This is a genomic window from Dyadobacter frigoris, assembly GCF_005280585.1.
Lineage (GTDB): Bacteria > Bacteroidota > Bacteroidia > Cytophagales > Spirosomataceae > Dyadobacter > Dyadobacter frigoris.
Window position 1 is genome coordinate 230,687 of sequence record NZ_SZVO01000010.1, and the last position, 57,671, is coordinate 288,357.

The 57,671-nt window shown below is 41.4% G+C and carries 53 protein-coding genes (2 of these 53 running past the window's edge); 32 read left to right on the plus strand and 21 right to left on the minus strand.

All coding sequences use genetic code 11. The features are described 5' to 3' along the window. A protein-coding gene (locus tag FDK13_RS21495; RefSeq protein WP_137342077.1) for a glycosyltransferase family 117 protein crosses the window boundary here: on the minus strand, positions 1–2,253 show its 5' portion. It extends 726 nt beyond the left edge of the window; the window shows 2,253 of its 2,979 coding nt (coding positions 1–2,253); its start codon is at positions 2,251–2,253; its stop codon lies off the left edge, out of view. A gap of 342 nt (positions 2,254–2,595) precedes the next feature. Between FDK13_RS21495 and FDK13_RS21500 the strand changes: the two genes are divergently transcribed. The 4 genes from FDK13_RS21500 to FDK13_RS21515 all read left to right on the plus strand — a co-directional run bounded on the left by FDK13_RS21500 (position 2,596) and on the right by FDK13_RS21515 (position 10,377). Further along, entirely contained in the window at positions 2,596–3,468 is an 873-nt protein-coding gene (locus FDK13_RS21500; protein ID WP_137342078.1) for a tetratricopeptide repeat protein, read from the plus strand. 15 nt (positions 3,469–3,483) lie between these two features. After that, the gene (locus FDK13_RS21505; protein WP_137342079.1) at positions 3,484–4,353 is read left to right on the plus strand and encodes a helix-turn-helix domain-containing protein; all 870 of its coding nucleotides are present in this window, start codon (positions 3,484–3,486) and stop codon (positions 4,351–4,353) included. A gap of 91 nt (positions 4,354–4,444) precedes the next feature. Continuing rightward, positions 4,445–5,095 carry an HD domain-containing protein gene (locus FDK13_RS21510; protein ID WP_137342080.1) on the plus strand — a complete coding sequence of 217 codons (651 nt, stop codon included), beginning with the start codon at positions 4,445–4,447 and terminating at the stop codon, positions 5,093–5,095. 230 nt (positions 5,096–5,325) lie between these two features. Continuing rightward, on the plus strand, positions 5,326–10,377 hold the full coding sequence (locus FDK13_RS21515) for an ExeM/NucH family extracellular endonuclease (protein WP_170982871.1): 5,052 nt from the start codon (positions 5,326–5,328) through the stop codon (positions 10,375–10,377). Between the two features lie 80 nt (positions 10,378–10,457). On the opposite strand, the gene FDK13_RS21520 is transcribed toward FDK13_RS21515, so the two are convergent. Further along, positions 10,458–11,342: an RpnC/YadD family protein gene (locus FDK13_RS21520; protein WP_137342081.1), complete on the minus strand. Its 885-nt coding sequence runs from the start codon at positions 11,340–11,342 to the stop codon at positions 10,458–10,460. A gap of 142 nt (positions 11,343–11,484) precedes the next feature. On the opposite strand from FDK13_RS21520, the gene FDK13_RS21525 reads away from it, so the two are divergent. After that, a complete protein-coding gene (locus FDK13_RS21525) occupies positions 11,485–12,501 on the plus strand; it encodes a zinc-binding alcohol dehydrogenase family protein (protein WP_137342082.1) in 1,017 nt (338 codons plus the stop codon). Between the two features lie 86 nt (positions 12,502–12,587). Here the strand turns inward: FDK13_RS21525 and FDK13_RS21530 are convergent, their stop codons facing one another. From FDK13_RS21530 to FDK13_RS21545, 4 genes are all read right to left on the minus strand, one after another. Next, a complete protein-coding gene (locus FDK13_RS21530; protein ID WP_229216149.1) occupies positions 12,588–13,226 on the minus strand; it encodes a helix-turn-helix domain-containing protein in 639 nt (212 codons plus the stop codon). Between the two features lie 275 nt (positions 13,227–13,501). After that, positions 13,502–14,803, minus strand: a complete 1,302-nt coding sequence (locus FDK13_RS21535) for a PepSY-associated TM helix domain-containing protein (RefSeq protein ID WP_137342083.1) — start codon at positions 14,801–14,803, stop codon at positions 13,502–13,504. 151 nt (positions 14,804–14,954) lie between these two features. Continuing rightward, entirely contained in the window at positions 14,955–16,187 is a 1,233-nt protein-coding gene (locus tag FDK13_RS21540) for a DUF4374 domain-containing protein (protein WP_137342084.1), read from the minus strand. A gap of 43 nt (positions 16,188–16,230) precedes the next feature. After that, a complete protein-coding gene (locus FDK13_RS21545; protein ID WP_137342085.1) occupies positions 16,231–18,606 on the minus strand; it encodes a TonB-dependent receptor in 2,376 nt (791 codons plus the stop codon). Between the two features lie 434 nt (positions 18,607–19,040). On the opposite strand from FDK13_RS21545, the gene FDK13_RS21550 reads away from it, so the two are divergent. Together FDK13_RS21550 and FDK13_RS21555 are read left to right on the plus strand one after the other, a co-directional pair. Beyond that, the gene (locus tag FDK13_RS21550) at positions 19,041–19,406 is read left to right on the plus strand and encodes a hypothetical protein (RefSeq protein WP_137342086.1); all 366 of its coding nucleotides are present in this window, start codon (positions 19,041–19,043) and stop codon (positions 19,404–19,406) included. A 139-nt stretch (positions 19,407–19,545) separates the two neighbouring features. Further along, complete coding sequence (locus FDK13_RS21555; RefSeq protein ID WP_137342087.1) at positions 19,546–20,139, plus strand: TetR/AcrR family transcriptional regulator; 594 nt, start codon at positions 19,546–19,548, stop codon at positions 20,137–20,139. A gap of 214 nt (positions 20,140–20,353) precedes the next feature. Here the strand turns inward: FDK13_RS21555 and FDK13_RS21560 are convergent, their stop codons facing one another. The 4 genes from FDK13_RS21560 to FDK13_RS21570 form a co-directional block, all read right to left on the minus strand. Further along, positions 20,354–21,775 (minus strand): DUF1501 domain-containing protein, encoded by a 1,422-nt coding sequence (locus FDK13_RS21560; protein ID WP_137342088.1) that lies wholly within the window; start codon positions 21,773–21,775, stop codon positions 20,354–20,356. 108 nt (positions 21,776–21,883) lie between these two features. Continuing rightward, positions 21,884–24,187 (minus strand): DUF1549 domain-containing protein, encoded by a 2,304-nt coding sequence (locus FDK13_RS21565; protein WP_137342172.1) that lies wholly within the window; start codon positions 24,185–24,187, stop codon positions 21,884–21,886. A 664-nt stretch (positions 24,188–24,851) separates the two neighbouring features. Then, positions 24,852–25,028, minus strand: coding sequence for a hypothetical protein (locus FDK13_RS35510; RefSeq protein ID WP_170982872.1), 177 nt, complete (start codon positions 25,026–25,028; stop codon positions 24,852–24,854). Between the two features lie 187 nt (positions 25,029–25,215). Continuing rightward, entirely contained in the window at positions 25,216–25,428 is a 213-nt protein-coding gene (locus FDK13_RS21570; RefSeq protein WP_137342089.1) for a HEPN domain-containing protein, read from the minus strand. Positions 25,429–26,485: 1,057 nt separating this feature from the next. Between FDK13_RS21570 and FDK13_RS21575 the strand changes: the two genes are divergently transcribed. From FDK13_RS21575 to FDK13_RS21600, 6 genes are all read left to right on the plus strand, one after another. After that, positions 26,486–27,961 carry a sigma-54-dependent transcriptional regulator gene (locus FDK13_RS21575; protein WP_137342090.1) on the plus strand — a complete coding sequence of 492 codons (1,476 nt, stop codon included), beginning with the start codon at positions 26,486–26,488 and terminating at the stop codon, positions 27,959–27,961. Positions 27,962–28,104: 143 nt separating this feature from the next. Further along, complete coding sequence (locus tag FDK13_RS21580) at positions 28,105–28,824, plus strand: NRDE family protein (protein WP_170982873.1); 720 nt, start codon at positions 28,105–28,107, stop codon at positions 28,822–28,824. Continuing rightward, positions 28,811–29,914 carry an ATP-grasp domain-containing protein gene (locus FDK13_RS21585; protein WP_181956150.1) on the plus strand — a complete coding sequence of 368 codons (1,104 nt, stop codon included), beginning with the start codon at positions 28,811–28,813 and terminating at the stop codon, positions 29,912–29,914. Before FDK13_RS21580 ends, FDK13_RS21585 begins: the two co-directional genes overlap by 14 nt. Before the next feature lie 2 nt (positions 29,915–29,916). After that, a complete protein-coding gene (locus FDK13_RS21590) occupies positions 29,917–30,534 on the plus strand; it encodes a LysE family transporter (protein WP_229216150.1) in 618 nt (205 codons plus the stop codon). A gap of 58 nt (positions 30,535–30,592) precedes the next feature. After that, positions 30,593–31,297 carry a bifunctional phosphopantothenoylcysteine decarboxylase/phosphopantothenate--cysteine ligase CoaBC gene (gene coaBC, locus FDK13_RS21595; RefSeq protein WP_137342092.1) on the plus strand — a complete coding sequence of 235 codons (705 nt, stop codon included), beginning with the start codon at positions 30,593–30,595 and terminating at the stop codon, positions 31,295–31,297. 3 nt (positions 31,298–31,300) lie between these two features. Beyond that, on the plus strand, positions 31,301–32,188 hold the full coding sequence (locus tag FDK13_RS21600; protein WP_137342093.1) for an alpha/beta fold hydrolase: 888 nt from the start codon (positions 31,301–31,303) through the stop codon (positions 32,186–32,188). An 80-nt stretch (positions 32,189–32,268) separates the two neighbouring features. Here FDK13_RS21600 and FDK13_RS21605 read toward each other — a convergent pair whose 3' ends face one another. The 3 genes from FDK13_RS21605 to FDK13_RS21615 form a co-directional block, all read right to left on the minus strand. After that, positions 32,269–32,871 carry a hypothetical protein gene (locus tag FDK13_RS21605; protein ID WP_137342094.1) on the minus strand — a complete coding sequence of 201 codons (603 nt, stop codon included), beginning with the start codon at positions 32,869–32,871 and terminating at the stop codon, positions 32,269–32,271. Positions 32,872–32,874: 3 nt separating this feature from the next. Further along, positions 32,875–34,038 carry an AAA family ATPase gene (locus tag FDK13_RS21610; protein WP_137342095.1) on the minus strand — a complete coding sequence of 388 codons (1,164 nt, stop codon included), beginning with the start codon at positions 34,036–34,038 and terminating at the stop codon, positions 32,875–32,877. A 76-nt stretch (positions 34,039–34,114) separates the two neighbouring features. Then, complete coding sequence (locus FDK13_RS21615) at positions 34,115–37,990, minus strand: hybrid sensor histidine kinase/response regulator (protein WP_170982874.1); 3,876 nt, start codon at positions 37,988–37,990, stop codon at positions 34,115–34,117. Between the two features lie 344 nt (positions 37,991–38,334). Between FDK13_RS21615 and FDK13_RS21620 the strand changes: the two genes are divergently transcribed. From FDK13_RS21620 to FDK13_RS21675, 12 genes are all read left to right on the plus strand, one after another. After that, complete coding sequence (locus FDK13_RS21620; RefSeq protein WP_137342097.1) at positions 38,335–38,838, plus strand: DinB family protein; 504 nt, start codon at positions 38,335–38,337, stop codon at positions 38,836–38,838. A gap of 38 nt (positions 38,839–38,876) precedes the next feature. After that, the gene (locus FDK13_RS21625; RefSeq protein WP_137342098.1) at positions 38,877–39,416 is read left to right on the plus strand and encodes a YceI family protein; all 540 of its coding nucleotides are present in this window, start codon (positions 38,877–38,879) and stop codon (positions 39,414–39,416) included. 23 nt (positions 39,417–39,439) lie between these two features. Continuing rightward, complete coding sequence (locus FDK13_RS21630) at positions 39,440–39,898, plus strand: YHS domain-containing (seleno)protein (RefSeq protein ID WP_137342099.1); 459 nt, start codon at positions 39,440–39,442, stop codon at positions 39,896–39,898. A gap of 30 nt (positions 39,899–39,928) precedes the next feature. Then, a complete protein-coding gene (locus FDK13_RS21635; protein WP_137342100.1) occupies positions 39,929–40,372 on the plus strand; it encodes a YHS domain-containing (seleno)protein in 444 nt (147 codons plus the stop codon). Positions 40,373–40,421: 49 nt separating this feature from the next. Beyond that, positions 40,422–40,847 carry a DoxX family protein gene (locus FDK13_RS21640; protein WP_137342101.1) on the plus strand — a complete coding sequence of 142 codons (426 nt, stop codon included), beginning with the start codon at positions 40,422–40,424 and terminating at the stop codon, positions 40,845–40,847. Between the two features lie 39 nt (positions 40,848–40,886). Continuing rightward, on the plus strand, positions 40,887–41,624 hold the full coding sequence (locus FDK13_RS21645; protein WP_137342102.1) for a hypothetical protein: 738 nt from the start codon (positions 40,887–40,889) through the stop codon (positions 41,622–41,624). A gap of 25 nt (positions 41,625–41,649) precedes the next feature. Further along, a complete protein-coding gene (locus FDK13_RS21650; protein ID WP_137342103.1) occupies positions 41,650–42,072 on the plus strand; it encodes a DM13 domain-containing protein in 423 nt (140 codons plus the stop codon). A gap of 77 nt (positions 42,073–42,149) precedes the next feature. Next, complete coding sequence (locus FDK13_RS21655) at positions 42,150–42,929, plus strand: DUF1223 domain-containing protein (RefSeq protein ID WP_137342104.1); 780 nt, start codon at positions 42,150–42,152, stop codon at positions 42,927–42,929. A gap of 29 nt (positions 42,930–42,958) precedes the next feature. Next, positions 42,959–43,396 (plus strand): peptide-methionine (R)-S-oxide reductase MsrB, encoded by a 438-nt coding sequence (gene msrB / locus FDK13_RS21660; RefSeq protein ID WP_220417404.1) that lies wholly within the window; start codon positions 42,959–42,961, stop codon positions 43,394–43,396. Between the two features lie 11 nt (positions 43,397–43,407). Next, positions 43,408–43,683, plus strand: coding sequence for a ribosomal protein S21/MRP21 (locus FDK13_RS21665; protein WP_137342106.1), 276 nt, complete (start codon positions 43,408–43,410; stop codon positions 43,681–43,683). 4 nt (positions 43,684–43,687) lie between these two features. Continuing rightward, the gene (locus FDK13_RS21670) at positions 43,688–44,485 is read left to right on the plus strand and encodes an SOS response-associated peptidase (protein ID WP_137342107.1); all 798 of its coding nucleotides are present in this window, start codon (positions 43,688–43,690) and stop codon (positions 44,483–44,485) included. A 222-nt stretch (positions 44,486–44,707) separates the two neighbouring features. Further along, on the plus strand, positions 44,708–44,968 hold the full coding sequence (locus FDK13_RS21675; protein WP_137342108.1) for a hypothetical protein: 261 nt from the start codon (positions 44,708–44,710) through the stop codon (positions 44,966–44,968). 190 nt (positions 44,969–45,158) lie between these two features. Here the strand turns inward: FDK13_RS21675 and FDK13_RS21680 are convergent, their stop codons facing one another. From FDK13_RS21680 to FDK13_RS21690, 3 genes are read right to left on the minus strand one after another with little or no spacing between them, the layout of a single operon-like run. Next, positions 45,159–46,208 (minus strand): serine hydrolase domain-containing protein, encoded by a 1,050-nt coding sequence (locus tag FDK13_RS21680; protein ID WP_137342109.1) that lies wholly within the window; start codon positions 46,206–46,208, stop codon positions 45,159–45,161. Between the two features lie 18 nt (positions 46,209–46,226). Further along, positions 46,227–46,796 carry a hypothetical protein gene (locus FDK13_RS21685; protein WP_137342110.1) on the minus strand — a complete coding sequence of 190 codons (570 nt, stop codon included), beginning with the start codon at positions 46,794–46,796 and terminating at the stop codon, positions 46,227–46,229. Between the two features lie 11 nt (positions 46,797–46,807). Beyond that, entirely contained in the window at positions 46,808–47,182 is a 375-nt protein-coding gene (locus tag FDK13_RS21690) for a DUF4890 domain-containing protein (protein ID WP_137342111.1), read from the minus strand. A 338-nt stretch (positions 47,183–47,520) separates the two neighbouring features. Between FDK13_RS21690 and FDK13_RS21695 the strand changes: the two genes are divergently transcribed. Next, positions 47,521–48,480, plus strand: a complete 960-nt coding sequence (locus FDK13_RS21695; protein ID WP_170982875.1) for a sensor histidine kinase — start codon at positions 47,521–47,523, stop codon at positions 48,478–48,480. Beyond that, positions 48,470–49,213, plus strand: a complete 744-nt coding sequence (locus tag FDK13_RS21700; RefSeq protein WP_137342113.1) for a LytR/AlgR family response regulator transcription factor — start codon at positions 48,470–48,472, stop codon at positions 49,211–49,213. The genes FDK13_RS21695 and FDK13_RS21700 overlap by 11 nt, the downstream gene beginning before the upstream one ends. Here the strand turns inward: FDK13_RS21700 and FDK13_RS21705 are convergent. The 5 genes from FDK13_RS21705 to FDK13_RS35515 form a co-directional block, all read right to left on the minus strand. Next, positions 49,210–49,800, minus strand: a complete 591-nt coding sequence (locus FDK13_RS21705; protein WP_137342114.1) for a TlpA family protein disulfide reductase — start codon at positions 49,798–49,800, stop codon at positions 49,210–49,212. The genes FDK13_RS21700 and FDK13_RS21705 overlap by 4 nt on opposite strands. 88 nt (positions 49,801–49,888) lie before the next feature. Next, a complete protein-coding gene (locus FDK13_RS21710; protein ID WP_137342115.1) occupies positions 49,889–50,095 on the minus strand; it encodes a YgaP family membrane protein in 207 nt (68 codons plus the stop codon). A gap of 121 nt (positions 50,096–50,216) precedes the next feature. Continuing rightward, positions 50,217–50,525 carry a rhodanese-like domain-containing protein gene (locus tag FDK13_RS21715; RefSeq protein WP_137342116.1) on the minus strand — a complete coding sequence of 103 codons (309 nt, stop codon included), beginning with the start codon at positions 50,523–50,525 and terminating at the stop codon, positions 50,217–50,219. 8 nt (positions 50,526–50,533) lie between these two features. Further along, positions 50,534–51,955 carry an MBL fold metallo-hydrolase gene (locus FDK13_RS21720; RefSeq protein WP_137342117.1) on the minus strand — a complete coding sequence of 474 codons (1,422 nt, stop codon included), beginning with the start codon at positions 51,953–51,955 and terminating at the stop codon, positions 50,534–50,536. Positions 51,956–52,210: 255 nt separating this feature from the next. Beyond that, complete coding sequence (locus FDK13_RS35515; protein ID WP_170982876.1) at positions 52,211–52,381, minus strand: hypothetical protein; 171 nt, start codon at positions 52,379–52,381, stop codon at positions 52,211–52,213. Positions 52,382–52,580: 199 nt separating this feature from the next. Here FDK13_RS35515 and FDK13_RS21725 point away from each other — a divergent pair, with 199 nt between their 5' ends. From FDK13_RS21725 to FDK13_RS21745, 5 genes are all read left to right on the plus strand, one after another. Continuing rightward, positions 52,581–53,225 (plus strand): Crp/Fnr family transcriptional regulator, encoded by a 645-nt coding sequence (locus tag FDK13_RS21725; protein WP_137342118.1) that lies wholly within the window; start codon positions 52,581–52,583, stop codon positions 53,223–53,225. 231 nt (positions 53,226–53,456) lie between these two features. After that, a complete protein-coding gene (locus FDK13_RS21730) occupies positions 53,457–54,134 on the plus strand; it encodes a response regulator transcription factor (RefSeq protein ID WP_137342119.1) in 678 nt (225 codons plus the stop codon). Next, positions 54,131–55,525: a sensor histidine kinase gene (locus tag FDK13_RS21735; protein ID WP_137342120.1), complete on the plus strand. Its 1,395-nt coding sequence runs from the start codon at positions 54,131–54,133 to the stop codon at positions 55,523–55,525. Before FDK13_RS21730 ends, FDK13_RS21735 begins: the two co-directional genes overlap by 4 nt. Positions 55,526–55,578: 53 nt before the next feature. Continuing rightward, positions 55,579–57,000: a TolC family protein gene (locus FDK13_RS21740; protein WP_137342121.1), complete on the plus strand. Its 1,422-nt coding sequence runs from the start codon at positions 55,579–55,581 to the stop codon at positions 56,998–57,000. 10 nt (positions 57,001–57,010) lie between these two features. Further along, positions 57,011–57,671, plus strand: the start of a protein-coding gene (locus tag FDK13_RS21745) for an efflux RND transporter permease subunit (protein ID WP_137342122.1). Its footprint extends 2,594 nt past the window's final position; 661 of the gene's 3,255 nt are visible here — the first part of the coding sequence; it begins with the start codon at positions 57,011–57,013; its stop codon lies off the right edge, out of view.

Below are 57,671 nucleotides of genomic sequence, written 5' to 3' on the forward strand. Positions count from 1 at the left end.
ACTCAGCATCGGCAAAAGATCTTTTTTGATAATGTTCATTTTCGCAACTTCTTTCGTATTTACCGGTAGAAAAAGTATCGAAGAAGGTAAGATCGAGGCCATATCACCACTGGTCAGCGGCACCTGAATGGCCCGGTTTTGCTGTTGGATGAGTTGCAAATATTCTTTCAGATTAATACCGGATTTCACACCCGGAATTTCATAAAAAGGCAGGTAATCATTTTTTCCGAATGCATAACTGTTGGTGTCCAGAGAAAGCGGTAAAGCTTCCGACTTATTCATTTTCCTTTTCAGCTGCCTGATATACCAGTCAATGCCAAGAAATGTCTGCACACAAACCCGCACATCTGTTCTAAAACCTTCCACTTCCTGAACATACCAGAGCGGAAAAGTATCATTATCACCACCTGTAAATAAAATTGCATTTGGCGCACAGGAATTCAGCAGATTTTTGGCAAAATCAACCGAATGATAGCGGTTACTGCGGTTGTGATTATCCCACCCCTGCACAACCATAATCGCGGGAATTACAAAACCGAAAGCACTTGCCAGAACAGCTGTTTTTGAAGTATCCCCAACCCATTTCCGCAAACCATCCGCAAGCGCAATAACGCCAAGCCCTATCCACATACAGAAAATATAAAACGAACCCACATAAATATAGTCACGTTCGCGAGGCTCAACTGGCGGTGAATTAAGATAAATAACAAGTGCAACACCGGTCAGGATAAACAACAGACCTAGTACCAATAAGTCCTTTTTCCTTTTGAAATAAAGAGCAACCACGCCAGCAAATCCTAAAAGAAGCGGAAGCATTAAAAAATTGTTATGCCCCTTATTCTGCGCTATGGAGGAAGGATAGGTTTTGGAAATATCCCAGGGCAGCAGGGTCCCCGCGCCTTCTTCATCACTTTCGCGGCCAGCAAAATTCCAGAGAAAATACCGCCAGTACATATGCCCCAGCTGATGTGAGAACAGGAATGAAATATTTTGTACCATCGTTGGTTTTTGCCCTTCTGCCAGTCCGGTCATTTGCTGATAAAGCTGTGGATGACCGGGCTGCGTGCTGTACATGCGGGGAAAAAGCATGCTGCTTCCCGGCTCATAATCATAGTCATAGCGATGACCCTGGATTACATATTTTCCATCTTTTTTGGAATAAACCGTTGATTCAGGTTTCTGGTTAATCGGTTTTGAAGTAAAAGAAGGCCCATACAAAAGCGGACGACTTCCATATTGTTCTCTTTTTAAGTACGATACAAAACTCAAAACATCGCTTGGATCATTTTCATTTATCGGCGGATTATATTCCGAACGCACAAGGACAGTGAGATAAGATGCATAACCCATTAAAACAAAAGCAAATGAAAGCAAGCAAGTATTCAATAGAATTTTTTCTTGTCGATGAGAATAGCGGATTGCCCAAACCAGAGAACCCAGAAATAATATAACGAAGGCTATAACACCGGATTTATAAGGCAGCCCGAAGGTATTGACAAAAAATATTTCAAATTTCCCTGCCAATCCGGGAAGTCCGGGAATGATGCCGGAGTTGATAATTGCCAACACGACAAGTCCTCCCGCAAAAGCAATAAGTCCGCCAAAAACTGTGGGCTTGGGGTATTTTTTGAAATAATAGACCAGCGCCAGTGCCGGAATTGTAACAAGATTTAATAAATGTACACCAATTGAAATTCCGGTTAAGTAAGCAATAAATATCAGCCAACGGTTTTCCTCGGCAGGATCTTCTATCCTTTCCCATTTAAAAACCGCCCAGATTACAATCGCTGTAAAAAAAGATGACATGGCATAAACTTCCGCTTCAACCGCCGAAAACCAGAATGAATCTGACCAGGCATAAGCAAGGGCACCAACAATTCCAGAACCTGCCAAGAGAATGATCTCTCCGGTTGTTAGATCTTCGTTCTTTTTTCCAAGTAATTTCCCTGCCAACAGCGTGATTGTCCAGAACAGAAAAAGAATGGTAAAAGCGCTGCATAACACCGAAAGCATGTTCACCCAGAACGCAACTTTGGTAACATCACCCAGCGCTAACATAGAAAAAATTCTACCAATTAGTAGAAAAAACGGAGCTCCTGGCGGATGCGGAACCTGCAATTTAAAAGCACAGGCAATAAACTCGCCGCAGTCCCAAAAGCTGGCGGTCTGCTCCATCGTCAGCGCGTAAGTCAGAAAGGCAATGGCGAAGACAATCCAGCCCGTCAGGTTATTAATCCGGTTAAAAGTTTTCATTTTGATCAGTGATGTTTAGACACAGCTTTATCGACGTAAAGTGCTTATAGCAAATCACTTATTATCAACACCCTGGTGTTATATAGAATATTTGAATGGGTCAAAACTAGGAAAATCAATACTTTTCCCAGTACCGATTCTTCTTAAAAAAAGTTAACGAATGCATGCCTCGATGGCTCTTTAACTTTCTTTAACAACATCCGTGAGATATCAGAACAATGCGAGGCAATTGAGTCAGCGGTTAAACTGATTTTTACATTTAATCGTTGTTTTCTTAGCCTTGATTTACGGCTCAAAGATTTTTATAAGTAATTTTAAGCCGATTATTAATCATTTAGTTTTATGCTGGAATTATTGGTTGTGCTTTCCCTGATTGGCTACATATATTATTTGCGGAATTACGCTGATTTGAGAAGCAAATCGGAGAGAGAAGCTGCTGGTTTGCAGGAAGGAATAAATCTTTATAACGAATCACAAACTGAAAAAGCTTTTGAATACTTTGACCAGAAAATAAAAGCAAAACCCAAATCCAGTGTAGCCTATCTTTACCGGGCCCTATGTTATAAAAAATCGGGGAATGTTGCTGCTGCAAAAAACGATTTGATTACAGGCCTGAGTTACGACGGAACGTTGTCGTCCCTTCATTTGGAAAAAGGTAAAATTGAATTTGAAAGTCAATTACTCAGAGATGCGCTTGAATCATTTGACAAAGCGGTTTTATATGATGGGGATGAACACGAAGCCACTTATCACTGGCGTGGTTTGGCCAATCAGGCACTGGGACGGGATGTGGAAGCACAAAAAGATTTTTGGAAAGAAAGTGATATTTTGAAGCAAAAATTGACGACCAAACCCGTCGTAACAAAACCGAAAGATCCATTTATTGATAAGCGGCTGGCTATAAATTCAGTCCTGATTATTGCTACCAGTATTCTGGTAATAGTCATTATTAAAAAATCGGAAGGTATTCATTTACCTTTTTTACTTGCTGTTTTTTCAGCCATATCAATTGGTATTGTTGAACCGGTAAAAGGCTGGATCCTGGCTATTTTCCAATGTATTTTATTGGTTGCAGGTTACTTTCTCTTCACTGATCTACCCCAAAATGCCGGTCGTCAGGAAGTTGAAAGTTTCAGTTTATATGGAAGTTGTGTGTTAACTTTTGCTGGAAGTTTTATCGGAGCATTTTTGAAAAGAGCATTTATTGCTGGTTAATAATTGAAAATTACAATGGAACAGTCCAACACGATTTCTTTACCTGTAACGGTTGAAAAAGATATAAAAGATTCATTTTCAGTCAATTTACTGAACAATCAAACGCTGGACTCACCTATTTCAATTCGTTTAAAATACAACCGCATTTTTCTAATTAAAGACGGCAGCGGTATACTTTATATTGACGGAGCTGCCTATCCCGTTTCGGGCAGTGAAATATTTTTGCTGGCAAAAGAGCAGATTTTTTCCTTTTCCAAACATAGTACTCTTTCGGGCTATGAACTTTGTTTTGGCGACTGCTTTTGGGAAAAAACACCGGCGAGTGTCAATAATTGCAAAGCAGTTCTGTTCAATAATACAGCTGACAATCAGCACATTCCTGTCCCATTCTCCGGATATCAAAATATGGATATGTTGTTTAATACTTTATTTTTGGAACATGAAAGTGAAGATTATATCAATAAGACCGATGCTATGGCGGCTTATCTGAAAGTAATCATGATTAAAACGGCCAATCTTAACGCTTCATTAACAAAGGCGTATGACAATTTTGAAAAACAGATTTACCGGCAGTTTCTGGGATTGGTGCAAAAGCAGTTTCACACCACACATGACGTTTCTGATTTCGCTTCTCAACTGAATATTTCAACACGAAAACTTTCAGGAATATGTAAGCGGAATAGCAATAAAGGCCCCAAAGATATTATAAGTCTGCAAGTTATAACCGAAGCCAAACGGGCCTTACAGTTCAGTACCAAGCCGGTTAAGGAAATTGCTTTCGAACTAAACTTTAATTCTCCGGAACAATTCAGCCATTTTTTCAAAAAATATACTAATTTTTCTCCCCACTTATATCGCCTCGATTTTGTAAAAATTGGCATGTGATCGACCGGATTTGACATTCCCTGCTGCTGACGGCTTAACTAATTTTGCATATGAAATTCATTTCATATAAAATAGTTAAATCATTAATAATATGTCAGTTAACAAATTAAAATCCGTAGCCGGAATTCAAATTCCCGATAGTGCGATATCAAGCCAGGCAACAGAACTTTTACTAGAACACGGTACCGAATTCATTTACAATCATTCCCTTCGTGTTTTTCTTTTTGCATCTTTGAATGGAAAAAGAAATGGATTGTGGTACGACGCTGAATTGTTGTACGTAAGTTCCATTTTCCATGATCTCGGTCTGACTTCTCATTACAGCAGTCCGGACAAACGTTTCGAAGTCGACGGAGCTAACGCGGCAAGAGATTTTTTGAAAAGTCATGGTTTGCCAAAAGAATCGATACAACTTGTTTGGGACACGATTGCTTTGCATACAACGATTGGCATTGCTGAACATAAAGAACCGGAAGTTGCCCTGATGTATTCCGGCGTTGGGCTGGATGTAATGGGAGAAGGTTATGAGAACCTGAGTAATTCCAATCGTGAGGAAATCATATCGGCATTTCCACGTAACGATTTCAAAAAGAATATTATTCCAACTTTCTTTTCAGGTTTTGAACATAAAACGGAGACAACGTTTGGCAACATAAAAGCCGATGTTTGCGCGTATATGATTCCAAATTTTCACCGGAAAAACTTCTGCGACTGCATTCTTCACTCGCCATGGAGTGAGTAAAAAACAATTAAATTTTGTCCTGCCGGAAAAATCCAGTGGGACTTTTTTTTTGCATTCGCCCTGAATGTGTTATCCAATCATTTCCTTGACGAACAAATCGTAACATAATCTTCATGGCAAAATTTGGCCGATATCAGAGGAATAGACAGAATTTTGATCCGTCTTCTTTTAATTGACATACCCTGCTCCTCTGAAATCCTGCATTATTAATCCAACTAATTAAAACAAAAATGAAGAGAATTTTTACTGAAGAAAAAGCGGTTTGCGCACGCCGGTTGAAAAAGGCAACCCAACTTGCTTTTTTAATCTGCCTTTTTTCAATCGCCTTTTTTAAGGAGCTGAAGGCACAAGCCGTTACACAAACCGGGTTTACGTCGGTTATTACTCCACAGTATATGTCAAGCGGCACTGCGACCCGCCTGCCGGTTATGTTCAGGGCCACAGTAACCGGTTTGACTGCTAGCACAGTTTACAGATATTTTACCGGAGGCGCAATAACCACTGATTTTGGCGGAACAAATCCGGGAGCAGGGAACCCGCTTATGATCAGCACAAACGGCACCACTTATACTTACACATCAGGTGCAAGCACGACCACAGCAGGGAATTATGAAACTTTTACAACAGACGGCAGCGGAAATTACACGGGTTGGTTTGGATTTGTAAATACCGGAAATGCTCGTTTTACTGCTGGAAATGATGTTTATCCTGTTATTGTAATCGCGAGTTCAACGGGAACCATATTATTCCGCAATGTCCTGGATACTTCCATTAAAGTTTTGGGATATAGTGCCGCCCCGGCTGCCAATAACGGATCATTTCTAAAAGAAACTTCCTCTGCAACGGCTAAAAATCTGGTTGCCATTTATGACAACATTGCCGGAACAGGCAGACCTTTATTTCTTTCACCTGTTGAAGCAACCGGCGCAACAATTGCAAGTGTGATAACCGGCTATTCAGCTGCGGCCGGAAGCTGGAATGCAATTATTCCAAACATCCTTCCTAACGGAGTAAGGAGAATTGAGCAAAGAAGTGTCAACACGGGAAATATTGTTGGTTGTGCAACAGATGATGACGGAGTTTGGGCAACTGGCTCTGTTAATACCGTAAATCCTGCTTCCGGAACTACGGCGATTACAATTTCAAATACAGATGCGCCTTTAACCTCCTGTGGGCCAACGTTACCAACAGTTACTTTATCGGTAAATCCGACATCTGCCTCTGAGGCTGGCCAAACGGTGGTTACAGTTACTGCTACTTCTTCTGTTCCGTTAAGTGCGGATCAAACGGTTTCACTTTCGGTAACAGGAACGGGTATTACATCTTCAGATTACACTTTAAGCTCATCAACGATAACTATTTTAAGCGGACAAACTTCTGGTACTGCAACCTTTACAATCATTGATGATTCAGAGGACGAAGGTGCGGAAACTGCTATTTTAACAATCAGCAATCCTTCGTCCGGCCTAACACTGGGTTCTCCTGTTTCCCAAAATATAATAATTACTGACAACGACGGAGCACCGAATGTCAATGCACCTATACTATTGGCTGATAATGAAACTATCATTGATGCCGAAAAAACTACGTCCTATTTAAACATTCCTGATAACAGCCCTCCGGCTTTGCCAACAGCTTTTGTCAGTGGCGTTATCAATGATCCGACTGATCCGGCAGCAACACTTGGTCTTGAATTTAATATCAGTGATGTTGAAACGGCGGCGAATTCACTTGTTGTAACGGTTTCAAGCAGTAATACAATTGTGGTAACCAATGCTAATCTGGTTGTTACGGGAACTGGTAATAGCCGAAATATTAAAATTATTCCTGTTGGTGTTGGTTACAGTGATATTACAATTACGGTTTCGGATGGTTCTTTAACTGATTCATACACCATTAAATATGCAGCATCAGCCGCATCCGGAACGCCTTCAACCACCAGATTCCTTACACAGGTAAGCGACGCTTCCACTGCACAAGCTGTTGACGATAATTACGTTTTGGTCGCAGATGACGAAAATCAGGTTTTAAGACTTTACAACAGAACAAATTCCGGCTTACCGGGTAATGGTTTTGATTATACTTCTTCATTGGGCCTTACCGATTTATCAGGAGGACTACCTCGTGAAGTTGATATTGAAGCTTCTGTAAAAATTGATAATCGCATATTCTGGCTGGGATCGCATGGAAATTCCTCAGAAGGAAAAAACAGACCTAATCGCAGCAGACTTTTTGCGACGGATCTTACCGGAGCAGGCGCATCGGCAACGCTAAGTTATGTAGGAAGATATGATGGATTGAAAACAGATTTATTAGCCTGGGACACTTCAAACGGAAATGTACTGGGTTTAACTGCAAGCGCAGCAACAGGAAAAATACCGGAAGATCCCGCCCTTGATGGTTTTAATATTGAAGGATTAACTGTCGCTCCTGACGGAACAACCGGATACATTGCTTTCCGCGGGCCAATAGAGCCGGTATCGAGCCGCAATAGTGCTTTAATTATTCCATGGACTAACATGACGACACTGGTTAGTGGCAATCCAACGGCCGGTCCGGCTACTTTCGGCACTCCTATTCAGTTAGATCTTGGAGGACGCGGGATTCGTGAAATTAAGAAAAACACTTCCGGAGAATATCTTATCATAGCAGGACCAACTGATGGGGCAACAGGTGTGGCACCAAAGGATTTCAGGTTATATACCTGGACGGGAATTGCTATCGATGCGCCAGTGTTGCGCTCTGCAAATCTTACTGCATTAAACACAAATGGCAGTTTTGAATCTATTGTTGATCTGCCTGCCAATTTAACAAGTACCAGCCAGATTCAGCTTTTGGTGGATAATGGTGATGCTGTTTTTTATGGCGATGCAACAGCTGCAAAAGATTTGTCACAAAATAACTTCAAGAAATTCCGTAGTGAAATTGTCACCCTCGGCACTACGCCTCTGGTTGCTACTTTAATTCACAACATTCAGGGAAGTGGAAGCTCGGCAGCCTTAACAGGAGTGCAAACTATTGAAGGAATTGTCACCCGCACATTTTTGGGTACAAATGGTCTTAGCGGATTTTATGTTCAGGAAGAAGATTCCGACGCTGACGCAGATCCTGTAACATCCGAAGGGATTTTCGTGTATAATTTAGCTGCCGATCCAACTGGACTTGTTACACCTGCCGAAGGCGACAAAGTCAATATCACAGGAACGGTTACCGACTTTGTAAGTACAACCAGTGGTATTACAACGAGTTTGACTGAATTGAAAACGTTAACCAGTTTTACAAAAATCGGAACAGCTGCTTTGCCAAATGTTACTTCGGTAAAACTACCAGTAGCAAATGTTGCGGATCTGGAACGTTATGAAGGTATGTTGGTCAATTTAAGCGCGACAACAGGGAACCTGGCGGTAACAGAATATTTTCAATTGGGCCGTTACGGACAAGTTGTGCTTTCTGCCGATGGTGCCAGTAACCTTGCCGGAACAGATGCCAGACTAGATCAGTTTACACAGTTCAGCGCTCCTGATGTTTCCGGATATTCTGCTTATTTAGCTGAAATTGCAAAACGCAAGATTATTCTTGATGACGGAAGCGGAAGACAAAATCCTGATCCCATTATTTTTGGCCGTGGAGGAAATCCGTTAAGTGCCACAAATACATTGAGAGGCGGAGATGAAGTAAATAATGTTACAGGTATTTTGGATGAACGTCTGGAAGGATACAGAATCCAGACTGCGTCGGGTGTTAATTTTACAGCTGTGAATGTTCGTCCGGTTACTCCTCCATCGGTTGGAAGTTCAGCTACTTTGAAAGTGGGAAGCGCCAATGTGCTTAATTATTTTACATCACTTGATCTTAATGCAAGCGGAACTGATTTCCGTGGTGCCAATACCGCAGAGGAATTCACCAGACAAAGAACCAAAGTAATTAAAGCAATCACGGGTTCAGGTGCAGATGTAATGGGTTTAATGGAATTGCAAAATAACGGATCCACACCAACAACGGCTTTGGCGGACCTGGTAGACGGATTGAATGCGGAAGTTGGCAGCAATGTTTATACTTATGTTAATCCAGGATCAATTGCTACGGATGCCATTACGGTTGGAATCATATATAAAACTGCCAAAGTTGTCCCCGTCGGTGCTCCGGCTACACTTTCTACAAGTGCAGCATTTAATCTTGTTGGTCGTAACCCGTTGGCACAAACTTTCAAACAAATTTCAAATGACGAGTCATTCACTGTTGTTGTGAATCACTTCAAATCCAAAGGATCCAGTGCTGGTGCAGCCGGAGATACTGATACCGGTGACGGACAAGGAAGCTCAAACGGAACACGTACGCGACAGGCTGAAGATTTAATTTCGTGGCTTGCAACAAAACCTACCGGAACTACGGACACAGATTACCTGATTTTGGGAGATTTGAACGCGTATGCGAAAGAAGATCCGATTACAAGATTGGCAACGGCGGGTTATAATAATTTGCTTCCGGTAACTTCTTATTCCTATGTTTTCGACGGACAGGTTGGCTCACTGGACCATGCGCTCGCAACAGGTTCCTTAGCTTCACAAGTTACCGGTGCTGAAAAATGGCATATCAATGCAGACGAGCCAAGTGTGCTCGATTACAATACAGAATTCAAAACTACCGGCCAGATTTCCAGTCTTTACGGCGCAGATCAATTCCGTGCTTCCGATCATGACCCGATTTTGATCGGGTTAAATCTGGCAAAACCATTGCCTGTTAACTATATATCTTTCATTGGACAATCGATTGATAAAGTGGTTGTACTGAAATGGGAAACGGCGAATGAAAAGGATAATGATGGATTTGATGTATTGAAAAGTACAACCGGAAATACTTTTGAAAAAATTGGTTATGTGTCTGGAAATGCCACAACGTCGGCAAAATCTTCTTACCAATTTGCCGACTCAGATGTAAAAACAGGTCAGATTTATTATTATCGTTTGGAACAACGTGACCTGGACGGAACTACTGACTTGTCAAGGATTATTGGTGTATCTGTAAAAGGATTAACACAAGCAGCTTTTGTTTACCCGAATCCGAATAATGGAGTTTTCTCAGTAACGGCTTCAAATACTGAAAATACTTCGGTTAGACTGTTCAACAATTTCGGTGCCGAAATTAAGGTGAATACACAAAAAACCGAAAGCCAGGAAACATTGATTATTCAACCTTTTTCAACATTAACATCGGGTGTGTATTTCCTTCAATTGGAAACCGGTGATAATGAAAAGAAATCACTTAAAGTGGTTGTAAAATAAGGATGCGCAGTTACCAGAAAAGCCGGCTGAATCATAGTAAAATGATTCAACCGGCTTTTCTGTATTAAAAATCTTACTATTTATATATTCAGACTCTTCATTACCTTTAAAACAAAACTTTCCGAAACCTCAGCAAAACCAGATACTTCCCGAATTGTAAAACGTTTTGTAAGAAGTAGGTTTCTAACAACGCTAACTTGATATTTCTCTTCACCTTCTTTCTTAGCTCTTTCAAGCACCATTTCTCTTATGCCCATATTTCGTTTATTTTCAGTTAATTCCTCAATAACCTTATCAAATTTAAGACTATAATCCGAATCTGCAAATCTTACGTATTGATGTAAAAAAATTAATAAATCATCTATTTTCTTCTTTTCAATTTTCCTTTTCAACAAATTCCTTGCCAATAAGTATTTTAAATTGAAAAGACTTTCATCATCCGGTTTATTCCTTTTTAAAGCCAGGAGAATTGTTAAAATTACGATTGCAAAGGGATTATCATTTTCAATGAGTACCTCTTCATTTTGGTCAATTATTTTATAAGTATTAAAAGAAAAGGTATTTCTGGTTCCAAGAAATTCATACTCAAAAACCGAAGGATGATACTTTTTATTTCTGTCTGTGAAAATGGCAATAGCTGTAACCGGTTTGCCATACTTATCCAGAATACGATAAAAATAAGTAAACATCCTTTTTGCAAATTCCTTATCATTATATCCCTGAACTTCAATATGAACCAGAATCCATTCTTCCTTCCCACCTTTCGTGAATACTTTTACCAGTTTATCTACAAATTTCGGTGCATCAATTTCTTCTGACGGAAATAGCTGTTCCAGTTCTTTATCCAAAAATTCAAACCCCTTTTCAATATTCAGTAATTTATCAGCATCCTGAAAAAAGAATCGCAAAAAATCGGGAAACAAATTTTCAAGAATTCCTTTCCAAAGTGTATCGTCTCTGTTCATTTCTCTTTTGAAATCGAATAAGTGTGTGCGCAGACTCTTAAACGTGAAAATCTTTGAAAAGTAATTGTTTGAATGTAACTATCTTTAATTTTGACCTTCAAAACTTTTTTATTTTTCTTAACTGAATTTCGAATCCAAATAAATGAAAACTCTTGTTTGTACAACACCAGGCGAATTTTCTTACCAGGAATCAGAAAAACCGACGCAATCTCCGGGACATACAATTATCAAAATTAAAAGAATAGGCATTTGCGGGACAGACCTTCACGCTTTTGAAGGAACGCAGCCTTTTTTCAGTTATCCCAGAATCCTGGGCCATGAACTGGCTGGCGAAGTAGTGGATAATGACAATTCTTCCGAATTCGGAGTTGGTGAAGCCGTTACCTTCGTTCCCTATTTCAACTGCGGAAAATGTATAGCCTGCCGCGCCGGGAAACCCAATTGCTGCACCAGTATTCAGGTTTCAGGTGTTCATATTGATGGCGGTATGTCTGAATATATATCGGTTCCCACCTACTCGCTCGTTCATGGCGATGGGTTAAGTTTTGACGAACTTGCTCTGGTTGAGCCGCTTGCCATAGGGGCACATGGCGTGAGACGAGCCGGTGTTAAATCCGGAGACTTTGTATTGGTTGTTGGTGCCGGGCCTATTGGTTTAGGAACAATGGAGTTTGCCAGAATTGCCGGAGCAAGGGTCATAGCTCTGGATGTAAATGATGCTCGTTTAGCATTTTGCACCGATAAAATTGGTGTAACTTTTACAATCAATGCGCTTACGGAAAACGTAACCGAAAGATTGAGTGAGATTACGAAGGGTGATATGCCCACGATAATTATTGATGCAACCGGCAATTTACGTGCAATCAACACTGCTTTTACTTATCTGGCGCACGGTGGAACTTACGTATTAATAGGTCTGCAAAAAGGAGAAATCAGTTTCAGCCATCCTGAATTTCATAAACGTGAAGCTACGTTAATGAGCAGCAGAAATGCCACACGCCAGGATTTTGAGCATGTGATTGATAGTATGAAAAACAGGCTTGTTGAACCTACAACTTATATCACACATCGTGTAAAATTTGGAGAAGTCGCAGATCAGTTTGAAAGCTGGCTCGATCCTAAAAATGGTGTAATTAAAGCCATGGTTTCTATTGACTAATTTTCGCTTTCAACAAATTTATGATCGATAAAATGGAGTAGTTTAACCGCTTAAATAGTTAAACGACTCCATTTTATCAATTTTTTTCACCGAATGATATCTCCTGTTTTCTTTCTAAAATCTTCTGGTGTATGTCCGGTTTGTTTTCCAAAAAAACGGGTAAAATAAGACGGCTCGGAAAATCCCAGTTCGTAGCTGATTTCTTTGATGGATTTGTCTAAACAGCTGATTTCCCTTTTTGCTTCCAGGATGAGGCGATCGTTAATGATCTGATTGATTGTCTTGCCAAAAGAATCTTTTGATAGTTCATTCAGTCTTTTCGCGCTAAGCGATAGCTCATCTGCATAAAAAGCCGCACTCCTTTGTTCTTTAAAATGATTTTCAACAGATTCCATTAACAAGCGCATACGGCCGTCCATATTAACATCTGTTTTGGCCTCCTTTTGAAATTCAATACAATGCAAAAACCAGCTTCGAAGATAGGATTCCAAAATAGCCGGACGTTTTTCTCCGTCTTGTTCAAGCTGAATCAAATCAATTAACTTATGAAAAAGGCCGACCTTCGAATCCGGAACAATGATTGAAAAATTAACTGTATAGTAAAATAACTTAAAAATATCACCTGCAATTAAACGCTCGAAAAAATCCTTCGATAAAGCAAAAAGATAGCCCACTTTGTCCTGCTTTTCAATATTATGGACCTGGTCGGGAAGAAGCAGAAACAACTGATTCCGGCTTATTGAATATTTTATAAAATCAATAAAATGTACCTGCCTGGGTTTGACGTCGGTAAACCAAAGAAATTCGTAAAAATCATGACGGTGAATGCCGTTAAAATAATATTCGTTACTTTCTTCAATTTCGTCATAGCAAAGAAGTCCCCTCCCATTTCATGCAGAGGAAAATCAGTATTTTTTACCTTTTTAGTCTCATTTACAAATTCGGACGACTTGTTAAAAGTATTTTTCATGGCATTAAATTCACTCAGCACTTTTCAAATTTAAATCGAAGAGGAATCAATTGTGTGTTTTTCGCTTACATCAGACTTTCTTACTACTCCCGGTTTGAATTTTGGTCTGGCAGCTGAAACAGTATTTTCTTGTTTTTCTGCAAGATTTTTGCTTTGGGATTTCTGTTCCTTTTTAGCATCTTTTCTGCCTTTTTTACCAAAACCTTTACGTCCCCACCAAACCAGAAAGCCCGTTACCGGCAAACTGGCACCAATCAGACTGGAAAGAAAGGCAAGCACTTTACCAGGAAATCCAAGAATACTTCCCACGTGAATATCATAATTCATTTTACGAAGTTTTGTTCCAAAAGGCGCGCCATCATAAGTAGCTCCATAAACTTCATCCTTAGGCAATTCTTTCAAAGTATGCTGATCAAAAGAATAGCTGCGGTTGTTATAAAACTGACCGCTGTTTGGATAAATGGTTACATATATCGAGGATTTCGCTTTTGAAGTATCCGGAAAGTTATAATAAAAACCCTCAGCTTCCGGATTTTCACTTATCACCTTTAGCCACGCTTTATCAATGGCCTGCTGCGGTGTGTATAATTTCCCTGCCATTAAGGAATCCGATAAAATCTCTCTTTCCCGGCCGGGAAGAGACTTTCCGCCGGAAGTTGCCCAGTATAAACTCTGGCTATACCACTTGATACCATAAACCATACCCGTCATCGCAATGGCCAGTAGAAATAAAAGCGAGTAAAATCCAAGCACATTGTGAAGGTCAAGATTGACTCTTTTGAAAGAAGCACCCCATTTTATTTTGAAACTTTTGTCAGTCGTGCTTTTAGTCCATTTTTTAGGGTACCACCAAACCAGTCCTGTTATTAAAAGTATTACAAAAACCAAAGTTCCGTAATTCACGATCGGACGGCCGATTTCAAAGGGCAGCCATAAGAAACGGTGACCATTTAGGACCCAGCGAAAAAAGTTTGTCTCACCCTTTTTATGAACTTCTTTTGTGATTATTTCTCCAGTATACGGATTCACTTTTAGCGTAATATTAGGTCCGCGACGTTCACCTAAACCTAAATTAATCGCCCTGCCTTGCTGGTAATTTGCATAGGAAACTTTGATATCGGGATAAGAAGCCTTCGCAATTTTCATTAGCTGGGAAGGCATTATAACCGCTTTATCCTTTCTTTCAATTTTAGTTTCCGGTTCCAGTAAACCTTCAATTTCTTCGTTAAAAACCCAGATACAACCTGTAATACAAACGATAAAAACGATAATTCCGGAAATAAGGCCGAGCCATAAGTGGAGCCAGTTATTGACTTTTTTAAATGTTGTCATAGTATAAATGATTGAATGACAGAATGATTTAATTACAGAGTGATAGAATGAGTGAATGATAGAATGTGTGCGGTAAACTGGCTCTTTGTAATGACAAAGCTTATCCCCCCAAAGAAGCGGACAAGCCTTGTCTAAACTTTATTATCTACTTTTATTTCACTTTTACGATGGCCGTAATCGCACCTCCTTCAACTTTCAAACCTTGTTTGGCTGTTGCCGCAGCTATATCAACGCCATAAACCCAGCTTCCCGCGTCTGTGTTAATTCCAACATATACTGTTTTTCCATCTGCGCTAACTGTATTATTGTTGTAAGAAGCTGATGAAGATGCGATGGCCTCAGGCGCTCCGGTAACCCAGATAAAAGTCTGGTTGTAAAGATCTGCAATGGCAAGTCTTTTATTTCCAGTTGCGGTATTAACCGTTCCATACATGTATAGAAGCACTTTTCCATTGCTCAGATAAGTCTGATTAGCAATGTGATAGCCACCTGATTTCTCTTGTACATTGAAGAAATAGCTTTGATCAAACTCAGTAGTTCCTTTTTTGATCTTGACAAAAGCAGAAGGTTTTTTGGAAGACGCCACTCCGCTATTGGTTGCTGATGCCGGAGAAAATCCGTAAGCATCTCCATTTTCATCCACAGCTAATCCGTTGTTGAAATACGAACCGATAAAGCTTGTTCTATTGTCTTTTATTACTTTTTCAAGTTTCATACCCGGGTAAGAGAATACCGCAATCCAGCTGCTGTCAGGATAAGCTGTCCCAAAAACATCCGGTGCCGCACCTTTGATGCTCATGTATGGAGCAAAAACTTTATCTCCAACCTGCGTTGCCCCGGTGAAATGTGCACGTTCTCCGTTTCCTGCGAGTTTCACAATATTTTCCTGTCCTTCGGCAACAATTTTCGATTGGTCTGCATTGATACGGAACCATGAAGAACTTTCGTTTCCGCTTCTTGGCACTTTAATGATCAAAACATCATCACCCGCAGTAGCAAATACCTGAACCGTTTCACTCTGGAAATCAGAGGTTTTCACCAGCTCCCCTTTTTCGTCCAACGCATAAGTTGTAACAGCACCAGGATTTCCCTGACCATATAACAAACTAAAAAATTTGCCCTTGTGCGTAATATAATAACGATATGAACCATCCTGCTCAATTCCTTTTCCTACTGTACTGATCGTTCCCTGAGCAAGATCGCTCGTCGTAAGCAGATAATCAGCCACACCTGCCGAACCAACCGGCGTAGATGCTACTACGTATCTTGATTCGGTAACCACCACAGGATCTGTACCCGGATCAACGGTTTTATCATCACTGCATGCACTTAAAAACACACCTGTTCCCAACACAAAAAACCACTGTAAATATGACTTTTTCATTTCTTATTTATTTTAATTTAAAACTTATTGAATTGACTATTAATTATTTACTTATAAAATATCGAAGCTTGACGTAGAAACCACGGCTTGGTTTTTGAAGACTAAAATTGTCATATAACTTGCTGTCGAACATATTTTTACATTCTAAGGCGACGTTGTATCTTCCGTTTGCCATGGCATATACAATATTGACATCGTGACTAAGCTGGCGTGGAATATCAAGTTTGTCGCTTCCCAGACTTGGCCAGTACAGGTAATAAGCGTGGACAAAAAGCAGGTTATAACCGAAAGTCAGGGTGTTTCCCTTTTTGCCAAAATCTTTCAGGAAAAGTGCTGCATCAGCGTTCCCGAACATGAAAGGCATATTGGGGATCCGGTCTCGGTAGAGCGGACTTTCTGTTGTGTAACCATCCTCAAATTTTGTATTATTCCGTAGATCCTGGTAAGTAAGATTGACACCCGCCGTAAACAGTTGTCTGAATGAATAGCGGACTTCGCCATCGACACCAAAATTGGTCACATCAGCCAGGTTGTCCATAACCTGTTTTGTCTGATTAGCATTTAGCTTAGGACGGATAAAACCCTGGGCATCGCGGTACAAAACATTGGCATCAATACTGAACCTATGGATTTTATTAATGCTGGCCTGATAGCTGAATCCTAAATTGTAGTTATTACTTGTTTCTGGTTTTAAATCAATATTCCCTTCCAGATTCAATAGATCCCCAAAAAGTTCGTCTGTTTCCGGTAAGCGGCAACTCTTTTCAAATGAGCCCTTTAATTGCAGATTTTTATACAGAAAATAAGTTGAAGCAACTCCATAACCCAGCTTACTAAAACTGTTTTTTTGATCCATGTAAGCGATATCTCCCCAGTTTCCGCTTGGATTGTATGAAACAGAAAACTTGTTATGCTGGGAGAATTGCTTCACAAAAACGGACGTATTCCAACGGTCGCTGTAATCAAATTTGTAGCCTAAACCGAGTACATTTTTGGTGTTGATGCGTGGCTGTTCATATTTATCAGCATCAGGAAAAAGTTCATCTTTTCCTTTCCGGTTGAAGGTATTGTAAACGTTGTTGACGGTAATCGAATGGCGATCGTCAATCTGGTAACTCAAATTCGCCGTAGCCAGACCGTTGTTATTTCTGAATTTGTACAATGATCTTTCGCGCTCGCTTCCCAGTCCTTCGTATTGCTTAAATTGTTGAAACCAGTTGTAGCGGCGATAAACCGTGTCAATATTTTGTTCCTGTCCAAGGTTGTAGTTTGCTGATAGATTGAAATTCAATCCTTTAACAAAAAGATCTTTTTTCTGATATTTCAGGCTGGGCATAACAATATTTCCTCTCCTGTGCCATTTCCCGAAAACACTGACCATCCGCGCGCCAGTTTGAATCTCAGCTTTGTTCTGGCCAAGTGTAATTCCGATTAACAGCTTATCAGCAAATTTTTTCCCAACCACACCAATGTTTGCGATCAGAGTTTCATTATGATAGGTATCATGAAATCTTCGCAGCCGTTGATTCCTGAAATATTCGCCGGTGTTCACGTCAGCGACATCTACGTTGATCCAGTAGTTATTATCCGAAAAATTCTGAAATACATTCAGTTGTGCCGTGAAACCATTTTTGGCTGTATACCCTGCATTGATTGCCGTACGATGCGTGTTGAAAGAACCATAGGAATACGAAGCATCCAGATAACTGTTTTGTTTTGTGTTCGTTACAATATTAACAGCTCCGCCAAGTGCATCCGAACCGAGCCAGATTGGTACGACACCTTTGTAAACTTCTACCCTTTCGGCAAGGTTGATCGGAATATTATTGAGCTGAAAAGAGGAACCAAAATTGTCCATCGGCACGCCATCCAGGAAGAATTTTACCTGTCGACCTGTAAATCCATTCAGAGAAAAATTCATGTTAGAACCCACGCCTCCGCTTTCTCTAACCCTTACACCGGAAACGCGATCAAGTGCGTGAGATAAATCGAGTGTCGAATTTTGAAGCTTCTTTGCATCAATGGCCGTTACGTTATAGGCCTGACGGTTAATTTCCTTCGTTTCACTCCGACCGATAACTGAAATCGATTCCAGCTCTTTTGTGTCGGATTCAAGATGAAAGTTGATTTTTGGCTGCTCGCCCTCTTTAACAGTAATTTGTTTGGATTGAGCAAGATAACCCATGAAAGAAACCGTAAGCTGATAGGCGCCCGGCTTAACTTTTTCCAGATTATATTTTCCGTCCGCATTGGTAAATGTGCCAAAGGAAGTTCCTTTTAACGCTACGACGGCTCCCGGTAATACCTCGCCATCAGCAGATTTTATATGTCCTGTGATGCTTACCGGAGATTTTTGGGCAAATGTTATAATGGAAAGGGCACAAAAGATCCCTGTATGCAGAATTTTACTAATTTGCATTGCTTTAAAATGTTCAGCGTTTATAAGCATTGCGCTTTTGCGCAATGAGCCGGGTGGTTGCAGCCATCCGGTTTTTAATTATTGTGATAGAGGGGATTTTTTAGTAGCGGTCACGTCATGATTATGGTTTGTTAGGGTATACTGAATAATGGAAGTTTAATTGGTAGTAGCTTTAAAGAGGCCTTCCCACAGTTTTAAAAAAACTTTATTTTTAAGTCGCTCTCTAATAAGTAAATAGACTCATTCTAAATAAGAGTACAAAAGTACGTGCCGAAAATTGGATACACTTATACAATTTGCCGGTTCGGTTGGACAATCTGCACCTGTCTCATTTCATTCATCCTGTTATTTTTCCGTTCATGTATAGATCAGATAAAATTTGATCACGTACTGTATATTGCATAGTACCTTGTTAAACATAATAAAATTTAGCCATGAAACTTAAATTTATTTTGCTATTGCTTATTGTAAGCATATCAATTTCCTGCAAGCACTCAGGTGACGTAAAAATTTCGGTAAAGGACACTGATGAAGAGTACAAATTCACAGCTTATTTCGACGAAAAAAAGACCCGTGAAATTGTAAAAGTTATCGATCAGAATATTGCTCCTACCACCATTTCTTCTGATGAAGATGAAATTGATGTAACAACGATTCTGGACGACAAAACGAAATTTGATCTTCAATATTCACCAGGCGAAGTAATCATTAAATTTAATAAAAATGAGAACAGCAAATCCTCCTATATCAGAATCAAAAAAATGTGTGAGGAAATTAAAAAGGCCATTGGAAAAAAATAATTGGTTGCCTCTTACTGTTTCTATTCTCCGGCCGGACTCTCGCGTTTGGCCGGATTCTTTTTTATTCAAAATATTTTTTTATAACCTTTAATTATTAGACTTTTTAGTCTATTTTTGTATTGTTATTTACAATACAGTTATGGGAAAAGCAGAAAGAACACGGCAATTTATCATCCAGACAGCAGCCCCTATTTTTAACGAAAAAGGGATTGCAGGAACTACGATAGACGATGTTTTAGAAGCTACCAAAATGGCAAAAGGGGGCCTGTACGGTCACTTTGACAGCAAAGAAGAAATTGCTTATACGATGGTGGATTTCCTGTTGGGAAAACTTTCAGACAAAGTTATTTTGGAAGTTAGTAAAGAGAAAACGGCCAAAGGCAAGCTTTTCGCTTTTATGAATGTTTATAAAAATCCTCTGGCCTCTTACATAGAAGGTGGTTGTCCGATTTTGAATTTTGGTGTTGAGTCCGATGATACCAGTCCGGTGATAAAGAAAAAGGTGAAAAATATTATTGAAGGGACCAAAACAATGCTCACCGAAATCATTAATACCGGAATTATCAATAAAGAGTTTGCAGAAACAATTAATGCAGATGATTTTGCTCTGAAACTATTCTCAATGATGGAAGGTGGAATGATGGTATCACGCGTTACGAATTCCAACAAGCCGATGAACGACCTGATCAGAATGCTGAAAAAAGATCTGGAACTTCATGAAATCAAAACATAGTATCAAAACTACCGGCTAGCAATAAGAAAAAGTAATTGAGCTTGAAACGCATTGTCAGGAGTTAAAAAAGATTGGAATTAAAATAAACTGATGGATAAACTCAGCAAGCCAAAAAGCGTAGATTATTTTCAAACACAAACATTGCATTTCAAAATAATCTACGCTTGTCAATCTTGTCTCAAAAACCATAAATCTGGTTGCCAATCAATAACTTTTAGGTTAGCAACTCCATAACGGCTTTCCCTTTTCCGTCCGGTGTGGTGTAAAACGGACGTTTTTCCACTTCGTATTGTGTATCTTCTGCAATACCAAGTGCATGATAAATAGTTTGGTGAACGGCGTCTATTTTGATAGGATTTTCAATTGTTTTGCAGGGACGCTCGTCGGCCGTTTTACCATAAACAAAACCTTTTTTAATTCCTCCGCCAAACATCAGCATCGATCCTGCATCAGTGAAATGACGATGCATTCCGTAAAATTTCATATCCGACAAAACATCAGGCTGTGCAACCTGCTCCTGAACTTTCAGGTCCGGACTGCCTTCCACCATAATATCACGACTGAATTCACTAGCCAATACCACCATCGTCCTGTCAAGCAATCCCTGTTTGTCCAAATCTTTAATCAACTGGGCAATCGGGCCATCAATTTGTTTTTTCATTTCAACAAGGCGGGTATTTCCATTTTCATGGGTGTCCCAACCTTTAAATGGCTCATATTCAGTAGTCACACTGATAAACCGGGCGCCCTGTTCAGTTAATCTTCTGGCAAGGAGGCAACCCAGGCCAAACTTTCCGGTATTATAAATATTATAGCTTTCTTTTGGCTCAGTACTCAAATCAAACGCTTTCGATTCCGGCGAATTTAACAACGCATAGGCTTGTTCCATGGAACGTTTCAAGGATTCGCGCTGATAGTCACTGCCAAATTCCCCAACCGGACTGTTACTTATCAGTTCATTATAAAGCTGATTTCTTCTTTCAAAACGTTTGGCGTCCATGCCCACCGGTGGACGCACGCTATCCAGTCCCTGGCTTGGATCCGGAATAAAAAAAGGACCAAACTCATTTCCCAAAAAACCGGCCGTATGAAAAGCTTTTAACTCTTCACCTTCACCCAACGTAAAGCGCTGGCCAATATCAATAAAAGCGGGAATCACCGGATTTTTTGGTCCAAGTTCCTTGGCAATCCACGAACCTAAATGCGGAGCTGCAACGGTTTGAGGCGGTTCGTAACAGGTATGCCAGTGATACTGATGCCGGGAGTGAAGAATATGCCCCATGTCCGCAGCCGTGTAGGAACGGATTAAGGTTCCTTTGTCCATTACTTTTCCAATCGATTGCAGTCCATCCGAAAAATGAATTCCGTCCAATACCGTCGGAATTGATTTAAATGTGCTCAACACCCGATTGCCTTCCATACCTGTCTTGTAGGGCGTGTAAAGCTTGGGGTCAAAAGTTTCTGTATGCGCCATTCCACCAGCCATCCAAAGCAGGATAACGGTGTCAGCGGTTGAATTTGCTCCGGGTTTACAGCCGGTTAAAACGTTTGCCATCGGTGACCCTGCGGCCAAAGCGGCTAATGTCGCAGCGCTGGTTCTTTGCAGGAATTCTCTTCTGTTCCAAGTGGATTTCATTTTTAGGATTTAGCTTTTAGCATTTGGGATTTAGCCAGGCGCGTCTTTTATTATAAACGATATTTTGGTTTTAATCACTATATCAATTTCAAGATAAGTGGTATTAGATCAATAAATTAACTGAAATTCCGGTACAAGCGTGAGTGCCCATACAAGATCCTGAATTCCTTCTTCACTTGGTTTAGTACCAAGGATTTTTCTGGCCGCAGCCAATTCCTTCGGCACAGGATTTCTTCCCAACGCACGTTTGTAAAGCTCAGTTACAAGCGTATCTGTTGTTGGATATTTTACAATCCATTCTTTTGCTCCGCTTTTCAAGGTCTGGGTAAATTTATTTCCATTGGTAAGTTCCAGAGCTTGCAACAAGTTCGCCTGGGAAGTTCTGCTGGTACTCACAGTTTCCCGGTTTGGCCTTCCCAGTGAAGTCAGGAAAGGATCATTTTTCACCAGAGCAGCTCTGGCAAACGGGATTTTTGTTTTTATTTTTTCCGGTAAAAGATTGAAAACAATTGCAGAATCTGAATACATCGGTTTGAAAGAAGTACTGATGGCGTCTGTAAATTGTTCAGCCGTCAATCTTCTTCGCACCATCCCGGTAAATTTATAACTGTTGGCCATAATATCGCCGGGCTCTTTCACCGAAGACGACGGAAGCTGATACGTTTTTGAAGTAACGATTGTCAAAATCAGTTTTTTCATATCATAACCATTTTTCTCAAAATCAGAAGCAAGCCAGTCGAGCAAATCTTCACTCCATGGCATGTTATCCATCATATCAACAGGCTCTACAATCCCGCGCCCCAAAAGCTGGGCCCAGATCCGGTTCACAACCGTTCTATAAAGTCTTCCGTCTTTTGGTTGTACCAGATAATCAGCAAGTTGTCTCAAACGTTTTTCAGTACTTGCATTGACTGTAATTTCACCAAGTTCAGGATATAGTATTTTGGTCCCTGCAATTTTTCCGGTCGGCTTGTCGCAGCGGTTTATTTCCAGCAAAGTATCGGCAAAAATATTGGCAAAGGCATAAGAATCAGCCAGTTTCCAGTCGCTGATAAAGCTGTCATGACACGAAGCACATTTCAAATTCAACCCCAGCAAAACCTGTGAAACATTTTGCGCAGCCTGCATTTCCGTACGCTGACTTGAATTAATCGTTCCTCTCCATTTGATTCCTCTGATAAAACCTTCCGATCCTTTCACCGGACTTATCAATTCCTTTACAAACCAGTTGTACGGCTTGTTCACTTCCAGGGAGGTATATAGCCATTTGGTAATATCAAACCGGCCGCCGGTAATATAACCCGTTCCGGTATAATCATTCCGGAGCGCATCATTCCAAAAAGATAACCAATGCTGGGCATAATCATCATTCCGGGTTAACAGTTCCTTCGCCAAGGCAGCTCTTTTATCCGGATGTTGATCAGCAACAAAAGCTTCCACTTTTTCAGGTGGCGGTAATAATCCGACTATATCCAGATATACACGACGAATATAAATCCTGTCGTTTACCACCGGTTTCCATTCAATTTTGTTTTTTTGAAAATACACATTTACAAACCTGTCAATGGGCTGAACAATATCCCCACTTGCCGCTGGAAGTTCCGGCATCCTTGGTTCCAAAGCCGCAACGCGATAGATACTTTTTTCTTTTCCATCCGGCCAAAGTGCACCTTTTTCAATCCAGAATTTAAGCACAGTCACTTCCTTTTCTGTCAATCTTTTCCCTTTTGTCGGCATGGCTTCCTTATCACCGGACGGCAAAGATATTCTTCTGATCAGCTCACTTTTATCGGGATGATTTGGGATAACTACCACGCCGTCTTCGCCGCCTTTCATAATTCTGTCCTTGCTATCCAGCCTCAAATCCCCTTTTACTTTTTGCTCTCCGTGGCAACTGTAACAGTTGTGAGCCAGAATTGTCCTGACTTCAACATTCAGTTCCTGAACCTGTTGCGGACTTAATGCACCATTATTTGTCAGAACAAAATCAGCTTCCTGAGCGCCGGGTTTTTCAGGTTTTGAAAAGGGAAGTACACTAGACAAATAATCATCACCATGTGTTAACATAGCGCCGTAATGTCCGGCAAAAGAAACTCCGAAAACAGTCAGAAATAAGAATGATCGAAAAGCTGCTACCCGGTTGTATCGAATTAACAAAGCTGTTATGAGCGAAAATACCATCGTAGCAATACCAGACCAGCGGTGAATTTCAAGACTATCACCGCCATATTCACCTTCACTTGCCAAAAGCCATCCGAAAATCACGGCTAGTACAGCGCTTCCCGCTCCCACCAAAACCAGAATATTAATCGCATCTTTTAATTTTCCGCTTTTACCACGCCAATCGATAATTTCTAAAATCAATGCAATGCAAAGTAGAGCAACAGGGAAATGAACCATAAGCGGGTGCAATCGCCCAAAAAATTGCCAGAGCCAGAAAGTTTCAGTAGTTTGAAGTAACACGGTTAAAACAAGGGGTTATAAGTCAATCTTTGTAAATATGTAAAGAAAACGATGATTCTTTGGCTTAATTAGCCTGAACTGCAATTTTCTTTTCTTATCAGATAAGCCAAAAGAATAGGATTTTTACCCGGTTTGTGAAAGCGTTTCTAAAATTTAAGAGAAGTCTGGTGATTCCCTAGCAAAGTTTTCCAGACGCTGACATGTTAAATACATAGAAAACAAAAGCTCCCCTGGCCATATGTTTGTTTCTATTTGGCGTGAAGTGATTAAATATCAAACGGGTTCATTTAAAAGTTATAGAAAATGTTCTATCAGCTCGGGGTTGGTAAATTTCAGGTTTTATCCAAACTTTTAATCAATTTTCCCAGATTTGGGGCATCTAACAATAAAAAAAACGTCAGATTGACGGCTTCAAGTTCTTAGTATCTGATTAACTTATTTCATTTCGAAAATTTCAGATTCGTGCCGTCTTGTGCGGTAATACTCTTCGTCAGCATCAAAGTTGAATTTTGCCTTTTCTTTGAAAGCCGCGGGGTCTACAAAAATTTTCACCGTATTGATTGCTCTACACTCAGGTTTTTCGAAATACGTAAATACGAAATTATTAATCTTTTTAATCCTTCCGTATTCTTTCTGGTAAATCAATGACGGCGCTAGGACCACAAGCACATATGTGCCAGGAACCATTCCACCCAGGAGCTAAACTAAAAGCTTCAATCTCAAGGCCGCTTTCTATTTTGGCCCGCTCAAAAGCATTCTTTAATTTTTCTACCAATAATTCCTTATCCATACCATAAATATTTTGACTGCATCTACAAACTCTAGTGCCATTCTTTCGCTGCACCCGATTTTATACCTTCTTTGCTCATTCCACACAGAAATTTTAACCCATGCCTCACTAAAAATTTCATCACTCGTGCTATTTTCTACAAATACAGGAAATTAGCTGGATAAAATAACTGAGTCACTCATTATATCTATTTAAATGATCTTGCTCTTGCATCCTCTAAAATGCCATTCCCTTCGAACATTTCAACACTAAGCCGGTTGCAAATTGCCGATTTCAATGAAAATTCTACCGCATATCCACACAAGTAATAAGCAGCATCAAAGAACTCCTTTTCAAGTAAAGCCTCTGATTCCAGAATCTTATTCTCGGCCATTTCCTGAAATTGTAATCGTGTTGCCAAGCGTAACTATTTTAAAATCAAAGAACAGTATTTAAAAACAATACCAAATCATCGAAAGCCAATAACACATTATCGTTTTTCAAATCTAAATTTTAAACCACCCATTTGCCAGAAAAGTTTAGCAAATATTTTAATAGTATGTTTAAGTGAAGACGGTTTCGTGCAAATTATATAGAGAGTTTTTTTTACACAAGTCATTAGAAACACCGTGACTTGCACCGTGATAAAACAAAAAAGACTTAGCGAATAAACGCTAAGTCTTTGATTATCAAATGATCCCGTTGTAATCATATCAAAAATTATAAACAACTGAAAATCAATGACAAAACCTCCTACAAATTTCTCAACTCACCGAATCACTCACCAATCTTGAATTTGCAATTACTAGTAGTAAAAATACGAATTCACATATCAATTTGCAAATCAAGAATATTATATTGATAACTCTGTCTACATAGACACACTAAAGCTCACAAATCTTAACAGTGATCGACATAAAACTGGTAAAAAATCGAAAGAATTATTAGTTTTCATTCCATTATTTTATTGCAAATCTTCAACTATACGCTCGATTGTTTTTGCGAGACAATTATTATCTGCCAGATATTTCGCTTGAGATTAGGTTATTCTTCAACAATGTAGCCGTTCTTTTTATGGTGTTATGCTTCATAGTATCTATAAATTAGATAAATGGTTACAAGTGAAACCCCTATTAAAAATACCACCTGAAATCGCATTTTGTATGATAGTTTATTTATAGGAATGTTCATTTTGTATTATGCTTTGCAAAAAAGTACGGTTTTCCGGAGCAATCTCTACCTACCGTGTAAGAAAATTACCTATCCTTCAAATTAATTGACTTTCTTGCTCCGTTTGACGTAAATTCGCTCAATTGATCAGCTTCATGTTATTTGCCAAAAATAGATTACTTTTCATATCAATTGTCTGACTTATCTGCCGAAATGTTTTGTACCAGGCGCCAGCACTTTCGACCTTAAATACTATTAGCTATAAAGTTACATTAGATCGTAAAGCATTAAAATTCCTTCCAAATCTCATGAAAACCGAATCCGAAAAATCAAAAAACACCATTCTGATCGTTGACGACACGCCTGCCAACATCAGTATTTTGTTTGACGTACTCTCAAAAGCGGGTTATAAGGTTCTGGTCGCTACTGATGGAAAAAGTGCTATTGAACAGGCAAAATATGCTTTACCGGATCTTATTCTTCTGGATGTGATGATGCCCGGAATGAGCGGATTTGAGACCTGCCGTCAGTTAAAAACCCATATTGCTACGGAGCCGATTCCTGTCATTTTTATGACGGCCCTTACAGAGACCGTAAACAAGATTAATGGTTTCAATATGGGTGCGGTGGATTACATCACCAAACCTTTCGAAATCCACGAAGTCCAGTCCCGTATTGGAACACACCTGGCACTGGCAAATCTCAGACAAAAACTGGAACAATTGGTGACTGAAAGAACAGCAGATCTGAATAAGGCGCTCACCGAGGTGGAACAACTCAAAGATCAGCTGCAGGCGGAAAATGTATATCTCAAAGAAGAAATAAAGCAATCCAAAAATCCGGATGATATTATCAGCCAAAGCAAGATCTTTGAAAAAGTTTTGACCAAAATCAAACAGGTTGCCCCAACTAACAGTACTGTTCTGATCACAGGAGAATCCGGCACAGGAAAAGAATTACTTGCCCGGGCCGTACATAATCTGAGCGGAAGAAAAAACCGTCCTTTGATCAAACTCAATTGTGCAGCTTTACCGGCAAGTCTGATTGAGAGTGAGTTATTCGGACATGAAAAAGGATCATTCACGGGAGCAACTGCGCAGAAATCCGGACGTTTCGAACTTGCAGATGGTGGAACTATATTTCTGGACGAAATTGGCGAAATGCCACTGGAATTACAGGCAAAGTTACTTCGGGTATTGCAGGAAGGTGAATTTGAACGGGTGGGCAGTACCAAAACATTGAAAGTGAATGTCCGCGTCATCGCCGCTACGAACCGAGACCTGGAAAAAGAAATTACCGAGCAGCGCTTTCGAGAAGACCTTTATTATCGCCTGAACGTATTTCCTGTTTTCAGCATTCCGCTACGCGAGAGGAAGGAAGACATTCCTTTGCTGGTCAGGTATTTCTGTCAGAAACATGGAACAGAACAAGGCAAAGTAATTGATCAGATTCCTCAGAAAGCGATCGATATGCTGACTTCCTACCATTGGCCGGGTAACATCCGTGAACTGGAAAATGTGGTAGAGCGCTCCATCATCATGTCGCCCGGCAGAACGCTGATACTCGATGACTGGTCGCCACGAAAGCCTGTTGCAGCAGCCAAAGGAAATATGATGACCATGGAAGAATGTGAAAGGGAACACATCATCCATGTACTTGAAAAAACCCTTTGGAAAGTAAGCGGGAAAAACGGGGCCGCACAAATTCTTGACATGATTCCCACAACGCTTGACTCCAGAATGCGAAAACTCGGAATCAAAAAACCTGATCAATTCACGCTTTAAAAAGATTTTCACGAAATATCGGAAATTTAACCAAGCCTAATAATTTGTAATTTAGATTTAAATTATTGATTTTAAGATATTTAACCAAATAAAAATCTGAGGTATAGCAATTGATACACCTTATTAAAAAAAAGGTAATCAATATGTGTACAGTTAGCTATCTTCCGGGCCAAAGTGGTTTTATTCTTACCTCCAGCAGGGACGAGAGAATTACCCGTCCTGCCGCCAAACTTTCAGGACCTGTTATCATTCATGATCATGAGGTTACATTTCCGAAAGATCCGCAAGGTCATGGTAGCTGGATCGCCAGTTCAAAAACCCGGACTGTTTGTCTGCTCAACGGGGCTTTTACAGCACACCACCCCAAGCCGCCTTACAAGCACAGCCGTGGACTCGTGGTACTTCATGCCTTCAATTATTTTACAATCCAAAATTTCATATCTGCCTACGATTTCACAGGGTTGGAGCCATTTACGCTCCTTCTCGTCGAAATCGGGGAATTGTTCGTCCTGCGCTGGGATGGTAGCAAGTTGTTTGCAACAGAGCTGAATGCCTCTCAACCTCAAATCTGGTCGTCTGCAACACTTTATTCCCCCGAAATCATTAAGGCAAGACAAATTTGGTTCAGGCAATGGCTCAACGCTCCAGAGGATTTATCCCTGGAAAGCATCCGAAATTTTCACAAGACGGCCGGAGCAGGCGATCCTGAAAACGCTGTACTCATGCAGCGAGGTGATCAGTATGCAACGGTAAGCCTCACAAGTGTTGTCCGCTCGGAAAACCGGATGGAAATGACTTACGAAGACCTTATTCATTCCAAACTGACCCATCAAAAACTATCGCACGCTTATGTATCCAATTGAACTGACTGCACCTGAAACCAGAAAAAAGGAGGTTTCAGCGGGTAAAATAAAGAATTTTAAACCTGCTAAAAACGCCCGTTTAATACGGCTAAAAAGCTGGGAGTACTGGCCTTTTTCGGTTGTTTATATTCCTGTTTTTATCTATTGGCTCTGGCTTTCGATCAAGGCACGATCCTTCTTTTTTTTCTCAGCCTCCAATCCTTCCATTGAGTCGGGTGGTATGCTTGGGGAATCCAAAATTGACATTCTCGATTTGATCGATGATGGTTACAAACCGGTAACGGTATTTATTAAACGCGGATCAAATCCCGACCTGCTAGGCTGCAAGCTTAACTTTGCCGAAATGAATTTTCCGGTAATAGCCAAACCAAATGCAGGTGAGCGCGGCTGGCGGGTTGAAAAAATCGTTGACATGGAAGCTTTGGAAGCGTACCATCAAACAAGTCCAATAGATTATCTCATTCAGGAATATGTGGACTACCCGCTTGAACTGGGCGTTTTTTATTACCGTATGCCCGATCAGCAAAAAGGGACCATATCTTCCATTGTACAAAAAGAATTTCTCAGTGTGACAGGAAACGGTTTTGATAGCCTCGCAGATCTCATTTTAGCCAATGACCGCGCCGTTTTGCAATGGGATTTGTTGAAAGTAAAATACGCAGCTTTGTTATCATTTGTATTGCCAGACGAGGAAAAAATGACATTGGTATCGATCGGAAACCATTGCCTGGGCACCAAATTCCTGAATGCAAACCACCTGATAACCCCGGAACTCACGGCCGTTTTCGACCATATCAGCACGCAAATTGATGGCTTTTATTTTGGAAGATATGATCTCAGATGCACAAACCTGAAAGATCTTTATCTGGGGAAAAATATAAAAATCATGGAGTTAAACGGTGCCGGAGCAGAACCCGCACACATTTATGATCCGGGCTTTTCCATTCTGGAAGGCTGGAAAGTGCTTTTGCATCACTGGCATATACTCTATAAAATCAGCAGCTTCAATCACAAAAACGGCGTTGCTTACATGACTTTCAGGGAAGCAAAAACCATTTTAAAACGTATCAAAAAAGACAAACAATTTTGATCATGATGCCAACCTTATATTTAAACTTTTTTATCGGACTGCTTGTCAGTTTTTTAGGCACACTTCCGTTGGGCGTTCTTAATATTACGATCATGGATGTCTCGCTCAAAAAAGGAATAAATGCTGCGCTGCGTTTTGCCCTGGCGTGCGCTTTGGTGGAATTTGTATACAGTTACATTTCCGTGCAGCTAACCAGGTCGATCATCGATTTCCCGGCATTAAAACCAATTACGGAAGTCTTTGCCACAATGACCTTACTAGCCATGGGCATTTATTATATCCAGAAGCAAAACAGTTTGACAAAAACCAAACAAAAAACGGTGTCGTCCTTTTATCTGGGAACGTTGCTGAGTATTCTCAATGTCGTGGCCTTCCCATTCTGGATTTTGTATACCACACTTTTACAGGGTAAGGGACTTGTTGGCATTTCCGGCCAGGGACTGATCGTCATTTATGTGCTTGGCATTTCACTTGGTACCATCGCAGGTCTGCTCCCTTTTATCTACGGCAGCCGTTTTCTAACCCGTTTGGTAGCAGTTCACCAGCACCGGATGGATCGTATGATTGGTTCGCTCTTTCTGTTTCTCTCTGCTTGCCAGTTCATTTCGCTTTGGATATGATCCAGGCCTGTGAATGATCGTGACCATTTAAAACCCATACATATTTATTAAAATCAAGATGTTATCAACCAGAAATACAGGCTCATTTGCAGGCATCAAAGTACTGATCACAGCCGGGCCTACACGCGAAGCGATTGATCCCGTAAGGTTTATCAGCAACCATTCCACAGGCAAAATGGGATATGCAATAGCAGAAGAATTTTGCGATCGAGGCGCGGAAGTTACACTCATCAGCGGGCCTGTACAGGTAATCACCCAGAATCCTGCGATCCGGGTGGTGCCGGTAACCAGCGCTGCTCAAATGTATCTGGCTTGCTGCCAACACTTTGCAGAAAATGACATCATCGTACTTTCCGCTGCTGTTGCCGACTATACGCCAAAGTATGTGGCGAGTCAGAAAATCAAGAAAAAGGATGCCCAGTTCAGTATTGAACTGGTTAAGACCGTGGATATTGCGGCAGAATTGGGGACAAGAAAACAGCCTGGACAACGGATGATCGGCTTTGCACTGGAAACCGAAAATGAGCTCGAGAACGCCACAAAAAAACTGTATGCTAAAAATCTCGATATGATCGTCCTGAATTCATTACAGGATCCTGGCGCAGGATTTGGCTATGATACTAACCGGATTACCATTCTAAATCGCGACGGCTTGATCAAAAGTTTTGAGTTAAAAGACAAAAAAGAAGTCGCTAGCGATATTGTAAATAGCATTGAACTGCCTGTTTTGGAGCAAAAGGAACAGTACATTTTTTTGTCTTAAAAGATGGCTCAAAAAAACAGAATCAGCCAGAAAGTACTTTCGAAATCAGCAACCGGTGTAGTGGCGGTTCTTAGTTTGCTGTTGTTATCACAATGTATGTCTTTCAGAAAATCAGATAAAGAGATTGACGACTATTTTCAGGATTCCGCTCTAAAACCGTCCTTTCATTCCATTAAAACCGGCAACAGAATCATTCATTTTGCCGAAATCGGGCCGGATTCATTGCCGCTCGTAGTTTTTGTTCATGGCTCCCCAGGCTCCTGGACGGCTTTTATTGACTTTTTCAAAGATTCAGCCTTATATAATCATGCACATTTGGTTTCAGTGGACCGACTTGGTTTTGGCAAATCGGGCCTTGGAAAAATGGAAGCCTCCATGCAAAAACAAGCAAAGGCAATTGCAGATGTGATAAAGGCCGCGGCACCAAATTCGAGTGCCATACTGGTGGGGCATTCACTGGGTGGACCCGTCATTGCCAGGGTCGCCATGGATTATCCCGGGCAGGTTCGGAGCCTGATCATCGTAGCCGGTTCAATTGACCCGGATCTTGAAAAGAAAGAATGGTTCCGCCCGATAATAGGCTCATTTCCGATCCGCTATCTTTTACCTGTCGATCTCGATGTAAGTAACCGGGAGATCAGGCCTTTGAAAGGTGAATTAATACAAATGCTTCCGTTGTGGGCAAATATTCGTCTCCCTGTGATTGTAATTCAGGGCGAAGTGGATGATCTCGTTCCTCCCGGCAACGCCGATTTTGCTAAACGTATGCTGATCAATGCACCAGTTAAAGTTGAGATGATCCCCGAAATGAACCACTTTATTCCCTGGAGACGGCCGGATTTCATTCGGGATGCGGTTTTGGAACAGGTGAAAACTCAAAACAATAACTAATGAACATTTCAAATTCTCCTAATCGTTCTCTATCACTCCTTTTGACAAACAAATTCGAAACGAAATATCTTAGGATTTTTTTAGAGACGATAAACCTGATTTCCTGAATACTCCCAAAATTCAAACCCAAATGCTTCAATTGACGGATTAGGCATTCTAAGACCGGTGGTCACAGCTGTGCTCAATCTATTGAATGCAGTAGTCGCTGATATGAGCGGAGGTGCCATAGACTGCTTATTGAAAAAACAGCACTGCCTCACTGCATGAAGGTTTGCGAAAGTAATTATTGCAGGAACATTCATTATCATAGTTAACGATGCCAATAATTGAGAAATTGATTTATTTCTAACTTTGGATTTGGGCTTTCTATCTTTAAGCTCATTCAGCAAAAAATAATTTTGATTTGCTGTATGTACAATTAGGTCACACCTTTTTATTCCATTTTGAAATAAACTAGGCAAACCGGTTATGAATTTATCGTAATTAATAATTGTGACATCATACCCATTTATATTTTGATAAGCCGCCATTCCTGAGCCAGCCAAAGCGTGAATTTGTATTTCTCTATGGGCATCATCTTCTATTTCAAAGTAAACATCATTCGTATTTACGCTAATAGTAGCAGTTGTAGAAACTGGTAGTCCATAATGAGCTGTAAAATCATTCCTTAATAATATCTCCATGTTTTAGTCAAGCGCTGCATATTGATCATAAATATTGTTAATAGTTTCAGAAAGAGGGTTAGTATTTACAAGTCGTTCATTCTGAGCAATCAAGTCTTCCAGCTTTCCATCAACAACCTGGTAAACAGCTAAATTGTCATAATTTATTTTCGCTCCATCCGTGAGTTTACCTTTGTCAAAAGACTTTATTAACAAGTTTAAATGGTTGATGATATAAGGACTGTGTGTAGATAAAAACAATTCAATATCATTATCATTTCTAATGAAGCATTTATTAACCAAATCATTAATTAACTGGCATTGCGCATCAGGAAAAAGACTCAGTTCGGGTTCTTCAATATGTATGAATATTTTTTTACTAATTTCACTCAGGTTTTTTATCGCTTTAAAATCGGTCAGGTTGTTCGTATTAGATAAATAATTTAAAACCGACCGATTAAAAGCATCTTCAAAATTGAAATTTTTAGAAAAATACTGTGCAATCAGCGCTATTGGAACTGAGGTTTGTGTTCCGGAAGAGCTGTTTTTAAAATCGATTTCAAAAGCGCCTTTTTCCTTTGAAATCGATTGAATCGTATATTTTTTTCCCGAAGTAGTTTTCTTTATAGCGAATTTCAAATTTAAAAACTTCAAATCAAGGTCTTTTAAACTCTCAGAAGCCAAATCAAAATCTCTGTAAACTTCGTGAAAATAAAACCCCAAATAACCTCCTGTAAATGAAGCTCCTTTGTCTGACCACAATGGTATTATATTTCTCGTTTCAGAAATAAAACTCACCTTATTAAAATAGATATCTTCCTCTCTTATAAGTTCACTATTGCCAGTTCCACTGAGTTTATTATTTTTAAATACTATTTGATAAGTATTACCAGATTCGAATTTTGTCGAATAAATGATTTCAGTATCATACTTAATAAATTGCTCAAATCCACAATTTTTTAAATATGTTTCCATTCTAAATCTGAACGGAGATTTAGATATCTTGCTGTGTTTTAAGTATGAACGAATATTTTGCATTTTGTATATCCATCTAAACAAAGCAATGGCCTTCATCAGCGTACTCTTACCACTGCCTGATTCTCCTATAAGAACTGTAAATGGTTTTACAGTTTCAATATAGATATCCTTTATAGGCCCTAAATTCTTTATATGTATCGACTCTGTCATTATTCTGGAATAAATTATTGGCAAAGGTACTTAAATTAATATTTGAAGCACTCATCGTATAATATCATGAATATATTCATTTTCCGTTATAAATTTTGTTCACAATCAAATTCCCCTCCAAATACGCCCGAATCCTACCCATATCAAACTCCCCGGCCCATCTTCTCATTTGCTTAACAAACCCAATCGACTCCGGATACTCTACTTCAATTTCATCCAGTTTATCCATAATCCACTGAATATCACCCCTCAAAGCATATTCGTGCAATGCTTGCAGTTCGGCTACGGGCGGAAGGTTATCACTGGATTCTGAATCGTCAGCTGTTTCCAAAGCATGGGCTGGTTGACGCTGGTTTGCATAAGTCCATTCCAGATTCAGCAATTTACCTATGGAGCACAACAATGCCGACACATCGATTGGCTTGGATACAAAATCGTCAAAACCCTCACTTAAACTACGATTTTGGTTGGATTCAAAAACGTTTGCTGAGAAAGCGATCATTCTGGTTTGTGACAATTCCGGGTTCTTTTTCATGAGGTTGACGGCCTCAAATCCGGTTAAACGAGGCATCACCAGATCCATAATGACAAGGTCCGGAATGGATGTCGAAGCAAGTTCTACCGCTTCTTTTCCGTCAGACGCTTCCAGAACAAAAAAGCCGATCGATGCCAACAATTGAATCACAACTTCCCTGTTTTCAGCGTGGTCATCAACAATCAAAATGGTTTTTTGTTCGCCGGTATAACCTGTTATTCCGCGTTGCGACAAGGCAACCTCCGATTCCTCAGCCACCTGCCTGAGGACCAGATTTAACGTAAAAACACTCCCCTTCCCTATCTCGCTTTCAACTTCCAGCGACCCGTTCATTAACGCAACCAGATTATTGGCAATAGCCAGTCCAAGTCCGGTTCCCTCGGAGAATAACCGTTGATCTTTAACCTGATGAAAGGGGATAAATATTTCACTTAAATCCTCCTTTAAAATCCCGATGCCAGTATCCTTTACATTAAATTTCAGTTGATGGAAATCGGAATTTAATATCTTGCTTGTGATCTGAAAAACAATGCCTCCCTTTTCGGTGAATTTGATTGCATTACCCAGTAAATTATTGAGCACCTGCATAATCCGCTTTTCATCGCCTGCAACGACAACCGGCAAATGCTCGTCTGCGATCATCCTGAAAGTAAGTCCTTTTTCTTCTGCCCGGGATTGAAACAGGCTGGCTGTGTCTTCAAGAAGTCCGGACAAGCTAAATGCTGCGTTTTGAATTTCCAGTTTCTGCGCCTCGATTTTTGAAATATCCAGCACCTCATTAATCAGGTTCAATAAATGTTCGCCACTTTTCCGGATCACGGTCAACCCCTTTTCCTGGCTCGTAGTCAGCGCCGGCTCGCGTTGCAGTACCTGTGCGAAACCCAGAATGCCGTTGAGAGGCGTTCTAAGTTCATGGCTCATATTGGCCAGAAATTCACTTTTTGCATGGTTGGCTTTTTCGGCAACGTCTTTGGCAAGTTGCAACCGGGCAGCCTGCTCGACAAGTTCCTCTTTTTGCAAAACCACCTCAGCAGTGCGGCTATCGACCAGACTTTCCAGCTTATCCTTTTCATTTTTCAGGCGGCGTGTATATAACCAGATCACCAGACAAACCATCAGAAAAGCTGCCAAAGCATAAAGTAAATAGGCCCACCAGGTCCGAAACCATGGATCGAGGATATCGAATGAAAAGCTGCTTTCCTGGCTCAGCTCACGGTAAGGGTTTCTGGCCATGACATGAAAAACATAATGCCCGGCAGGTAAATTGGTATAATCTTTCCAGCTTTCTTTTGACCAGCGAGACCATTCCAGATCAGTCGCCATCACACCATCACCGATCAGCTTATAGCGAAATTCGTTTCCTGTTTCCCCCACATAACTAGTCGCAGCAAAACGAAAAGATACATCGCGGAAATTGTAAGACAATGGCGTTTTCAGCACTCCTGCCTGGTTTACCTTTTGATCCGAAATATTTAATAATGAATCATTTAGCAACAGTCTCACTTCACGGATCAGCACAGGGTACGATGGATGCATGGCCATTTGGATACCGTCATAACGGTACAAACCTTCATCATTCCCAACCCAAACGATCCCTGTTTTTTCCGGATAAATACAATACCCTTTACGCTGGATCGGCATCAGGCTAAGACTGTCCCACTCTGTTTTTCCGTCCGGCAATTGCCTGAGAATACCAAGGGGATTAGCGAACCACCAGTTTCTGGCGCTGTCTTCAACAAAATAAGGCGCACTATTGGCTGAATCCCGGAGAACACTTTTGAAAAGTGGTATCTCAACAAACTTCCCTTTCTCTCTGCTAAATTCGTAAACGTGATTTTTTGAAGTGAATTTCGGCTCACTGGAAGTAGAAAAAACGTAATTCCAGGAAAGGTCGTTTAATCCGGCACCTAGTTTTTTATGTGCAATATCCAGTTTGAGCCCAGTTTCCAGGTTTAGCCTGAAAAATCCATTTTTATTTGTACCCACCCAAACAGCCCCATCTACATCTTCTGCCAGAGACCGGCAATCTGCATGGAGATCCTTGATTCTGCCGATGGACTTCCAGGAATTATTTTCCAACTGATACAAAAATACGCCGTTAGACAGCGCTGCGAGAAGCAGCTGCGGATGGCTTTTTGGCCTCAGCAATGCATAAACAGATTCCCCGCCCGTATTTAAAACCTGTACCACAGTATTTTTTCTGATCCGAAAAATATTTTCAGAAGTCCCTGCATACAGATCTGCTCCGTCTGAAAGCAATGTACGACACGCATATTTTATCCCGGCTACCGGTTCGAAAATCTGTCGGACATTATTCCAGCCCAAAAGACCAATACCCGTTCCTACATAGAGCCGGCCTTCATGCCGGGTGATACTCCATACGGTTGAATTGATATTCTGGCTTCTTCCAAATTTGCTCACGGGCAGGTTATAACCGATCTGGCAAATGCCGCTGCCCGTCATGGCCCATAGGGAAAGCTGCTTGTCCAGGTACAATGAAGCAATACTATTCTGGTTAAATCCGGTGGAGCCATCGAGTTGCATTTGTTCCGTTCCGTGCTCGTTCAGGATACGGATGCCTCCAAACTGACTTGAAATAAAAAACAGATAAGATTTCGATTCTTTGTTGAAAGAACAGATAGCTCCGGTGATCCCTGCACTTTTGAGCCATTCATCTGATGCCGTTTTTAAGGGCTGTAACTTAGCCGAAAGTGCTGTGGGAGAATAAATAAACAGGCCGTTCTTCTCGGTCACGGCAAGCAGGCGATTTTCAGAATATTCGAGAAGTGCCTGGATTTTCAGATTTACAAACTGAGCACCGCTCAATGCCGGTTTAAGTTCATTACCAAACAGTTGCATTAGTTGGCCCGAGGACTTCTGCACATACAAAGTATTACGAATAAAACTCGCCGACAAAAAACGGTCTTCTGCTTTCCAGATTTTAAAGCTGTTTTTCCCCTGATAGCGGTAAATTTTTTTGACTGTACAAAAATAAATTCCCGTTGAATCAGAAAACAACCGGTTTACAGACAAAATACTACGCTCAGCGGCAGGCAATCTTTTGCTTAACGATATATACTGAACTTGTCCGCCAGGTTTGGAAAACAGATAACCGAAATCAGTGGACGAACCCACATATACAACCCCGTCCCCCCCAACTGCCAGTGACTTAACGGAACTGCCAGGCACCTCGATCAGTTTCCAGGTACTACCGTCATATTCCAGCACACCACTTTCATTACCTACGTAAATAATCCCGCGTTTATCCTGCACGATTGCCCAATTCTCCGGATGTGCCTGGTATATTTTTGGACTAAAATGCTGGATCAGCGGTGTTCCCACGCCCTGGCCAAACACAGCCAAACGGAAACCTGATAAGAAAATGTATATCAAAAAACCCCTTGTCAATATTTTCATAAAAACGGTCATACTTGTAAGCTACTTATGATAGGTAAGATGCTCAAATTCTGTTCCTTTCCATAATCAGGTTCTGTTCAAACGCAAATATTGCTGATTAAATCAGGTATTGCAGCTTTTCTGTTTGGAGACCAGCCAGCGATTTAAAAAATTCCAGTTCTTCAATTACGAAAGAACCGAACATTTACGAAATATCGGAAATTTCAATTCCTGGCATAAACTCGTTTATGTTCTAATTGTACGATTTCAGCGCATAGAGGCTGTTTTTTACTTGTTTTGATAGTGGGCACATCGTTTGAAGTATGGATAGGTATAAGACGCAACTCAAAACATACTTTCAAGCTATGAAATTACAAGATGTTTCCATAGAAATTTTAGGTCAGCTTATTGAAATGACAGACCAATTTTCGCAGGAAGAATATACCAGGTCCCTTGATCTGTTATCAAACAATTCTGTTGGCCGGCACTTACGGCACATCCTGGAATTCTACGACCTGGCCGTGCGCGCAGGCAACACGGGCAGACTCAATTATGACAAAAGAGACCGTAATCTGGCACTTGAAAACAGCCCCCGCGAAGCTGTTTCTAAAATGAAAGAGCTCATCGTTCTGATGCGGCTGATGAAAGAAGACATGGTACTGAAACTGGAAGCATCCTACTCTTCTGATACAAAAAATGATGTTAAGATCACCACCACTTTTTACAGGGAACTACTCTACAATGTAGAACATGCGGTGCATCATATGGCAATTATGGCTATAGCTGTGAAAGTTGATTTCAGGCATATCCGGTTATCCAAAAATTTCGGGGTTGCTTATTCGACTGTACAACACAAACAAACGGCCTGATATTAATCGCCTTTTGGATGGCATAAATAAAATAACCTATGATCAAGTACCTGTTTTTTGCCATCTGCATTTTTACCCCAGGCATTCTGACCGCACAGACATGGAATGTGCAGTCCACCAACATTTCCTTTCAGGCAAGCATGTTTGGGGCCGATGTAGATGGAACATTCAAAGGGTTTAAAGGATCTGTTATTTTCGATCCGCTCCATCCCGAAAGTGCGAGCATTTCAGGAAGTGTGGATGCCGCAACATTAACCACCGGCAATAGCCTCAGAGACCGCCACTTAAAAGAAAAGGAGCAATTCTTTGAAGCCATCAAATATCCGCGCATTACTATGAAATCAACAAAGATCGAAAAAGCGGCCACAGGTTATACCGGAACATTTGATCTGACACTGAAAACGGTCACTAAAAGTGTGAAAATACCTTTTACCTTTTTGAAAACAGGTTCAAACGCTATCATCAAAGCAAATGTTGAAATCAACCGCAAAGACTGGAAGTTCGGCGGAAACCCGATCGGAATGTCCGATAAAGTAAAGCTGAATTTTGAATTAAACCTATCGCCAGTAAACCTTTAAAAATACCAATCCATTTAAATACAATGAAAAATCTAATCGTTATTCTTTTTTTCTCTATCCTCTCAGCTCCAGTTTTTGCACAGGACGCGACCAAAAAGCTGGGAAATATTTCAAAATCCGGCCTCGCCATCGAAGGATACGATCCGGTAGCCTATTTTACTGCCAATAAGGCTATTGAAGGTAAAAAAGAAATTTCTACTTCGGACGCCGGTGTCACTTACTATTTTACTTCCGCTCAAAACCGGGACTTATTTAAATCAGAACCTGCTAAATACAAACCCCAATATGGAGGCTGGTGCGCCTATGCGATGGGAGAAAGCGGCGAGAAAGTCGAGATTGATCCGGGGACATTCAAGGTGCTGAACGGTAAGCTCTATCTGTTCTATAACAAGTACTTCAACAACACGCTCAAATCCTGGAACAAAGACGAAGTCAGCCTGAAAAAGAAGGCGGATGCGAACTGGGCAAAACTTTCAAAATAAACCATTCCAATTATTTAAAAGAAAATCATCATGAAAAAATCAATTTTAATTTCGTTGTTTCTGCTCGGTGCATTGACCATAACATTCGCTCAAAAATCAGAGATATTCGAAAAAGATGGGATAGCCATCAAAGGTTACGATGTAGTAGCCTTCCACACAGACGCCAAGGCGACAAAGGGAATCGAAAACTTCACCTACCGCTGGAAAGATACCAACTGGCTTTTTGAAAATCAGGCAAACCTGGATCTGTTCAAAAAAGACCCTGAAAAATATGCTCCGCAATACGGCGGCTATTGCGCTTATGGAACAGCGGACGGCCACAAAGCACCAACTGAAACGGATACCTGGACGGTGAAAGAAAATAAACTTTATTTCAATTACAATAAGAAAGTACAGACAGCATGGAATAAAGACCAGATGGGATACATTGAAAAGGCTGATAAAAACTGGGTGGAGATCAAGGATAAACCTTGACGGCTTTCCGCTTTCGAAAAAATACATTTCAACAAAAAAATTCATCAAAATGGCAAATAAACCAAACAAAATCGTTTTCTGGATACTGCGTATAATCCCGGCGGTTATCCTGCTCCAAACATTGTTTTTTAAATTTACGGCAGCGGAAGAATCTGTTTATATATTTTCAAAACTCGGAATAGAGCCATGGGGACGGATAGCATCGGGCATTGTTGAGCTCATTGCCGCAGTTCTGATTCTTGTACCCTTTACAACGGGTATAGGTGCATTGATCGCGTTAGGCGTAATATCAGGCGCTTTGATATCACATCTTACCATACTTGGAATTGAAGTACAAAACGATCATGGTCAGCTTTTTATATATGCACTGATTGTTTTTATATGCTGTGTTTTTCTGGTTGTTTTTGAAAAGAACCGGCTGATTTCCCTTCTCAAAAGTTTGAGCGGCGACAGGTTCAAAAAACTAATGCTTTAAGAGAAATACTTTTTCAAAAATCGTTAATTGACCAACTTTATGAAAACAAAAGTAATTGCCCTTATCTGTTTTCTTATCACTGCTTGTACTCTGAAGGCGCAGCAAACGAAAAATCCAAACATAAACCAGTTTGTTGACCTGGCCGGCACCATCGGAAAATCACAGGGAACGGGGGCGCTGTCGTATGTTTACAATTGGCGTATCGGAAAGAAAAGAAAAATTGAAGCAGGCCTTGGTGCGAGGTTAACGAGCGTGGCAGGTACTAAACTAACCTACACAACAGCAGGACCGGCGCGTCTGACGCGTACGTTTACGACACCATTTGTCATTTTCTTTGCAGGCCAAAAGACAGAAAACTGGGACACGCTAACCGTCCAGCGTCCTTTTGTTAACGCGCTGAATGTCACGATTAACCTCGGCTATAATTTCACGCCAAAGTTAAGTGCAGGATTTAATATCGATCTGATCGGTGCGTCTTTCGGGCGAAAGTCCTCTTCGATATTCAAAACCAACGGAGAGATGAGTACCGACCCTGTTTCCAAACCTACGACGTTCAATCTGCTTCTTACCGGCGATCACGATCAGGGCTCATTGAATTCAGAGTTTTTCATTAAATACATGCTGGGCGACAAATGGGGCGTTCGGGCGATTTATCAGTTTTTATTTACAGAATATACCGCTGGAAGTGTAAAACAAACGGCGCCAGACGGCACAGTTATAGACCGTTTCAGAAATAAGGCAAACAATTTCGGTCTGGGCGTTTCCTATCGGTTTTAAAATTCAATTCAAAAAATCAAAACTCATGAAAAACTTAGTTTATGTCCTGATGTTCACCCTCATCATCGCTGCCTGCAAGCGGGAGGAAAACACACCTGTTGAACCGATTATCGAAAAAGTAGACAGCCTCGCTGTCATAACGGTAACCGGGGAATTCTCATCTACGGTGGGAGAATCGGTTACCGGAAATGCCAAAATCGCAATGCTGGAAGGAAAATACAGCCTGGTTCTCGACAACTTTATGACAAGCAACGGCCCGGACCTGCACGTCTACCTGTCAAAAGAAGCTACTCCCAAAGACTTTATAGATCTTGGTTCATTAAAATCCATCAGCGGTACGCAGGTATATCCAATAAGCGGAACTCCGGATTTTAGCCAATACAAGTATGCACTAATCCACTGCCAGCAATTCAATCACTTGTTTGGCTCTGCGTTTTTGGGAGAATAAAGGAAAACACTGGTTCACGAACTCCAGAAAATCGTTTAATATGATTGGAGCGTATATTTGTTATAATCTGCTATCAAATGAAAATATTATCATTTTTAATATGCGTGCTTGGGCTAAGCCTTCTGATTTCAGCCTCTCCGGATTTTGTTAAATCGGGTATAAAAAATGAATCTGAAACCTATCCCGGCTTTGCAGTAGTTGAGCTCTTTACCTCGGAAGGCTGTTCCAGTTGCCCGTCAGCCGATGCGCTGATTGCCCGGATCCAGAAAGAAAATGAAGGCAAACCTGTGTACATCCTTGCTTTTCACGTCGATTACTGGAACCGGCTGGGCTGGAAGGATGTGTTCAGTGACCCAGCCTTTACCAAAAGACAGCGCCAGTACGCAAGCTGGTTGAAACTGCCGAGTGTGTACACACCTCAGGCTGTGGTGGATGGCAAAACTGAATTTGTAGGATCCCAGGAAGCTTCGCTGCGTAACGCGATTGCAGCAGGATTAGGTAAAAAAGCGGTTGCAACCATCGGTTTGAAAAATGTGAAAGCAGATAAAAATCAGGTAGTTTTTGATTTCCACGTGGACGGGTTGGCTGGAAATTCGTCGCTTATCGTTGCGCTTGTACAGAAAACCGCAGAAAGCAAAATAAGGGCCGGCGAAAATGCAGGTAGAACTTTGTCGCACGTGCAAATCACTCGTGCCGTAGAAACTATAAAGCTCAGCGAAAAAACCAGCGGGACCGGACATATCAATATTCCAGCTGGTGTGGGCTCAGACAACCTGGAAGTGATTGTTCTCTTGCAAAACAACCAGAACGGTGCTATCAGCGCTGCAAACAGGACTGAAATGGAAAAACATATTTAAAATTATAAACTAAAACCCCGCTCATCATTTTGTGCTCCGCTGCCGCATGCAGCCAGAACAAACAACAAAAGGTATCTCAAAAAAGTACGTATCCCGTCACAAAAACAGATGAACAATGGCAGAGCGAATTGTCGAAAGAAGCGTATGCCATTATGGTTAAAAGAGGAACCGAACGCCCATATCAGAATCCATATTGGAACAACCACAAAAAGAGATTTTATGTGAGCGCAGCAACCGGTGACACCTTGTTCACCTCAGACACAAAGTTTGAATGCGGAACCGGATGGCCAAGTTTTTACAAACCTTACAATGAAAAAGCGGTAAAAGTTGTGACAGATGAATCGCTTGGCATGGTGCGGGATGAAGTCGTTGAAAGTAAAACCGGGTTGCATCTTGGTCACGTTTTTGACGATGGCCCCCGACCTACCGGAAACCTGCCAGGGCACATGCTGAAAAACTTGATGTAAAGCAAGGACGCTTGATTGATCTGCAAGTCGGGATCCAAAGGATTACACCGCTGATCGATGATCCCAAATACTTTCTTTTCTTAAACACTTTCCGCGATGCCCACTGGGCCAGTAAAGTATTGAAACATTATCAGAAAAATATTGTTTTATATTTAAAGGCCAATACCACCATCCGAATCAAGGACGGGATTGATATTGAGCTGGCCTTTCAAAATGGCAGGTTAAAAGCTATTGTCCAATCAAATGGCCCTTTAAAAGAATTCGACGCTTACGATTTAATCAAATAAATATATGTGTTACGATATTGCGCTTCATTCTGACATAGCGCTAACCAAGCAGGCTTTCCCAAAGATTATTGATAAACGGATCAGCCAGAGTACGGTATTGCAACAGCACACCCAATCTTTTTCCTTCGCTTCGCTTCCGGTGGTTATTCAAAAAGATGGCGAATTATCTTTGGTTGATATGCAGTGGTTTGTTGACCCGAGCTATTTGACAGATCCAAAGCAAAGAGTCAAACAGCGTATCAGCATGGCCAACGCACAATCCGAACGCGTACTGCGTGATAAGCGCTCCTACTGGTACACACTTCGTACCAACCGATGCTTGATTCCTTTGAGCGGAACCTATGAGCACCGCGAAATTGCAGGATGGAAAAACAAAGTGCCGTACTACATCTGGATGAAGGATCGTGGCATTCAGCACATCCCGAGCCTTTATCAGCTTCTGGAAACAGTTGGCACAAACGGAGAAATCATAACCCAAGGTAGCTTTACGATGCTGACGCGTACTGCGAACCAGACCATGAAAGGCATTCATAATTCCGGTGAGCATCGGCACAGGATGCCGCTTTTTTTAACACCGGAACTGGAAGACTTCTGGGTTTCACCTCATTTCTCCGAGGATGATATGAAGGCAGTTTTTGAATATGAACTTCCTAGCGGGCTTTTGGATTTCAGTCCTGTTTATTCGATCCGCGGAAAGGCAGTTCGGCCCGACGGAAAAGCTACGTTTGAACCATGGCACTATGAAAATCTTCCGCCATTGGGAACAGACACGCCTTTGCAATCCCAGATGTCCCTATTTTAACAAATGGAATTTCAAGTTGTTTATCTCAACAGAAACTGCCAGAGATCTCCTGACTAAAAAGAATATTTTTATGTCGTATAACATGCTTTTCTAAACCATTTATCCCAATGAGCCGACCAACTTCGTACTGATAAGGGTAATTATGGATAAAGCTTAACTTATTTCATTTAAATAAGTTATTTTAGTAAATTGATAGACCTTACGCAACTAATAAGCTCCTTCATGACTGACAGCCATTTTGAAGAATCAACTATCCGAAAACTGATTATTGTCGTTACCGGAATTGACATTTTTCAAATTGAGAACTACGAATTTAATAATCCCCGGCAAGACCCGAATGCACCTATCGTTATCCATTTCAAAATAACATCGATGCAAGGCATGAATTATAAATTAAAATCCACCAGAAGTGAATTCAGGGGGCTTTGTGAATCAGATTTCGATACTTTCAATCAATTCTTTCGGCAATTTGCTCAAAAATAAAAAGACATGGTGTATTGCCTCTCCATCTTTCAAACATCCAGATTTTTTGGCAATTTCAGCAATACCAACTAAAATAGATGGATATTGTTTGCCAGCATTCAAGTCTATGACCTTAAAACGCACCCAAGGTTTAATTTGCAACCATTCTAATCACCTGATTGAGTCAGATGATTACCCTCACCTTCGGGTTCTACTCTATAACATCCCGGATCATTTTTCTAATTTCAAGACTGGTCAGGTTACTTTTTTTAGGTGTAGTTTGCGTAAGTATAATTCCGGCAATCTTATTTTTGGAATCCTGCCATGGATGCGTTCCGAAAAGTCCAGGGCTACTGCTTTCGAACACATGGCCGTTTACATCCACAACATCAAGCCAGTTGCCCATTCCGTACCGGATAGAGGAATTTAGATATGGAGAAAAAGGATTGGTTGCATACGGCGTAGCCTTTATAACCGCTCCATTTGTTTGATCAGACAGCATAACTGCCAGTGCATTTTCGCTTAAAACCCGCTTTCCTGCATAAGTCCCTTTGTTTACAATCATTTCCAAAAATTTCAGATAATCTGCCGCAGACGTATTTGCCCCGCCAGCTATAATTGGATTGGATGCCGAACCATAACGGACATTCATCTGACACGGGTATCCTATCTTTTCATTAAATAAATCCTGCCATGATTTGCCTGATACAAGCTCGGCAATCCTGCCTCCAATGTGCATGCCTGAACTTCCATAGCTAAACGCAGATCCAGGAGAAAATACAAGGGGAACATACAACGCAATAGAATCAACAGCTGCGGCCAGGGTAATATCACGCTGATATTCGTATCCCTGCTTTGAATCCCCGTCAAAACCAGCAGTATGCGAAAACAGTTGCCTGATGGTAATATTGCCCTTTTTATTCGCCGTGAAGATGGGTAGAAACTTACCAACCGTATCATCGGGCGAAATTTTATGGTCATCAACCAAACTCATGATCACTGCCGCGGACAGCCATTTAGAAGCAGACGCGATCGGCTTGACGCTCGTTGAATCCAGGCCTATTGCTTTGTGGTAGATCAGCTTTCCGTTTTGCGATACCAGCACGACTACCTGGTCATTATAATCCGCCACATTTGTTTCAATGAATTTATCTACCGCGGTGAAATCATAGGAAGGAGTTGAATCATCCGGGACAACGCTTTGTGTGCTACATGCCAAAGAAATCAGCGCAACAAAAGAAGAAATCAAGATTTTTATCATTTCTATTTTAATAAAAGGTCAATATTTTTTTTCAGGATCCCAAAGAAGAAATAAAGCTGGCCTCACCGATTGTCCAGCCCCAATACGCTCTAAGCGTGCTAAAAAAACGCCGGCTGCATTACCATTGTACTTGATCACGATCTCTTTTAACTCTTTTCTCCATCTCTCCCGGTCAGCCCTGGTATCCAGTCCGATCTGATCAATCGTTTTTTCATGTTTATCGGCAATCGAAAATGCTTCCATCATGATCTTCCGGACCTGTTTTCGTTCGGATAGATTCATTGTTGTTTGGGTTTCGTCCAGTTCTTTGCCATCCATTCTTTCCATAAACGTCCGGTTTGACGCTTTCCTTGCTTTGCGTATCTCTGCTAATTGCATTCTCAGCCCAGAGATTTGTCTCTTTTCAAGTTCGGTCAATTCGTTTTCCAGAATTTCCCGTTTCAGCTTCATAACCGGCTGAACATGGGTCAAGATGTAGGCTTTCAATTCGCTGCGAAGTGCCTGATCAACCTTTTTGTCCTGTGCTCGTACTTTTACGACCATCAGCAGGCAAGCGATTCCAATGGCGGCTACTGCTATTTTTTTCATCGTTTTCATGTTTAGTGTCGTTGCTCTCTTAATTTATCTTTCATTTCCTGTTGCTGTTTTTGAAACTGATCGAACTGTTGACGAGTAAGCACTCCTTTCAATTCTGCCTCTTTATCATTATTGATCGACTTAAAGGCTTTGAACCTGGACATTTTGCTGCCTGCACCCTGAATGACAGGATCCATCTTTTGAGCATATTTCAGATTGATTTGTCCAACTTTTTCAGTTTGTACTGCATCCAGTTTTAACGAAGTGGTCATTCTTTCGGTCTGCCATTTGGCACGCTGGCCGGCTGGCATCTCCTTCAATTCACTTTGGGCGAATAGTTGAGCTGCTGCAAACATTAAACTGAGGAAAGTTGTGATTATTACAATTGTTTTTTTCATGGTTAAAAGATTTGATTATTAGACAATGTCGTTTGACAATTCAAAACAACAAATAAGCTTTCCTCACAAAAAACTTATTCTGCCAATCACCAGATCTTTCAATTGAACGTACTCTACCTGCCCATGAGTGAAATTTAACCCATCCGGAACCTTTGAAAGGAAAAAGCGATGAATTCAGGGGATGAAAATGGAAGTTCATTGGGTATTTTTTAAAATTTCGCCCTTTTCTGCTACCATTGCGGTATAATCTGCTATTCATGAATAATTTGTCCAGGCAATTCCAACATTCAACTAATCCACATTTATTGTGGATTAGTTACTGGCTGATATGGGTACTGATGCTTTCGAGCTTCCAGGAATTTGACCATGCTGCCTGGGCAGCTACAGTTAATGTGAGCGCCCAGGCAGCAGTTGCTTATATCAACATCCGTTTTTTAATCCCTGAATTTTTCGAAAAAAGAAAATACATGCTATATGGATTGATTGCTTTCCTCGTACTGTTTGCATTTACGAAGGTTCATCTTACCTTGGTTGAGCCGAATTTGCAGACAACCTCCTGGGGAAGGGAACTTCGATTTCCCAGAGCATTCCAGTTTACCAGGATCTATCTGTTTTTATTTATTATTCTTATCATCAGTACGGCCTACAAATTCGCGGCAGACCGATTTCAAACGTTAAGCCGGCAATCCGAGCTTGCTAAAAAGCAACTTGAAATTGAACTGGAAACACTCAAAAATCAGATCAATCCCCACTTTTTGTTTAATACACTCAACAACATTTACACGCTCGCTTACCTGAAAGACGACAATGCTGCCCCGATGATCATGAAGCTCTCCGAGCTATTACGTTACATGTTATATGAATGCCAAACCCAGAAAGTTTCGTTGGAGAAAGAAGTCCGTTTCTTGGAAAATATTGTTGAAATGCAGAAATTAAAATCTGAAACGCATTTTAACCGTGTAAGTTTAGAAGTTCGCGGCATTCGTTCAGAGCACTCGATCGCTCCGCTTCTGATACTTGGCTTTGTTGAAAACAGCTTTAAACATTCGGATCTTGACGTTAATCACGATGGATTTATCCAAATAGATCTGTTTGTGGATGATTCGAAGTTTATCTGTTTCACTTGTACGAACACTAAAAGGGAAGTCGAAAAAATGGCAACAGAATCCGGCGGAATTGGACTGCTCAATACCAAAAAGCGACTGGAACTGATATATGGAGCAAATTATAATTTAGAAATCACGGAGACTGCTGATCAGTACCAGGTATCCTTAAAGCTGCCCGCTTATGAAAATTAATTGTTTGGTGATTGATGATGAGCTGCTTGCAAGAAGACTTCTATCGGATTACATCGGCAAAATTCCGGGTCTAAACCTGGTTGCTGCCTGTTCGAGCGCGATGGAAGCGCAAGGTATTTTGCAAGATCAAAAGATTGATCTGATGTTTCTTGATATACAGATGCCTCAGCTGAGCGGCATTGCCTTTTTGCAATCCTTGCAAAAAAAGCCCGTCACCATTTTTACCACGGCATACACCGAATATGCGATCAAAGGCTTTGAGCTTTCTGTGCTGGATTATCTTATAAAGCCAATTTCGTTCGAAAGATTTTTCCAGGCCGTAAACCGGGCTTCGGAGTATATTAGCCACATACAACAAATTCCAAAAACAGGATTAACCGATCCAAATCCGGCAGCCCGGAATGTTTCTTCACAGGAATTTATTTTTGTGAAATCCGATTACAGTATCCACAAAATCCTGTACGATGAGATTGATTATATAGAGGCCTATGGCGAATACATTCTGATTTATACCGGAAAAGAAAAGATTATGACGCTGGTACCTCTTGGGAAAATAGAAGGTTTGCTCCCGTCTCCAAAGTTCATGCGTGTTCACCGCTCATTCATCATTAATTTTGGAAAAATTGATTCCATTCAGGGAAATATCATTCATCTTAAAGGGAAAGAAATTCCAATCAGCAAAACTTACAGGGATGTGTTAATGAATCTGGTAAACAGGGATCAGCTGTTTTAACGGATCATCTCGGTGATCATATTCACCAGCTTTGGGTTACTATAATCAGCGGCACCTTCCTGCCTGAATACGATTCCTCCGTCTTTGTCCAGGATGACTGTGGTTGGAATTGTCCCTTGCATAAAAAAAGTAGGTATCGCACTGACAGAACTCACGACATTCAAATTATATTGATGTTGCTTCATGAAGTTATTTGACTTTTCAAAATTACCATCGACATCCACCATCAGAAATACAACATTTTCATTCCGCCCAAACCGGTCATGTAATGCATTAATTGATGGCATCTCAGCAATACATGGCGGGCACCAGGTTGCCCAGAAATTAATGAATACAACTTTACCTTTAAGCGATGTCAGATCAACTATGTCCCCAGAATCATCTTTGAAAAGGATGTTCGGCAAAGGCTCAGCTGCCTTATTGTCATTCTGTATTTTATCTATCCTGGGCTGAAACAGGCCGATTTTCATCAAATTTTGAATCGTCCATCCCTTAACCTGAGGACTTATTACCATGGCAGCGGCAAATATTATCAGTACTGCCGAAAATATATTTGAGGTCGAAAACCATTCTTTTTTCATATTCATATTGACCTGTTATTTTTCAGCTTTCTATCAATAACCGTCCTTTATATCCTGATCGTTCCTGGCCAGACCTCCAAACATCCAAATGGAATTACTTTGTCGATTTGTTTGAATGAAATCCAAGAATCGAATACAGAGGACAAAAGCTAATGAAGCTGGTTAGCATAAAAACACCTGCAAATACAAGCAGCACGATCGCGACTGTACCTGAGATAATATTGGTATAATAAAGGATCACAATAGCAACGGCGATCAGCACGCGCAAGACCCGGTCGAGTATTCCCATGTTTGCTTTCATTGTTTTCAGATTAGTTTAGACCAGCCATGATGATAAATCCCGGAAGTGTCTCAGTTTGTCCCTACGCAGCAGATATACGCCGGGCTGTTTTACTATTTCCGGAATAGTTTAAAAAATGTCTTTATTGAATTTTTCTTTGAAGGTTTCCCCAAGCACCGCCGTTGTAAACTTCAATTCCTGCCTTTTTCAAAACCTCCGCTGCCAGCCCACTTCGGGCACCGCTCCGACAGCAGGTGATTACAGGTTTTCCGCCCCTTTTTAAAAGCGCCGACTTTGAGCTCATTGTATCGAGCGGCATATTAACGCTGCCCTCAATGTGACCTGATGCAAACTCCTGCGGACTACGTACGTCAACGATAACTGCGCCTGCATCAACCAGACTTTTAAAGTCTGTCTTGCTAGTTCCGAATAATATTGAAATAATTCCCATAATCATCTTTATAATAGTGTACTTGGACAAACGAAGTTGCTTACTTCAAACTTACCAGACTCCTTGATCGCCTTAAACCCTCCTTGTATATCAATCAGATTGTCACATCCCCTTGCTTTCAGGATAGAATTAAAGATCATCGAGCGGTAGCCACCCGCACAATGCACCGCGTACGTTTTGCTTCGATCGATCTGAGCCAGATTATCATTAAGATAGTCGAGGGGAATGTTTTCCGCACCAATGACATGCTCTGAATCAAATTCACTTGCTTTGCGAACATCGAGAATTATTAGGGAAGGATCATATTTCAAACGTTCGCTTACCTGCCCGACATTCAGCGATTCGATTTGGTCAACTTCCCTACCGGCTGTAATCCATGCAATGATCCCGCCTTTCAAATACCCGATCGTATAATCGTAACCAACGCGCGCAAGACGCGTCACGACTTCTTGTTCCCGCCCCGGCTCCGTAATCAGTAAAATTTTCTGCTTGATGTCCGGTATCATCGTACCCACCCATGGCGCGAAACTTCCATTGATTCCGATGTTGATGGAATTGGGTATAAAACCTTTGGCAAAAATCTCTGCATCCCGGGTATCGAGCATCACCGCATCCGTTTCATTAGCAGCTGTTTCAAAGGCCGCAGGTTCCAGTGCATGCGTTCCACGTTCGAGTACTGTATCAATGCTTTCGTATCCCCGGATATTCATCATCACATTTTCCGGAAAATAAGCGGGTGGCGGCATCAGGCCGTCTGTCACCTCTTTCACAAATTCACCTTTGGTCATATCAGCCCGCAGCGCGTAGTTAAACATTTTCTGGTTACCCAGCGTATCGGTCGTTTCCTTGCTCATATTTTTGCCACAGGCACTTCCGGCGCCGTGGGCAGGATACACAATAATGTCATCAGAGAGCGGCATAATTTTCTCACGTAAAGAGTCAAAAAGGTGTTCGGCCAGCTTTTGCTGTGTTAGATCAGCTGAAATTTTTTGTGCCAGATCCGGACGTCCCACATCTCCAATAAACAGCGTATCCCCCGTAAAAATCCCGACCTCTTTGCCCTGCTCATCTTTTAAAAGAAAACAAGTACTTTCCATCGTGTGCCCCGGCGTATAGAGGACCGTAAAAGTGACATCACCCACTTTCAAAATCTGACCATCCAAGGCTACGAGCGCTTTGAAGCCTGGTTTGGCGGTTGGGCCGAAGACGATTTGAGCACCCGTTTTTTCAGCAAGGTCAATATGGCCTGATACAAAGTCTGCATGAAAATGCGTTTCGAGCACATACTTTATCTTTGCTCCATCTTTTTTTGCCCGGTTGATGTAAGGCTCCACCTCACGAAGCGGATCAATGACCACCGCCTCTCCATTACTTTCAATATAATATGCGCCCTGCGCAAGACACCCCGTATAGATCTGCTCGATTTGCATATCCTAAAATGTTTAAGATTTAAAGTATTATTTGAATTAACGATACAAAGTTCGGAAGGTCTCCGCTGCCGGTCAGTGATAATTGTCACCTAGAAAAAGAAAATTCAGAAACAAAAAGAATTTCATCAAGTTATTTATACGATGGCTACTAACGCTCATTTTCTGGGCTTACCCTATCTTCACCGTTCGTTCCGAGAAGAATTTGAGCATATACCCACATTTCGATCAACTCCTTTGAAATAATGTAAATGCCCGTCACCAGCCAAATCCTTTTTTTAATAAAGCCGCATCTACGCAGTTAGCCAGCACACCTCCGATGATGATTCCGACCATGGCGATAGCCGCTATTTTCAGCAGAAAGATCCAGTCGATCAAGCCCAGTGAAACACCAATAAACACAGACGCTATGTAAGCTGCAATTTCCATTTTCGTATCAATTATAATCCAAAAGCATTGAACCACCGGAAAGTGATAAAAGTCACATAAGGAAAATATTATTATATCGAACTTTACAATCATTGAATTGTCACCAGCCTTAGAATCCTTCTGGCCATTCAAATGGAAGGAACGTTTTTGAATGAGTTTGATTTATTACCCTATGCATTGCCTTATTAGTTAGCTCTCTATGACTGAAAAAATATCTTATTATCTTGACAACGTTTTTCCCGATTTTGAGCCTGAGCTAAAACAGCGCCTGACAAAACTTTGCATGCTGCGAGAAATACCTGCGGGAGAAATCATCATACGAAAAGGACAATTTATAAAACACACGTTACTTATCGGAAGCGGCCGGGTTAAACTGTACCGTCAGGGAGATGACGGAGAAGAAGCCTTTATTTATGAACTGGAAGCAGGCAGTGCCTGTGCGTTATCGATGATCTGTAACACAAAACAGGAAGCCAGCGAGATCATGGCCAAAACAGTGGAAGACACCGTTGCGATCATGATCCCGATCCGGCTGATGGACGAGCTGATGCAACAATACAAAACGTGGTACTACTTTGTTATTGCTAACTACCGGGCCCGTTTTGAAGAGCTGCTCTCTGTTTTTGACAATGTAGTCTTCAAAGGAATGGATGAAAGGCTGGAATTCTATCTGAAAAACCAGTTTGAAAGAAACAAAAACAATATTTTGTCCATTACGCATCAGGAAATTGCTAATGACCTGAATTCGTCCCGTGAGGTCATATCCAGATTGTTAAAAAAAATGGAACAGGAGAAAAAAATAAGATTACTGAGAAATAGTATCGAATGGCTTGGTAGAATTTAATGAAGAAATCATCCTGATTCCCCTGCAAGAATCTCTTTGAAAGCACCTTCTGAGCATTAACAGAAATTCTATTCTCTTTGATATAGCTGCCGACAGCTGCCCAGAAATGCGATATGTAAGCCGGGCACGTTTCTTTCTCAGACGTCAGCAAGAACATCTTCAAATACGATGGGGTATTTCCAAAGCCAAACTACTAGCGTTATCTTCGCCGTGAAAACAAACGGGAACAAGATGCAAATACTACTGGTTGAAGATGATCCGAAACTGGCTGGATTTATCAAGAAAGGCTTTCTTAGTGAACAAATTACCATTGAAGTTGCCTATGATGGCATGATAGGAAAAAGTCTTTGCGAGCAAAGAAAATTTGACGCTATTATCCTGGATGTAAACCTCCCCGGCATCAACGGGTATGATCTGTGCCGGTTTATCAAAGATAACTGGCCACAAACCCCTGTGATCATGCTGACCGCACTGGGCATGCTTCATGACAAGGTGTTAGGTTTCAACGCCGGTGCTGACGATTACCTCACAAAGCCCTTTGCCTTTCAGGAGCTGCTGCTCCGGATACAGGCACTGGCTAGAAGAACCAATAATTTTTCCCGGCCGACAAAAATTTTGAAAGTAAGTGATTTGACTCTGGACACGGACAGTCAACAGGTGCGCCGGGGGCAAACGGAGATTACCCTAACCAAAAGAGAATACGAACTATTGGAATACCTCATGTACAACAAGGGAAAAATCATGAGCCGTAACGACATCTTGGAAAGGGTCTGGGATCTGCATTTTGATACAAACACCAATATCATTGATGTTTATATTAATTATCTAAGACGAAAAATAGACAAGCAATTCAGTGAAAAACTGCTTCATACCATTATTGGGAGAGGCTATATTCTGCGCGAACCATGAGTATCAAACAAAACATTACCATTGCCTTTACGCTGGTCGTGGCGACGATCCTTGTGCTGTTCTCATTGTTTGTCTACTATTCCTATGAAGATTACCGGGCCGATTTAATGCTTGAAAGGCTTTCTGTCCGGGCAGAAGCCACAAAAAAAATGCTCAGTAGCCCTGAAACGTTTAAAACGGATAATTTCTTCCCGTTGGCAGAGCAGTACGAGGCAGTTTATGATCAGCATAACGATCTGGTCGTGGCTACGGCTCAAACCAGTGATTACGTGCCAGATGCTGGATTTCTGAAAACCGTGCGTTCTAAAAAAAAATATAAATTCGCTTACAACTCACCTTTTTTTGATTTTAAAAAAGAAGGTGTTGCGCTGACCTATTTTAAAAATGGCAAGCCCTTTGTGGCCCTGGTGACCGCCTATGATGTGCATGGCTATAATATGAGCAGGACTCTTCGGTTTTCGCTTTTTTTTGGAAACCTTCTAGCCCTGATCGTCATCGGCATTACGGGTTATTTTTTCTCGCGCCGGGCCATGCTTCCCTTTGACGAGTTGATCAAACAGATGGACAGGGCACCAATTTCGGATTTTGGTTTTAGAATTGTCCAGGGCACCCGACAGGATGAAGCCGCTTCCCTTGCGAGTTCTTTTAACGGACTGCTCCAAAAAATAAAAGAGCTTGCCGACAATCAGCGAAGCTTTATTTCCTACGCTTCCCACGAACTGCGGACCCCGCTTACCGTAATCAAGGGTGTTTTGGAAACTTCATTGTCCTATGATGTTGATAAAGTCCAGTTGCAGCAGTCGGCACAAGAAGCTGTAAACCAGGTGAATCATGCCATTGAACTATCCAATAATCTGTTATTTTTAGCCGAGGTCGACGGGCTTCGCCTAACGGTCGATAAACGCGATATCAACGTGACGGATTTAGTGATGGATTCGGTTTCTTACATTCAGCGAAAATACCCTTCACAGCCTTTGGAACTTGAATTTATTCAGGATGAATCAGCCAGCGATGATTTTCAGGCAGTCACCGAAGGTATACCCCATCTTTTAAGATCCGCTTTTAACAATGTACTCGACAACGCATGTAAATATTCTGATTTTAAACCCATCAGCATTAAAATTATTGAAGAAAAAGAACTGATCAGGATCATCATTACAGATCAAGGCATCGGAATATTACCGGAGGATCTTGAAAATATTTTTATGCCGATGATGCGGGGAAAAAATACGGGCACAATCACAGGATTTGGTATAGGTCTGTCACTCGTTAAAAAAATCATTGATTTTCATCTGGGCACATTCGAAATCGACTCCGTTGCCGGCAAGGGTACAACCGTTGCGATCCATTTGCCATTAAAATCTTCTAATCGTATTCTAATGCCGGTCTAAGACGGCTCTTAGACCGGCATTTTAGATTTGACACTGTAATTAAAAACCGTGTCATGATCCGATTCAATTTTGCAGCTTGTTTGCTGCTGGCCCTGACAAGCTGGCAAAACACAGCTGGCCAGTCCATACCCAAGACACTTTCGCTTACTGAGGCTGTAAACCTGGCCGTCGAGAATTACCCTTCAGTTAAAATCAAAGCTGCCGAAATCCAGGCCACTCAGGCGGAAAGCAATGCACAACTGATGTCCTACAACCGTCCGACGCTCAGTTTTCAGGCGCAGGCGCTGTTTGCAACCTCAAACCAGGTAAGAGGCACATCATTTCCCAATGGTGGAACCGCCATATCCAGTACCGGAAGTATCAAGGTAAACGGTTACTCTGCCGACGCGGTATGGAGTAGTTTCAGTACCATTTTAGGAAGCTATAAAATTGCCAGCTTTGGTAAGAAAAGGGCCGATGAAACGATGTATAGGGTCGGTACAGAACAAGCACGGGCTGATTACGATAGGGAAATTTTCGATCAGAAAGCAAGGGCGGCCGATGCTTATTTGATGGCCCTTGTTTACCAGGATGCGGTGCAGGTGCAGCAAAAAAATCTTGAACGTACCCAGCAATTTTTCAATGTCATTCAGGCAACGGCTAAGGCAGGACTTCGCCCGGGTGTCGATAGCTCCATGGCTACGGCGGAACTTTCCAAAGCAACGCTGCTGCTGCTGGAAAGTCAGCGGCTGGCCAAAGACCAGAAAATAAAACTGGCCCAACTTTTGGGAGGGGGCAGTTCTGATTTTCAGCTTGTAGCAGATCGTTTCAATCGCAGTCTTCCTAACCAGTCCCCGGTGGTCAGCGAACTGAATGCATCTGAGCATCCTTTGCTGCAATATTACCAAAAACGCATCGGGTTCAGTGAGGCAAAAGCGATTTCGATCCGAAAATCCTATCTGCCCTCGATCATGGCCGTAGGCGCTTTATGGGGAAGAGGCTCAGGCATTTCTGATAAAACCGATGCGGATGGAAATTTCAATTACAACGCTTCTTTATCCGGGCTAAGATTCCGCGCCTACAATTACATGGCGGGCGTTTCGACGCTTTGGAATATTTCCGATGTTTTCAGGACCAGGCAGCAGACCAAAGCCCAGCAGTTTCTCACAGAGAGTTATCAGCAGGGCTACAATCAGATGCAGATCCAGCTTCAGGGTGAGCTTGAAAGTGCCGACCTGCAATACAGTGCGGCTCTGCAAACCGTAACCCAGGCACCTGTCCAGTTAAGCGCTGCTCAGGACGCTTATAACCAGGCCGATGCCCGCTATAAAGCAGGGCTAAGTACCATCCTGGAATTAACTCAGGCCGTAACCCTTTTGAACCGTGCAGAAATCGACCAGATCGTCGCCCATAACAACGTATGGCGGGCGCTTCTTCAAAAGGCTGCTGCAAACGGAAATATCAATGGATTTTTAAGTCAGGTCAACCAGAACTAAATGCTTACTCATGGATAAATTACTCACAGGTTCGCTTTCAAAACCGGTCATGGTACTGGTGGTGGTACTGGGCCTAGCCATCTTTTCATTGATGGCCCTTTTTCAGATTCCGGTTGACATTTTTCCGAAACTGAATCTTCCGACTATTTACATTGCCCAGCCGTATGGAGGCATGACGCCAGCGCAGATGGAAGGGTTCATCGCAACCCGGTATCAAAACCAGATGCTTTACGTGTCGGGTATTAAGGATATTGAAGTAAAAAATGTCCAGGGACTGTGTCTGGTCAAACTTACCTTTTACGAAACCGTAGATATGGCCCAGGCAGCGGGCGAAGTTGCCAACCAGGTCAGCCGGGTAATGAGCTACATGCCGCCGGGCACGGTGCCTCCGACCGTAGTGCGTTTTGACGCGACCAATCTACCGGTAGGGCAGCTCGTTTTTACCAGTAAAAAGGCAACGCTCAATGAAATGCAGGATTATGCGTCCACCAAGATACGCCCTTTGTTTTCCCAGATTCCGGGAGCTTCTTCTCCACCACCCTTCGGAGGAAATGAGCGTACGGTGGTGGTAAGGGTCAACCCCGAAGCCATGCGCAGTTACCAGTTCACGCCCGATGAAATTGTGCAGGCTGTTGTAAAAAACAATCAGATAGCTCCTGCTGGTAATGTCC

Coding starts and splice junctions, on each gene's coding strand:
- FDK13_RS21500 (WP_137342078.1), top strand. CDS start 2,596: ATGCTGGAATTATTGGTTGTGCTTTCCCTGATTGGCTACATATATTAT.
- FDK13_RS21505 (WP_137342079.1), top strand. CDS start 3,484: ATGGAACAGTCCAACACGATTTCTTTACCTGTAACGGTTGAAAAAGAT.
- FDK13_RS21510 (WP_137342080.1), top strand. CDS start 4,445: ATGTCAGTTAACAAATTAAAATCCGTAGCCGGAATTCAAATTCCCGAT.
- FDK13_RS21515 (WP_170982871.1), top strand. CDS start 5,326: ATGAAGAGAATTTTTACTGAAGAAAAAGCGGTTTGCGCACGCCGGTTG.
- FDK13_RS21520 (WP_137342081.1), bottom strand. CDS start 11,342: ATGAACAGAGACGATACACTTTGGAAAGGAATTCTTGAAAATTTGTTT.
- FDK13_RS21525 (WP_137342082.1), top strand. CDS start 11,485: ATGAAAACTCTTGTTTGTACAACACCAGGCGAATTTTCTTACCAGGAA.
- FDK13_RS21535 (WP_137342083.1), bottom strand. CDS start 14,803: ATGACAACATTTAAAAAAGTCAATAACTGGCTCCACTTATGGCTCGGC.
- FDK13_RS21540 (WP_137342084.1), bottom strand. CDS start 16,187: ATGAAAAAGTCATATTTACAGTGGTTTTTTGTGTTGGGAACAGGTGTG.
- FDK13_RS21545 (WP_137342085.1), bottom strand. CDS start 18,606: ATGCAAATTAGTAAAATTCTGCATACAGGGATCTTTTGTGCCCTTTCC.
- FDK13_RS21550 (WP_137342086.1), top strand. CDS start 19,041: ATGAAACTTAAATTTATTTTGCTATTGCTTATTGTAAGCATATCAATT.
- FDK13_RS21555 (WP_137342087.1), top strand. CDS start 19,546: ATGGGAAAAGCAGAAAGAACACGGCAATTTATCATCCAGACAGCAGCC.
- FDK13_RS21560 (WP_137342088.1), bottom strand. CDS start 21,775: ATGAAATCCACTTGGAACAGAAGAGAATTCCTGCAAAGAACCAGCGCT.
- FDK13_RS35510 (WP_170982872.1), bottom strand. CDS start 25,028: ATGGATAAGGAATTATTGGTAGAAAAATTAAAGAATGCTTTTGAGCGG.
- FDK13_RS21575 (WP_137342090.1), top strand. CDS start 26,486: ATGAAAACCGAATCCGAAAAATCAAAAAACACCATTCTGATCGTTGAC.
- FDK13_RS21580 (WP_170982873.1), top strand. CDS start 28,105: ATGTGTACAGTTAGCTATCTTCCGGGCCAAAGTGGTTTTATTCTTACC.
- FDK13_RS21585 (WP_181956150.1), top strand. CDS start 28,811: ATGTATCCAATTGAACTGACTGCACCTGAAACCAGAAAAAAGGAGGTT.
- FDK13_RS21590 (WP_229216150.1), top strand. CDS start 29,917: ATGATGCCAACCTTATATTTAAACTTTTTTATCGGACTGCTTGTCAGT.
- coaBC (WP_137342092.1), top strand. CDS start 30,593: ATGTTATCAACCAGAAATACAGGCTCATTTGCAGGCATCAAAGTACTG.
- FDK13_RS21600 (WP_137342093.1), top strand. CDS start 31,301: ATGGCTCAAAAAAACAGAATCAGCCAGAAAGTACTTTCGAAATCAGCA.
- FDK13_RS21605 (WP_137342094.1), bottom strand. CDS start 32,871: ATGGAGATATTATTAAGGAATGATTTTACAGCTCATTATGGACTACCA.
- FDK13_RS21610 (WP_137342095.1), bottom strand. CDS start 34,038: ATGACAGAGTCGATACATATAAAGAATTTAGGGCCTATAAAGGATATC.
- FDK13_RS21615 (WP_170982874.1), bottom strand. CDS start 37,990: ATGAAAATATTGACAAGGGGTTTTTTGATATACATTTTCTTATCAGGT.
- FDK13_RS21620 (WP_137342097.1), top strand. CDS start 38,335: ATGAAATTACAAGATGTTTCCATAGAAATTTTAGGTCAGCTTATTGAA.
- FDK13_RS21625 (WP_137342098.1), top strand. CDS start 38,877: ATGATCAAGTACCTGTTTTTTGCCATCTGCATTTTTACCCCAGGCATT.
- FDK13_RS21630 (WP_137342099.1), top strand. CDS start 39,440: ATGAAAAATCTAATCGTTATTCTTTTTTTCTCTATCCTCTCAGCTCCA.
- FDK13_RS21635 (WP_137342100.1), top strand. CDS start 39,929: ATGAAAAAATCAATTTTAATTTCGTTGTTTCTGCTCGGTGCATTGACC.
- FDK13_RS21640 (WP_137342101.1), top strand. CDS start 40,422: ATGGCAAATAAACCAAACAAAATCGTTTTCTGGATACTGCGTATAATC.
- FDK13_RS21645 (WP_137342102.1), top strand. CDS start 40,887: ATGAAAACAAAAGTAATTGCCCTTATCTGTTTTCTTATCACTGCTTGT.
- FDK13_RS21650 (WP_137342103.1), top strand. CDS start 41,650: ATGAAAAACTTAGTTTATGTCCTGATGTTCACCCTCATCATCGCTGCC.
- FDK13_RS21655 (WP_137342104.1), top strand. CDS start 42,150: ATGAAAATATTATCATTTTTAATATGCGTGCTTGGGCTAAGCCTTCTG.
- FDK13_RS21670 (WP_137342107.1), top strand. CDS start 43,688: ATGTGTTACGATATTGCGCTTCATTCTGACATAGCGCTAACCAAGCAG.
- FDK13_RS21675 (WP_137342108.1), top strand. CDS start 44,708: ATGACTGACAGCCATTTTGAAGAATCAACTATCCGAAAACTGATTATT.
- FDK13_RS21680 (WP_137342109.1), bottom strand. CDS start 46,208: ATGATAAAAATCTTGATTTCTTCTTTTGTTGCGCTGATTTCTTTGGCA.
- FDK13_RS21685 (WP_137342110.1), bottom strand. CDS start 46,796: ATGAAAAAAATAGCAGTAGCCGCCATTGGAATCGCTTGCCTGCTGATG.
- FDK13_RS21690 (WP_137342111.1), bottom strand. CDS start 47,182: ATGAAAAAAACAATTGTAATAATCACAACTTTCCTCAGTTTAATGTTT.
- FDK13_RS21695 (WP_170982875.1), top strand. CDS start 47,521: ATGCTTTCGAGCTTCCAGGAATTTGACCATGCTGCCTGGGCAGCTACA.
- FDK13_RS21700 (WP_137342113.1), top strand. CDS start 48,470: ATGAAAATTAATTGTTTGGTGATTGATGATGAGCTGCTTGCAAGAAGA.
- FDK13_RS21705 (WP_137342114.1), bottom strand. CDS start 49,800: ATGAATATGAAAAAAGAATGGTTTTCGACCTCAAATATATTTTCGGCA.
- FDK13_RS21710 (WP_137342115.1), bottom strand. CDS start 50,095: ATGAAAGCAAACATGGGAATACTCGACCGGGTCTTGCGCGTGCTGATC.
- FDK13_RS21715 (WP_137342116.1), bottom strand. CDS start 50,525: ATGGGAATTATTTCAATATTATTCGGAACTAGCAAGACAGACTTTAAA.
- FDK13_RS21720 (WP_137342117.1), bottom strand. CDS start 51,955: ATGCAAATCGAGCAGATCTATACGGGGTGTCTTGCGCAGGGCGCATAT.
- FDK13_RS35515 (WP_170982876.1), bottom strand. CDS start 52,381: ATGGAAATTGCAGCTTACATAGCGTCTGTGTTTATTGGTGTTTCACTG.
- FDK13_RS21725 (WP_137342118.1), top strand. CDS start 52,581: ATGACTGAAAAAATATCTTATTATCTTGACAACGTTTTTCCCGATTTT.
- FDK13_RS21730 (WP_137342119.1), top strand. CDS start 53,457: ATGCAAATACTACTGGTTGAAGATGATCCGAAACTGGCTGGATTTATC.
- FDK13_RS21735 (WP_137342120.1), top strand. CDS start 54,131: ATGAGTATCAAACAAAACATTACCATTGCCTTTACGCTGGTCGTGGCG.
- FDK13_RS21740 (WP_137342121.1), top strand. CDS start 55,579: ATGATCCGATTCAATTTTGCAGCTTGTTTGCTGCTGGCCCTGACAAGC.